The 57,671-nt window shown below is 49.7% G+C and carries 13 protein-coding genes (1 of these 13 cut by a window edge); 10 read left to right on the forward strand and 3 right to left on the reverse strand.

The genetic code is table 11. The annotated features are described in order from the left end of the window. The 5 genes in view from SB847_RS04280 to SB847_RS04300 are tightly spaced (at most 17 nt apart) and all read left to right on the forward strand, a layout consistent with a single transcriptional unit that may run on beyond the window. Nucleotides 1–3,243 carry the 3' portion of an amino acid adenylation domain-containing protein gene (locus tag SB847_RS04280; protein ID WP_410577352.1) on the forward strand. It extends 11,706 nt beyond the left edge of the window, so the window shows 3,243 of its 14,949 coding nt (coding positions 11,707–14,949); its start codon lies off the left edge, out of view; it ends in the stop codon at nucleotides 3,241–3,243. Nucleotide 3,244: 1 nt separating this feature from the next. Then, nucleotides 3,245–16,648: a type I polyketide synthase gene (locus SB847_RS04285; protein ID WP_410562164.1), complete on the forward strand. Its 13,404-nt coding sequence runs from the start codon at nucleotides 3,245–3,247 to the stop codon at nucleotides 16,646–16,648. A 17-nt stretch (nucleotides 16,649–16,665) separates the two neighbouring features. Next, the gene (locus SB847_RS04290; protein WP_410577354.1) at nucleotides 16,666–27,201 is read left to right on the forward strand and encodes a type I polyketide synthase; all 10,536 of its coding nucleotides are present in this window, start codon (nucleotides 16,666–16,668) and stop codon (nucleotides 27,199–27,201) included. Further along, entirely contained in the window at nucleotides 27,191–43,501 is a 16,311-nt protein-coding gene (locus tag SB847_RS04295; RefSeq protein ID WP_410577356.1) for a non-ribosomal peptide synthetase, read from the forward strand. Before SB847_RS04290 ends, SB847_RS04295 begins: the two co-directional genes overlap by 11 nt. 13 nt (nucleotides 43,502–43,514) lie before the next feature. Further along, nucleotides 43,515–50,972: a beta-ketoacyl synthase N-terminal-like domain-containing protein gene (locus SB847_RS04300; RefSeq protein ID WP_410562156.1), complete on the forward strand. Its 7,458-nt coding sequence runs from the start codon at nucleotides 43,515–43,517 to the stop codon at nucleotides 50,970–50,972. A gap of 135 nt (nucleotides 50,973–51,107) precedes the next feature. Here SB847_RS04300 and SB847_RS04305 read toward each other — a convergent pair whose 3' ends face one another. Further along, nucleotides 51,108–52,319 (reverse strand): cytochrome P450 family protein, encoded by a 1,212-nt coding sequence (locus SB847_RS04305; protein ID WP_038460738.1) that lies wholly within the window; start codon nucleotides 52,317–52,319, stop codon nucleotides 51,108–51,110. Nucleotides 52,320–52,607: 288 nt separating this feature from the next. Between SB847_RS04305 and SB847_RS04310 the strand changes: the two genes are divergently transcribed. Together SB847_RS04310 and SB847_RS04315 are read left to right on the forward strand one after the other, a co-directional pair. Beyond that, nucleotides 52,608–53,042 (forward strand): NucA/NucB deoxyribonuclease domain-containing protein, encoded by a 435-nt coding sequence (locus tag SB847_RS04310; RefSeq protein WP_007611576.1) that lies wholly within the window; start codon nucleotides 52,608–52,610, stop codon nucleotides 53,040–53,042. A 59-nt stretch (nucleotides 53,043–53,101) separates the two neighbouring features. Further along, a complete protein-coding gene (locus SB847_RS04315; RefSeq protein WP_003154084.1) occupies nucleotides 53,102–53,857 on the forward strand; it encodes a YoaK family protein in 756 nt (251 codons plus the stop codon). A 33-nt stretch (nucleotides 53,858–53,890) separates the two neighbouring features. Here SB847_RS04315 and ymzB read toward each other — a convergent pair whose 3' ends face one another. Both ymzB and aprX read right to left on the reverse strand, forming a co-directional pair. Then, nucleotides 53,891–54,253, reverse strand: a complete 363-nt coding sequence (gene ymzB, locus SB847_RS04320) for a protein YmzB (RefSeq protein WP_007410383.1) — start codon at nucleotides 54,251–54,253, stop codon at nucleotides 53,891–53,893. A gap of 191 nt (nucleotides 54,254–54,444) precedes the next feature. Further along, nucleotides 54,445–55,773, reverse strand: coding sequence for a serine protease AprX (gene aprX / locus SB847_RS04325; RefSeq protein ID WP_325084206.1), 1,329 nt, complete (start codon nucleotides 55,771–55,773; stop codon nucleotides 54,445–54,447). Nucleotides 55,774–55,952: 179 nt separating this feature from the next. Here aprX and SB847_RS04330 point away from each other — a divergent pair, with 179 nt between their 5' ends. From SB847_RS04330 to SB847_RS04340, 3 genes are all read left to right on the forward strand, one after another. Continuing rightward, nucleotides 55,953–56,186, forward strand: coding sequence for a hypothetical protein (locus SB847_RS04330; protein WP_204530589.1), 234 nt, complete (start codon nucleotides 55,953–55,955; stop codon nucleotides 56,184–56,186). A gap of 255 nt (nucleotides 56,187–56,441) precedes the next feature. Then, complete coding sequence (locus SB847_RS04335) at nucleotides 56,442–57,149, forward strand: poly-gamma-glutamate hydrolase family protein (protein WP_410562146.1); 708 nt, start codon at nucleotides 56,442–56,444, stop codon at nucleotides 57,147–57,149. A 59-nt stretch (nucleotides 57,150–57,208) separates the two neighbouring features. Then, complete coding sequence (locus tag SB847_RS04340) at nucleotides 57,209–57,661, forward strand: OsmC family protein (protein WP_410562143.1); 453 nt, start codon at nucleotides 57,209–57,211, stop codon at nucleotides 57,659–57,661. The last annotated feature ends 10 nt before the right edge of the window (nucleotides 57,662–57,671 follow it).

A 57,671-nucleotide genomic window follows, 5' to 3' on the forward strand; every position in this document is an offset into this window, starting at 1 on the left:
CCGTCTTATCCGTTCGCAAAAGACACGTATTGGGTGCCGGAGAATCCTGACAAAAATAAGGTCCATACAGAGGAACGGATGAAACGTATTCTGACGAAACAATGGGAACTGAGCCCGCTCGAACTGCGTGAACCGTGCGCACGTTCCGTTGCGATTTTGACAGGCGGGGACACGATCAATCTCGCAGAAGAGATCGCAGCGCATATGCCGAATCACCGTATCATCACCGCATCAGACCTTTCCGGTGAATATGACTGGCAGGCGTTTGACGGAGTCATCGACCTCCTCGGCGCAGCGAAAGAAGATTCTCAAGACATGGCCGGAATCAAATGGCTTCAGCAATTGATTGAGCATGGGCATAAAGAAGGGATGACACTGCTTTGTGTCACGAAAGACCTTGAGTCATTAAATAAAGAGGCCAATCAAACAACAGGAGCAAAACGGGCCGGTCTGTACAGAATGCTGGCATGCGAGTACGGTCACCTGTCTTCAAGACATCTCGACCTTGAAGGAGCGCTTTCGGATGACAAACTGGCGAAGCAGATTGCCGATGAGTTTCATGCCCGTACTGATGACGCGGAAGTTTGCCGGAGGGACGGCTTGCGCTACCGCGCCGTATTGAGCGGATCAGAAAATATGAATATGCAAGGCGAGAGAATTGATTTTCCGGACAACCATGTGCTTCTGATCACCGGGGGTACGAGGGGGATCGGCCTTTTATGCGCACGCCATTTTGCCGAACATTATGGAGTGAAAAAACTGGTGCTTACAGGCCGTGAGACCCTTCCGCCGCGAAGTGAGTGGACGGGCGGACTGAATGGGGTGACGGCTCCTGTAAAAGCGAAAATTGAAGCTGTTCTCGACTTGGAATCCAAAGGTGTACAAGTGAAGGTATTGTCAGTCCCGTTAGCTGATGAAGCCGGGCTGAGACAGGAACTGAGTCAGATAAAACAGACGCTCGGACCTATCGGCGGCGTGATTCACTGCGCGGGTGTGACCGATAAAGAGACGCTCGCATTCATCAGAAAAACTGATGAAGACATACAGCGCGTGCTCGAGCCGAAAGTAGACGGGCTTCAGGCGTTATACAGTGTGCTCAGCGAAGAGCCGCTCAAGTTTTTCGTCTTGTTCTCTTCCGTGTCAGCTGCGATACCGGCCCTTTCGGCAGGACAGGCCGACTATGCCATGGCCAATGCGTATATGGACTATTTTGCAAACTCATACAAAGAGCAGCTGCCGATCGTAAGCATTCAGTGGCCGAACTGGAAAGAAACCGGAATGGGCGAAGTAACAAACAAAGCTTATAAAGAGAGCGGGCTATACAGCATCACGAATGCAGAAGGATTACAGCTCCTTGACGGAATACTTCTTGAATCAGCAAGGGGCCCGGTGCTGCCGGCCGTTCTGAATCCTAAGCTGTGGAAGCCGGAGCGATTCCTGCGGCGGAGCAGGCAGGATCAGCCAATGAGTCCGGCTATGGTAAAACCGGCGGAAAAAACCGCTTATGCTGCCGCAGACAACGCTCAATTAACAAGGAAAACAGAAGAATGGCTGAAAGAATTATTTTCTGAAGAGCTGCGGATTGACCAGGACCAGCTTGAGACAGACGTATTATTCCAGGATTACGGAGTGGATTCCATTATTCTTGCTCAGCTTCTGCAGCGGATCAATCGGAATCTCTCGGCATCGCTTGACCCGTCCATTCTGTATGAATATCCGACGATTCAATCTTTCGCAAATTGGCTTCTCGAAGGATATACAGAAGTTTTGTCAGAACGGTTTGATTTGGCGGCGGAGCCTGTTAAGAAGAAGCCGGCTGAGCCGGTGATTGAAACACAAGCCGTTAAGGTGCAAGAAGAGGCGGCCGGAAAACAGATTCACCGGGAAGATATCGCGGTCGTCGGCATGTCCTGCCGGTTTCCGGGGGCGGCTTCCTTAGAGGCGTACTGGTCGCTTTTGGCTGAAGGCCGTTCGGCTATCGGTCCTGTTCCGGCTGAGCGATGGGGTTTGAAGACGCCTTATTACGCGGGAATGCTCGATGGAATTCATCAATTTGATCCGGACTTCTTTTTACTGGCAGAAGAAGATGTAAAGGCAATGGACCCTCAAGCTTTGGCCGCTCTGGAAGAATGCCTTAACCTGTGGTATCACGCTGGCTATACGCCGGATGAGATAAAGGGAGAAGCAATAGGTGTGTATCTCGGCGGACGCAGCCGTCACAGACCGGGTGAAGAGAAACTGCTGGATGCGAAAAACCCGATCGTCGCGCTGGGCCAGAATTATTTGGCCGCAAATCTCTCTCAATATTTTGATATACGCGGCCCGAGCGTTGTCCTCGATACGGCTTGTTCTTCTGCTTTAGTCGGAATGAATATGGCCGTGCAGGCTCTTGTAACAGGAGAAATAAAAGCGGCCGTCGTCGGCGGGGTGAGCCTGTTTGAATCAGAGGAAACCCATAAATTATTTGAACAGCGCGGCATATTAAGTAAAGCGCAGTCGTTCCATGTATTTGACGAACGCGCCGATGGAGTCGTGCTGGGCGAGGGTGTCGGAATGGTTCTTTTAAAAACCGTGTCGCAGGCGATTGAAGACGGAGATTCTATTTATGCCGTAGTGAAGGCGGCATCCGTCAATAATGACGGAAGAACGGCAGGCCCGGCTACGCCGAGTCTGGAAGCGCAAAAATCCGTCATGAAGACGGCTCTTGAAAAAAGCGGAAAACAGCCGGAAGACATCACTCATATTGAAGCGAACGGTTCAGGCACGGTCGTGACAGATCTGTTAGAACTGAAGGCCATTCAATCCGTCTACCGTTCAAAAGACGCCGGCCCGCTCGGAATCGGATCTGTGAAACCGAACATCGGGCACCCGCTTTGCGCGGAAGGAATTGCAAGTTTCATAAAAGTTGTTCTCATGCTGAAAGAAAAGAGCTTTATTCCGTTTTTATCAGGTGAGCACGAAAATACACATTTTGATAGAGAAAAGGCCAATATTCAGTTCAGCCGCACTCTGGCAGACTGGCCGTCACCAATACCGGCGGCAGGAATTAACTGCTTTGCCGACGGCGGAACAAACGCCCACGTCATTGTGGAAGCGTGGCAGGAAGACGAAGGGCGCCGAATCAAGCGCCATCCTTTAACACCGCCTGCATTAAATAAGCGGCTGATTTCGCCGGACAGCAAAGAAGAAACGAACGAAAAAGCTGCGGCAAACATCTGGGATACCTATGAAGTGGAGGTTTAACGTGAAGAACTTCAATAAGCAAATCACTTTATCGCTGAAAAATCCGTTTATTTTACATCATGACGTTTACGGACAAAAAGTCCTTCCGGGATTGGCTTATATTGATATGTTTTATCAGATTTTCAAAGAGCGCGGCTATTCATACGACGGGCTTCAGCTGCGCCATTTATCCATATATCAGCCGCTTATTGCGAAAGAAGACAGCGCCGTCAAGCTTACGGTTGAATGTACAAAGGTAAAAGCAGGGCGCTGGAAACTTACCGCAAAAGGGGCTGAGGTCAGCGGCGGACGAGTCCAGCCGGAAGAACGCATTTACGTCAAAGCGGAAATGCACGAGACGGCACCCGCAGTTTTCAGTGACACGCTTGATCTTGACTCTGTCAAACGCGAGGCGGAACGCACCATCGATTTAAATGAGCTGTATGCACAATGCAGAAGCCAGGAATTGGTTCACAGCGGATATATGAAAGCAGAAGGAGAAGTGTTTGAGGAGCGGGATGGCGTCACCTTTGATGTATCGCTCGGAAAAGACGCGATGGGACAGGCCGGAGGGTTTTTGTTCCATCCGACTCTTCTTGACGGAAGCGGCGTCGGCGCAAACCTATTGATCTCATCGTTGTTAAATGGGGAAAAGAGGCTGTTTCTGCCTCTTTTCTACGAATCTTTTACAGCTTCTGAACCTTTGCAGGCCGGCTGCATCACGAGAATCAAACGTTCGTCGCTTCGGCAGGAAAAGGAGCTTATTTACATTACACTGGAGTTTTTTAACGCATCCGGCCGGAAAGTAGCCGAGCTGAAAGATTTCACAAGCAAGCTCGTGCGGGATGCCGAGCTGATCAATACAGACCGTAAGCCTGCTGAGAGGTCTCCTGAAAAAGCCGGTTTACCGGAAGTTGCGGCATCGCTTGAAGGCGGACACCCGCATGAGGAAGCAGAACGGTATGTCATGAATCTGATGGCGGAAAAAATCGGCAAGCCGCTTGAACAGATTGATTCTCAAGTCGGCTACTATGAAATGGGGCTGACATCGTCCGGACTGCTTGACGTCGTCGAAACGATCAGCGAAAAAATCGGCGAAACCCTTTCTCCGACTTTGCTGTTTGAATATACAACGGCAGCAGAGCTGGCGGCTTTCCTGACTGAGCAGTACGGGAGCCATTTCAGCGCGTCTCCGGCAAAAATGGAGAAGCCGGTTGAGACGCAAACCGAAAAAAGGCGGAAAAGCAGTGTGCCGCAAGATGAAGATATCGCCATTATCGGCATGGCCGGCCGCTACCCGCAGGCCGAAAATATTCATGAATTCTGGGAAAACCTGAAAGAAGGAAAAAACTGTGTTACCGAAATCCCGGAGTCTCGATGGGACTGGCGCCGGTTTGAAAATGTAAAGTCGCCTTCCGGGAAGAGCATTTCAAAATGGGGCGGATTTATTGATGATCCGGATTGCTTTGATCCCCAATTTTTCCGGATTACGCCGCGGGAAGCTGAAACAATGGACCCTCAGGAACGGCTGTTTTTACAAACATGCTGGGAAACGATTGAGGATGCCGGATATACGCCGAAGTCGCTCGCAGAGGCGCGCGGACGGAATAAGAGACAGCGCGTCGGCGTCTTCGCAGGGGTGATGCATAAGGATTATACGTTGGTCGGGGCTGAAGCTTCTTCCAAAGATCATGTATTCCCGCTTTCTCTTAATTATGCGCAAATCGCAAACAGAGTTTCATATTTTTGCAATTTTCACGGGCCGAGCATGGCGGTCGATACGGTCTGTTCATCTTCGCTGACTGCGGTTCACCTTGCTGCGGAAAGCATTCGGCGCGGGGAATGTGAATCGGCGGTTGCCGGAGGGGTCAACTTGTCGCTGCATCCGAATAAATATCTGACATACGGTTTATGGGACATGTTTTCAACAGACGGAGTTTGTCATACATTCGGGAAAGACGGAGACGGCTATGTACCGGCTGAAGGAATCGGTGCCGTTTTATTAAAACCGCTGCGGGAGGCGGTAAAAGACGGAGACCGGATTTATGCGGTGATAAAGGGCAGTGCCGTCAATCACGTGGGGACAGTGAGCGGAATTTCCGTGCCGAGCCCTGTCGCTCAAGCCGATTTGATTGAAGAATGCCTGGACAAAGCGGGCATCGATCCGCGCACGGTCAGTTATATTGAGGCGCACGGGACGGGAACTTCTCTCGGCGATCCGATTGAGGTTCAAGGCCTTGTCAAGGCGTTCCGCCAGTACACACAGGACAAACAGTTCTGTTCGATCGGATCAGTGAAGTCCAATATCGGCCATGCGGAATCGGCGGCGGGCATCAGCGGCTTAAGCAAGGTTGCCCTGCAGCTTCACCATAAAACTTTGGTGCCGTCTCTTCATTCCGAGGAGCTGAATCCGTATTTAGATTTTGAACAATCACCGTTTTACGTCCAGCATCATACCGAAGAGTGGCAGCAGCCTTCAGTGAAGGAAAACGGAAACGAAACCGTATATCCCCGGCGTGCAGGCATCAGTTCTTTCGGGGCGACAGGTTCAAACGTGCATCTCATTCTGGAGGAATTTATCCCTGAAGAATCACACGGAACAGCGTATGAACCGGCAGGAGAACAGACATTCATTTTCCCGGTTTCGGCCCGGAATGAAGAACGGCTAAAAGAGTACGTTGCGAAGCTGTCTGCATTTATTCATCCCGGCCTGCCGCTTGAGGATGCGGCGTATACACTTCAGATCGGCCGTGAACAGATGGAGGAGCGGGTTGCGTTCACCGCTCAGAATATGACACAGCTCAAAGAGCGGCTGGAAGGCTTTCTGGCAGGTAAAACGGTCAGCGGGTGCTGGCGGAACCGAGCTGATAAAAGCAAACAGGCAGAGCTTGCTCCGGACTTGATACATAAATGGCTTTCTTCCGGAAGTCTGGAGATGATTGCTGAGAAGTGGGCCGGCGGAGGAACAATGGATTGGAATCTCTTATACGGTGAAAACAAACCGAATCGGGTCAGCCTGCCGACATATCCGTTTGAAAAAACACGGTATTGGGTGCCGAAGGCGGAGAATAGAGAATCACTGCCGCAAAAAAATGCAGGCATGCTGCACCCGCTCCTGCATGAAAATGTATCAAACATGTCAGGCGTCCGTTTCCGCTCTGCGTTTAGCGGCGGAGAATTTTTCCTGAAAGATCACGTCGTCAAAAACGAGCGGACGTTACCGGGCGCGGCTTATCTGGAAATGGTTAGGGCGGCTGTTGAACACGCGGCAGAAACGAAGGAAGAAGGAACAGTCCGTCTGAAACATGTCGTATGGATACGTCCGTTTACAGCGGCGGATGAGTCCGCAGAACTGTATCTCCGTCTTTATGACGAAGAAAATGGGGAGATGGGATTTACGGTTTACAGTGAATCGGCTTCCTCGGAACTAGAGCCCGTTCTCTATGCGCAAGGAAGCGCGGCGTTTGTCCGAGCGGGCGAACCGGCCAAAATCGAGATTGACAAATTAAGAGAGTCACGCCGTCTGATCACACCTGACGCTTGCTATCGGGCATACAAACAAATGGGGATTGAATACGGGGATGCTCACAAAGCGGTCACGGAAATCTATGCAAAAGACAGCAAAGTGCTCGCGAAGCTCTCACTCCCGTCATCTATTTCTCATACAAAAGATCAGTTTGTCCTCCATCCGAGCCTTTTGGATGCAGCCTTCCACGCGACAATCGGGTTAATGCTTGACAGAGACGGGAATGACATACGGCCGATGCTGCCGTTTGCTCTCGAACAGATTGATGTGTTGAAAAGCTGTAAAAGCAATATGTGGGTATCCATTGCGTACAGCGGCGAAAGCAAGCCTGAAGATGCCGTGCAGAAGCTGGATATTGATGTATGTGACGAACAAGGCAATGTATGTGTGAAAATGACTGGTTATTCCGCACGGGAAATTGAAACGGATAAAACAGATACACTATATTTTGAACACGTATGGGAAGAGAAGGCCGCTGTACATGAAAAAGCGCCGATCCATTTCAAAGCCCATCACGTGATGATATCTGACCGGTTTACGGATCAAATGAACAGCATACAGACAGACTTCAGCTGTCATGTGCTCCGTGATCAGCATAAGAGTGAAGACGAACGGTTTGAAGCTTGTGCGCTTCAGGCGTTCGAAGAAGTGAAGAAAATCCTCGCTTCAAATTCCGGCGGGCGCGAGCTCATTCAGATTGTCGTGCCTCAAGAAGCGGATACGCAGCTCCTTTGCGGCTTAACGGGGCTTTTGAAAACAGCGGCGCTTGAAAACCCGAACCTGACCGGCCAGCTGATTGAATTGGAGCCGGACGTCAAGGCAGACACGCTGTCACGATATGTAAAAGAATGCAGCGCTCATCCTGATGATAAGCATATTCGCTATGAAAACGGCAGGCGCTATACGGCACAATGGCAGGAAACAGGGCTTGAACAGTTCGGCGCCGAAAAGCCGTGGAAGGATAAAGGTGTTTATCTGATCACAGGCGGTGCAGGCGGTCTCGGATTTTTGTTCGCCAAAGAAATCGCCCGGCATGCAAAAGACGCCGTTCTTATTTTAACGGGGCGTTCTCTGTTGGATAACCGTAAAAAAGCCCAGCTTCAAGAACTGTCCGATCTCGGCGTGCAAGCCGTGTACAAACAAACGGACATGACGGAAAAACAAGAAGTTCAATCGCTCACAGCGGACATCTGCCGGCAGTACGGCGGATTAAACGGTATCATACACAGCGCCGGAACGATAAAAGACAACTATATTCTGAAAAAGCACAAAGATGAAATCCGTGATGTACTGGCGCCGAAAGTCTCCGGACTGGTTCATCTTGATGAAGCGGCAAAGGACATTGAGCTTGATTTTCTGATTCTTTTCTCTTCCGGAGCCGGAAGCGCCGGAAGCGCGGGCCAGGCTGATTATGCGATGGCCAATGCGTTTATGAACGCCTTCAGTGAAAAAAGAAACCGTAAAAAAGCCCGAAATGAACGCTATGGACACACCCTTTCAATCTGCTGGCCGCTTTGGAAAGACGGCGGCATGACGGTTGATGCTGAAACGGAAGCCATGCTGACAAAAGAAAGCGGCATGGTCCCTATGCAAACAGAAAACGGCATTCATGCTTTGTACCGCGGGTGGGCGGCAAACACATCCCAAGTCATGGTGACGGAAGGCTACGCCGCAAAAATCCGGGCGTTTTTGAAAAAATCAGCGGATGATCAGCCGGATAAGGTCAGCGAAACGGAAGAAACGGCAGGTCTTACAGCAGGCGGAGAGAACATGCTTGCAGAAAAAACGGAGCATTTCTTGAAACAAGTGCTTTCGGAAGTGACCAAACTTCCTGTCGGCAAAATTGACGCCAAGGCGCCTATGGAAGATTACGGTATTGATTCGATTATGATTATGCATTTGACGGGCCGGCTGGAAAAGAGCTTCGGCTCATTGTCAAAAACATTGTTTTTCGAGTACCAGAATATCGAATCGCTGGCGCAGTATTTTATGAAAGCACACCGGGACACGCTGCTGGAAGTGACCGGGATGAAAACAGAAGAAACTCCTGCAGCCAAACCGGCGCTGTCTGAGAAAGCGAAAGTAAAGCCTGTTTCCAAACGGAATGAAGGCAAAAAAGGCTTTGCGCAAGTCCGTCCAGACACGCGGAAAAATCAGCAGCTGACGGAGCGTGAAGATATCGCGATTATCGGTATATCAGGACGATATCCGCAGGCCGAAAATCTTCAGGAATTTTGGAAGAATTTGAGTGAAGGCACTGACTGCATAACCGAAATTCCAAACGATCGCTGGGATCACAGTCTTTATTACGACGCTGATAAAGATAAAGCAGGCAAGACGTACGGAAAATGGGGAGGATTTTTGAAAGACGTGGACAAATTTGATCCGCAATTCTTCTCTATTTCGCCCCGGGATGCAAAATTGATGGACCCGCAGGAGCGGTTATTCCTGCAATGTGTCTACGAAACGATGGAAGATGCCGGTTACACGCGCAAAAAGCTCACGGAAAAATCGGGTGATTTGCTTGGCGCCAATGTCGGTGTTTACGTCGGCGTCATGTATGAGGAATATCAGCTTTACGGAGCCGAAGAACAGGCGCGCGGAAAATCGCTTGCGCTGACCGGAAATCCGTCATCAATTGCGAACAGGGCTTCCTATGTATTCGGTTTTAACGGTCCGAGCATGGCTCTGGATACGATGTGCTCTTCTTCTTTGACAGCCATTCATCTGGCATGCCAAAGCTTGCGGAACGGGGAATGCGAAGCAGCATTTGCCGGGGGCGTCAATGTATCCGTTCATCCGAATAAATATTTGATGCTCGGTCAGAACAGATTTTTATCAAGCAAAGGCAGATGTGAAAGTTTCGGAGAAGGCGGAGACGGTTATGTGCCCGGTGAAGGAGTGGGCGCCGTACTCCTTAAGCCGCTTTCTAAAGCAAAAGCGGACGGTGATCATATTTACGGCCTGATCAAAGGAACGGCCGTGAACCATGATGGAAAAACAAACGGGTATTCCGTACCGAATCCGAACGCCCAAGCCGCGGTGATCAAACAGGCGTTAAAAGACGCGGGAACCGATCCGAGGGCGGTCAGCTACATCGAAGCCCACGGCACCGGGACTTCACTCGGCGATCCGATTGAAATCACGGGTCTGACAAAAGTCTTCTCAGAACAAACACAAGATAAACAGTTTTGCTCTATCGGCTCAGCGAAATCCAATATCGGGCACTGTGAAAGCGCGGCGGGCATCGCGGGGCTGACGAAGGTGCTGCTGCAAATGAAATACAAGAAGCTTGCGCCGTCACTGCATTCCCGGACGCTTAACCCGAATATTGATTTTCCGAGTACGCCGTTTAAAGTGCAGCAGACGCTTGAAGAGTGGAAAAGACCGGTCATAAATGATAAGGAATTGCCGAGAACCGCGGGACTTTCCTCATTCGGAGCCGGCGGCGTCAACGCTCATATCGTCATCGAAGAATATTCCGCTGATGAGGATAAGGAGACGGCTTTTGCCGCGCCTCATCCGTCGATGATCGTCCTTTCCGCGAAAAATGAGCAACGGCTTCAAAAACGGGCGGAACGTCTTCTTGATGCGCTGCGGAGCGGGCGTTACCGGGAAGCGGATCTGAGCCGGATCGCATATACGCTTCAAATCGGCCGTGAACCGATGGAAGAGCGTCTCGGAATGATTGTCAGCAATTTGCGCGAGCTTGAAGAGAAGCTTGACGAATTTACGGGCGGCAAGGAGTCAATTGACCAGCTCTACCGCGGACAAGTCAAACAGAATAAAGACACGATGGCGCTGTTTGCGGCTGATGAGGACATGGAAAAAACCATTGAGGCATGGCTTGAAAAAGGCAAAGCCGCAAAGGTATTAGAGCTTTGGGTGAAGGGTCTTCCGCTGAATTGGGATAAGCTGTATCAAATGGGCAGACCGCAAAAAATCAGTCTCCCGGCCTACCCGTTTGCAAAAGACCGTTATTGGATCGACATATCAGCAGATGCAGCTGTCAAAAAACCGGCCGACACACAGTCTGCGCCGATCGCACCGGCGGCCGTCCCGGAACCGGTCATTGAAGTAACAACTCTTCACGAGGAGACTGCCAAAGAAAAACCGTCAAACATTTCATTGCAGCCTTTGAGCGGCGCGAAACCGAAAAGAACCGTACAGTCTGTTTCCCGTCCGGCGGTTTCCGCTGAACAAGTAAGTGCCGTATTGACCGAAAGTTTGGCAGACGTTTTATATATGGATGCCGACGATATCGACGCAGACGACACATTTATTGATATCGGCATGGATTCAATTACCGGTCTTGAATGGATAAAGGCCGTTAATAAAACGTACGGCACGTCCCTTACGGTGACGAAAGTATATGATTATCCGACAATCCGCCAGTTTGCGGCTTTCTTGCAAAAAGAGCTCGGGACAGAACCGATCCTTGAGGAAGCAACTGAACCGCAGAAAACAGAGGCCGTGAAAAAACCGTCAAACATCATGCTGCAGCCTTTAAACGCTCATAAGCAGCATGTGACACAAGCAGAAGCGGATATTCTGGAGGCGATGTCTGAAACGGCAGCTTCCGCCGAACCGGAAGAACCGATTGAAGCGGTGCATGACGAGTTATCAAAAGCACTGGCTGATGTATTGTACATGGAGCGTCATGAAGTAGATATTGATGAGGCCTTTATTGACTTGGGTATGGATTCGATTACCGGTCTTGAATGGATAAAGGCCGTCAATAAACGGTACGGCACGGACTGTAACGTAACGAAAGTGTATGATTATCCGACAATCCGCCAATTTGCCGATTTTCTGAGTGCGCAGCCGTCCGTCCGCGGAAGAAAAAAACAGGCGGTTCCCGTACGTCCAAAGCCGCTTACGCAGCAACACGCCCTGCAGGAGAAAACACCTGCCGAGCCTGAGAGATTAACGGTTCAAAAGGAACCTGAACCGGTGCAGGCCAAACGGGAGCCTAAAGACGAGATGGCGGACGCGATAGCCATCGTCGGCATGTCGGGCAAGTACCCGGATGCGCCGGACCTAAAGACGTATTGGGACAACTTAGCCCGTGCGAAAAATGCCATTCGCGACATCCCGCTTTCCCGCTGGGATGTAAACAAATACTATGATCCGGCCTTAAACAAGAAGGGCAAAGTATACTGCAGATCAATCGGTATGCTTGACGGCATTGAAGAATTTGATCCGCTGTTCTTTAATATTTCTCCGTCTGAAGCGGAACTTATGGACCCGCAGCACCGGATATTTTTACAGGAAGGTTTTAAAGCCTTTGAAGATGCGGGTTACAGCTCAAAAGAATTAAACGGGAAAAATTGCGGCGTTTATTTGGGGATTATGAACAATGAATACGGCATGATGTTAAACAAACATCAGACAGGAGGAAGCGCGACGGGCAACAGTTTCAGCATCGCGGCGGCCCGCCTGCCTTATTATCTCAATTTGAAAGGTCCGGCCATTCCGATCGATACGGCATGCTCTTCATCTCTTGTCGGGACTCATTTGGCGCGTCAGGCGCTGTTGAATCATGAAATTGACATGGCGCTTGTCGGCGGCGTGACCTTGTATTTAACGCCTGAATCATACATCAGCATGTGTGAAGCCGGAATGCTGTCTCCTGACGGCCAATGTAAAGCATTTGATAACAGTGCGAACGGATTTGTGCCCGGCGAAGGCGCGGGGGCGCTCGTTTTGAAGAGGCTGAAAGATGCGGAAGCCGATCAAGACCATATTTACGGAGTCATTATCGGATCTGGAATTAACCAGGACGGAAAAACCAACGGCATTACCGCACCAAGCGCGAAAAGCCAAATGGATTTAGAGCGCCAAGTGTATGAAGCGCACAACATCCACCCTGAGAGCATCACCTATGCGGAAATGCACGGCACCGGCACAAAGCAGGGGGATCCGATTGAATTAGAAGCCCTGTCTTCTGTATTTAAGGAAAAAACGGACCGCAAACAATTTTGCGCCATCGGTTCGGTTAAATCGAATATTGGGCATACGTCGGCAGCGGCAGGTGTAGCAAGCGTCCAGAAGGTTCTGCTGTCGATGAAGCATCAGCAGCTTGTGCCGACCCTTCATTTCAGCACGCCGAATGAACATTTTGATTTCGATGACTCGCCTTTAATTGTCAATACCGAACTCAAACCTTGGGAAACAGGCGGAGCACCGCGGCGGGCCTGTGTCAGCTCATTCGGCTACAGCGGCACAAACGCTCATCTCGTTATCGAAGAGTATCAGCCGAAAGACCGGGGAAGCCGTAAGCCTGATGAGACAAACATTTTTGTGCTGTCGGCGAAAAAAGCGCCCCAGGTAAAAACCTATGCCGAGTCTGTGATCGAATTTGCAAAAGCCAATCAGAATATCAATCTTTCAGATATGGCGTACACGCTTCAAACCGGGCGAGATGCGATGGATTACCGTCTTGCGGTTACAGCCGGTTCGAGAGAAGAACTGATCAGCCGGTTAACCGATTTTGTAAACGGAAATACGGGTGAAGGGATATATGAAGCCCATATCAAAACGGCTAAAAAAGAAATCAAAGCATTTGAAACGGACGATGACCTGAAGCAGCTTGTGAGGTCATGGTTCGATAAGAAAAAATACGCCAAAATAGCGGAATTGTGGGCCAAAGGGCTTCAGATGGACTGGGACAGACTCTATCAAGGCGAAAAACCCCGCAGAATCAGTCTGCCGGCTTACCCATTTGCGAAGGAGCCGTACTGGCTGCCTGAACCGAAAGCCGTACCGCAGGAAACAGAAGACCGGCGCGAGGCTGTGCTTTTAGAAAAGCAATGGGTTCCGTGTGAGATCGATTCGGCCGGTGAGAAAAGCGGCAAGACGGTCATGATTCTGGCTGATGCAAGGACAGCGGAGCTAGCCGAAGAGACTGCAAAGCATTTCGCTTACTCGTTCATTCTCCCGGTCGATTCCGCTGACACTGCAGCTAGCGATTGGAATCACATAGATGGCGCAATCGATCTGACGGGATGCGGAGACGAAGACCCTTCACTGGAAGGGCTCAGCAGGCTCCAGACTCTGATTGATACAAGCCGCCGGCAAGCGCGGCCGCTGACGCTGCTATATGTAACAAAAGGCTTGGAGCCATTTCAGCAGAAAACGATTCATCTTGCAGGAGCGGCAAAAAGCGGCCTGTACAGAATGCTTCAAAATGAGTATCGAAACGTGACGTCCAGACACATGGATGCCGATACAGATACGGATCAGCAGACGCTTGCCAAACAGATTGCAGATGAATTTTCGGAGGACAGCACAGAACCGGAAATCTGCCGCCGAAACGGACAGAGATACCGTGCTTTATTCACGGAGATTCCAAGCGGGAAGCAAGCAGAACATAAGCCCGCACCGTTTCCTGAAGACCATGTGCTTTTCATTACCGGAGGCACGAGGGGACTGGGTCTCTTATGCGCCCGCCATTTCACAGAAAAACACGGGGTGAAAAAAGTAGTGCTGACAGGCAGGGAGCCGATTCCTCCCCGTCATGAACGGTCAGCCGTTAATACGAGGCTGAAAGAGAAGATCCGGGCGATTGAAGAGCTCGAAGCAAAAGGAGTGCAAGTGGCGGTGATCAGTCTGAAATTGTCTGATCATGATGCGGCGGCAGCGGAAATTGAAACAATCCGGCGCACGATGGGACCGATAGGCGGCGTCATTCACTGTGCGGGATCGGTTAATTCAGTAAATCCGGCGTTTATTAGAAAGACTCCCGACGACATACAAGAAGTGCTTGAACCGAAAGTCGCCGGGCTTCAAACATTAAGCAGCCTTTTCACAAATGATCCTTTGCAATTTTTTGTCTTATTTTCTTCAGTATCTGCAGTCGTTCCGGCGCTCGCGGCGGGACAGTCGGATTATGCGATGGCAAATGCGTACATGGATTATTTCGCGGCGGCTCATCAGCATCAATATCCGCTGGTCAGCATTCAATGGCCGAACTGGAAGGAAACCGGATTAGGTGAAGTCCGCACAGAAAGCCTGAAGCAGACCGGACTGCTGGGACTGTGCAACGCGGAAGGACTTGACTTGCTGGACCGCATTTTATCTGAAAACATCCGCCCGTCCGTTCTGCCGGCTATCATTGATCGGAGCGAATGGCATCCTGACAGGCTGCTCTGTCAGGAGGAAACACAAAAAGCCGTAATAAACGGCAAAGCCGCGGAAAAACATTCAGACAGAGACCTGCTTCTTGATACGAAGGCGTGGCTTGTGAAACTGTTTTCCGATGAGCTGAAAATCGCTCCGGAAGAACTGGAAACAGACGAACCGTTTCAGGATTACGGGGTTGATTCGATCATTTTAGCGCAGCTTTTACAGCAAATGAATCAAGCGCTCAAAGAGGACTTAGACCCATCTGTTTTATATGAACATCCGACAATCGACGCGTTTGCCGAATGGCTTGTATCCAATGGGCAGCCGCTGCTTACAGAAAGGGAGGAACCTGATACAGAAATGTTGGTTCCGGCTGCCGTACAAACGGTTCACACTGAACAAAAGCGTGATGCCGTAACTGAAGACATTGCTGTCGTCGGAATGAGCTGCCGTTTTCCGGGAGCGGAATCGTTAGACCAATATTGGGACTTGCTGAGAAGCGGCAGGTCCGCAATCGGCTCCGTCCCGGCGGAACGTTTCGGATATGCAAATCAATACGTTGCGGGATTGATTGACAATATGGATCACTTTGATTCCGAATTCTTTTTCATTCCGGAAAACGACGCGAAAGCGATGGACCCTCAGGCGTTGGCGGTGTTGGAAGAAAGCTTGAAACTTTGGTGCCATGCCGGCTATACCCGTGAAGAAATCAAGGGCATAGAAGCCGGTGTGTATATCGGAGGCCGCAGCCAGCATCAGCCTGATCCTGAAAGTCTTGCGAATACCCGCAACCCGATCGTTGCGGGCGGGCAGAATTATTTAGCGGCAAACGTTTCGCAATTTTTTGATCTGCGCGGGCCGAGCATCGTGCTTGATACGGCTTGTTCATCGGCTTTGACAGGAATGAACATGGCCGTTCAGGCACTGAGAAGCGGCGATATCAAAGCGGCGGTAGTTGGCGGCGTCAGCCTGCTGAACACGGATGCGGCGCACCGGATGTTCCAAGAGCGCGGACTGTTAAACGAAAAACCGGCATTTCACGTATTTGACAAGCGTTCAGGCGGAGTTGTCCTCGGTGAAGGTGTCGGCATGGTACTGTTAAAAACAGTAAGTCAGGCGCAAAAAGACGGCGACACGATACACGCGGTCATTAAGGCTGCCGCCATGAACAATGATGGCAGAACGGCAGGCCCGTCAGCTCCTAATATGCAGGCGCAAAAAGATGTCATGCAAAGCGCGCTTTTCAAAAGCGGCAAAAAGCCGGAAGACATCACTTATATCGAAGCAAACGGATCGGGTTCCGCGGTGACTGATTTGCTTGAGCTGAAGGCGATTCAATCCGTATACCGCTCAGGTCAGCATGTTCCGCTCGGCATCGGGTCAATCAAGCCGAACATCGGGCATCCGCTTTGCGCAGAAGGCATCGCAAGCTTCATTAAAGTCGTATTAATGCTGAAGCATAAACAAACGGTTCCGTTTCTCTCAGGAGACGAACCGATGCCGCATTTTGATATAACAAAGACAGATTTTCACTTTCATAAAACAGCCGGCGAATGGGATGCAGCCCCGTCAGCAGCCATCAACTGCTTTGCTGACGGCGGAACGAACGCCCACGTCATTCTGGAAGCTTGGGAAGAAAAAGATACCCGAATGAAAAGAAAGCCGCTGCCGGTACCGTCATTAAGACGTAAGGCTCTGGTAAAAGAGCCTGACGCACCGGCGGAGAAACAAGAGCTTCCTGCGAAAAAAATGTTCTGGAAAGCATTTAAATGAGAGAGGAGTGGGAAGGAATGATATCGGAAAAAATCAATATCTCACTGGATCATCCCATCATGAAGGGCCATAAGGTCTTTGGTGAAGCGGTATTGCCCGGTCTTGCTTATATCGATTTGATTTATCAGGTTTTTCAGGAACACGGTTATGTATACAATGAGCTCGAATTGAAGCACGTTACGATTTATCAGCCTTTAACCGTCATTGAAACGGCTGCAATCATTCTGACCATTCAATGTTCTGATAGCGGAGATGGAAAGTGGCTCATCTCCCTTTCAGGGCAGAAACAGCAAGGTGACGAGCTGTCAGACAATATACAATATGCGACGGCTGAAATGGTGAAAAGAGACGCTGTCACATTTGACGAAACCATTGATTTCGGCGATGTAAAGCAGTCAGGCAGATCTCTGAATCTTGATGACATGTATAACCGCTGCCTGGATCATGACTTGGTTCATTCCGGCATGATGAAATCGAACGGACGATTGTACGAAACAGAAGGCGGCATGCTGGCTGAGCTTTCTTGCGAAGAAGGAAAAGATTTCTTTTTATTCCATCCGGCCCTTTTGGATGCGAGCGGAATCGGGGCGAGCGGTTTGCTTTCTGAAACAAACCGGCTTCACCTGCCTTTATATTATGAATCGTTCACGGCCGCCGACAGGCTGCAATCAGAGTGCACGGCGCGTATCGCCGCTTCCGGCGTCCGTCAGGAAAAAGAACTCACAACGATGACGATCGAGTACTTCAGCCGATCCGGACAAAAGGTGGCGGAGCTTAAAAACATTACGGGAAAAGCGGTTCGGCTCGAAGAAGACGCGAATACAGCCGAACAGAATCAACAGGCTGCAGCTGAGCCGGAAAGCACAGATGAAAAAGACATCATTCTGTTTTTAAAGAAGCTTTTGGCTGATAAGCTTGGTCAGCCTTGGGAGACGCTGGACGTTCTAGCTGGCTACTATGAGCTTGGGCTGGATTCATCTTCTTTGCTTGAGATTGTACAGGATATCAGTAAAAAGACGGGTGCGGACCTCGCGCCCACTCTTCTCTTTGAATATACAAATATAAAAGAACTCGCAGCCTTTTTGAAAAAGACCGTTTCATTTGAATGTGCGGAACGTGCAGCCGAACCATCACGGTCTGAAGCTGAAGCACCGGACGCGCCAGAACATCATAAAAACACCGGAGACATCGCGATTATCGGAATGGCCGGCCGCTATCCGAAAGCGAAAAGTGTGGCGGAGTTTTGGGAAAACCTGAAGGCAGGCACGGATTGTATCACTGAAGTTCCGAAGTCCCGATGGGATTGGCAAACATATCAAAACGTAACGTCCCCGTCAGGAAAAACAGTATCAAAATGGGGCGGTTTCATTGACGATGCCGACTGCTTCGATCCGCAGTTTTTCAGAATCTCACCGCGTGAGGCGGAAACGATGGACCCGCAGGAGCGCCTGTTTTTAGAAACATGCTGGGAAACGATTGAAGACGCGGGGTATACGCCTGAAACGCTGGGGAATAAAGGTGAGAAACAGCATCCGATCGGCGTATTTGCAGGGGTGATGCATAAAGATTATTCCTTAATCGGCGCAGAACAATTATCTGAAACTGATCCTTTTCCGGTTTCACTGAATTATGCGCAGATCGCCAACAGAGTGTCCTATTTTTGTGACTTCCACGGGCCGAGCATCGCGGTAGATACCGTTTGTTCCTCATCATTGACTGCCATTCATCTGGCCATTGAAAGCATCCGCCGCGGCGAATGTGAAGCCGCGCTTGCGGGAGGGGTGAACTTGTCGCTGCACCCGGCGAAATATCTCAGCTACGGAAGCGTGGGCATGCACTCAAGTGACGGCCGCTGCCGCACATTCGGCGAGGGCGGGGACGGCTACGTTTCCGGAGAAGGAGTCGGTGCGGTCTTGCTCAAGCCGCTGGAAAAAGCCGAACAAGACGGCGACCGCATTTACGCGGTCATTAAAGGAAGCGCCGTTAACCACGTCGGGAAAGTAAGCGGAATTACCGTCCCGAGTCCTGCTGCACAGGCAGAAGTCATTAAGGCCTGTCTGAAAAAAGCAGGTATCAGCCCGCGGACCGTCAGTTATGTGGAAGCCCATGGCACGGGTACTTCGTTAGGAGACCCGATTGAAATTGAAGGTCTGTCAAAAGCGTTCAGCCAAGGGACGCAGGATAAGCAATTTTGTTCCATCGGTTCGGTCAAATCAAATATCGGCCACGCAGAATCAGCGGCGGGGATCAGCGGGTTAACAAAAGCAGCGCTGCAGCTTCATCACAAAACGCTTGTCAAATCACTGCATTCTGCGGAATTAAATCCTTACCTGAAATTTGAGGGATCTCCTTTTTACGTACAGCAGCAGACTGCTCCGTGGAAGCAGCCTGAAGCTGAAGAAAACGGAAAAGTCACACATTATCCGCGCCGGGCTGGACTCAGTTCCTTCGGTGCATCAGGTTCGAACGCCCATATCATTTTAGAAGAATACATTCAGCCTGAACAAAAAGCGCCTGTACCTGAGAACGATGCAGCAAAACTCATCCCGCTGTCAGCAAGAAATAAAGACAGGCTTCTCGCCTATGCGGAAAAATTAGCCCGGTCGCTTTCAGAAAAGACGGTGCTGTCTGAACTGGCTTATACACTTCAGACAGGACGTGAAGCAATGGAGGAGAGAGCTGTCTTCCTTGTAAATGACACCCGCGACTTGATAGAAAAGCTGAATGATTTTGTAAAAGGAAACGAAAACATCTCCGGTTTTTGGCGCGGACAAGCTGAGCTGCCGGAACTGAGCGAAGCCGCTCCTGAGACGGACGATCCGAAACGGCTTGCGGCGTTATGGGCAGAAGGGAAAACAGTAGATTGGAATAAGCTGTACGGTTCAGATAAACCGCGTAAAACTAGCGTTCCGACTTATCCATTTGCAAAAGAACGCTATTGGATTCCGCAGCAGAAAAAACAGGAGAAAAGCCTTTCAGGCACAGTGCTGCACCCGCTTTTACAAGAAAATACGTCAGATTTTTCGCAGCAGCGCTTCACGTCTCTTTTTACGGGAGATGAATTTTTCCTATCTGACCATGTCGTCAACGGACAAAAAATACTGCCGGGCGTCGCCTATTTGGAAATGGCCGCAGAGGCGGTCAAAAAGGCCGCTGCCGTGACGGAAAAAGACCACAGCGTCACACTCAGACAGGTCGTTTGGGTCCGGCCGGTCATGATTGAAGACAAACCGAAGGAAATACATATTGCCCTTTATCCGGAAGATGATGGTGAGGTTACCTATGAAATATACAGTGAAGCAGAAAACGGCGAAGATCCGGTCATTCACAGCCAGGGTGAAGCGGTCATTACCGAACCGGGAAGCGCCCAGATAGATATCGAGTCTGTCAAAGCTTCCTGCAATTTAGGAACCGTAACTGCAGAAGAATGTTACGGAGCTTTTGAAAAGATCGGTCTGGATTACGGAGAGGCATACAGGGGCGTACAGCAATTGCTGATCGGAGAAGACCGATTATTGGCCCGTATTTCACTCCCAGCAGCCGTACATGACAAAAAAGAACAGTATACGCTTCACCCGAGTATGATGGACGCCGCTTTTCACGCATCCGTCGGTCTGCTTGTCCGTTCGATACATGACGATGCAGACAGCCACAAGCTTTCTTTGCCGTTTGCGATGCAGGAAGTGGAAGTGTTCGGACCGTGCCCTGAACATATCTGGTCATATATCCGGTACACAGAAGGCAGCAAAGCAGATGACAGCGTAAGAAAATTTGACATTGATATGTGTGATGATGCCGGTACGGTTTATGTCCGGATGAAAGGCGCGTCCGTCCGGGCGCTTGACACAGGCCAAACAGCGGGCGGAGAAACCGCGGAGGCGCCTGTCGGCCATACGATGCTGATTCCGGCTTGGGAGCCTGTTGCGCTTGAAAAAGCCGGGGAAGCAGCGGTGGATAAGCAGACGGCAGTATTCGGCGGAACGGATTCGAGACATACGCGCATAAAAGAACATCTGCCAAGCGCTTCATATTATCCGATCAGAGGTACGGATGATATCACATCTCTTACGCACATGCTTGAAGGACAAAAAGAACTGGAGCAAATCATTTGGCTTGCTCCGCAGGCTGAGAGTGCTGACAGCCTCAAGGAACAGGATAGGAACGTTCTTCATGTGTTCAAGCTGATGAAAGCATTACTTGCCTTAGGGTACGGAGAAAAACGTTTGGACTGGTGCATCGTCACAGCAAATGCCCAGCCGTTTTCGGATCAAGACAGCGCCGATCCGTCACAAGCCGCAGTCAGCGGACTTGCCGGAACAATGGCGAAAGAATATCCGCATTGGCATATCCGCATGATTGACACAGAAACGGACGGCAGCTGGCCGATCGAAGAGGCGCTCAGTCTTTCTGCCGGGAAAAACGGTCAAATTTGGGCGTACCGCAATCAGCAGCTGTTAGAGCGGCAGCTGATACCGCTTGACAATATGCCGAAAAACGGCACGCTGTACCAAACAGGCGGGGTTTATGCCGTGATCGGAGGCGCCGGGTATCTCGGTGAGGCATGGAGTGAATACATGATCCGCCGCTACAAAGCACGCATCATTTGGATCGGAAGAAGCACACTGAATGATTCCATACAGGCGAAACTCGACCGGCTCAGCGCATTCGGCCCGGCGCCTGAATATGTTTCCGCCGATGCCGCTGACAGTGCTTCCTTAGAGAGGGCTTATCAGTTCATAAAAGAGCGCCACACAAAAATGAACGGAATCATCCACTCGGCAATGGATCTGTCTGAGCAAAGCTTAAATAATATGAAGACAGAAGAGTTCAAATCGGTGCTGCGGGCAAAAGCCGATGTAAGTGTGTCCATGGCGGAGGTATTCGGACGGGAGCCGCTTGACTTTGCGCTCTTCTTCTCCTCGCTTGTGGCATTTATTCATAACGTGAAACAAAGCCATTATGCCGCAGGATGCGCTTTCAGTGACGCATTTGCGAAAGAACTTGATCAGACATGGAATTGTCCGGTCAAAGTGATGAATTGGGGCTATTGGGGCAACAGCGAAGCAGCTGAAGACGGCGATTTTATTCAGCTGATGGATCAGATCGGATTGGGATTGATCGAACCGGACGCTGCAATGGAGGCGCTTGAAACTCTTATGACGCTGCCGATTGATCAGGCGGCCTTCATTCATACGACCAAACCGGTCGCAGTCGAAGGGATGAGTGAAACAGAAAAAATTTCTGTTTATCCGCCTCAGCCGATTGTCTTTTCACAACAGCCGAAGGTCGCTCCGCCCGGCGCACGTCTTGTAAGAGAGGCTGAACATCAGGAGCTCGATGATTTTCTGTATCAGCTTTTGATCGCCCAGCTTAAAGAAGCGGACTTGCTGACGCCGCAAAGCCTTAAAGTGTATGAGCCCGAGCATGAATACTTTAAAAAATGGCTCAAGCAAACGATCGCCTTCCTTCTGGAACATGGCTATCTGGAAGGGAATGCGGATTCATATAAACTGTCGGCGCGGGCCGAAAACACAACCGCCGCGCTATGGCAAAAATGGGAGCGGGAAAAAGAGGAATGGCTCAACAACGCCGATACAAAAGCGATGACTGTTTTAGCCGAGACGATGCTTAAAGCACTGCCGGACATTCTGCGCGAAGACGTGCCGGCGACAGATATCATGTTCCCGCATTCTTCAATGGAACTTGTTGAAGGAATTTATAAGCGCAACCAAGTCGCGGATTACTTTAACAGCGCCCTGTCAGATACATTAACGGCATATGTGAAAGAAAACATCAGCAAACATTCAAAAGTCGAGATCCGCATACTGGAAATCGGGGCGGGCACAGGCGGCACAAGCGCAGGCATATTTGAAAAGCTTAGGCCGTATCAAAACCATATAAAAGAATACTGTTACACCGATGTATCGAAAGCTTTTCTCGTGCATGCGGAGACGGAATATGGCAAACGGAATCCTTATCTGACGTATAAGCTTTTTAACGCAGAAGCGCCGCTTGCCGGCCAGGACATAGAGCCGGGCGCATACGATATCGTCGTTGCGGCCAATGTGCTCCACGCGACGAAAGACATCCGCCAGACGCTGAGAAACGCCAAAGCCGTTTTAAAAGACAACGGTTTGCTGCTCTTAAATGAAATGGCGGGAAACAGCCTGTTCCCGCATATTACTTTCGGACTGCTTGAAGGCTGGTGGCTGCATGAAGATTCCGCCCTTCGTATCCCGGGGTGCCCGGGCTTGTATCCGGAAAGCTGGAAGCGCGTGTTAGAAAGTGAAGGCTGGCATTCTGTCTTCTTCCCGGCAGAAGCGGCACATGAATTAAGCCATCAGATTATAGCGGCAAAAAGCAACGGCATTGTTCGCCAAAAAACGCTTCAAACAAAGACCGGAAAACGGACCGCTCCGCCAAAAGCAGTACATGCGCCGGAACTTCAGGCGCAAACAACGGTGCAAAAAGGCGACACGTCTTTAACAGAAAAAAGCACCGAGTACTTGAAAACGTTAATCGGAGAAACATTAAAAATTCCGCCGGCTCAAATTGATCCGAAAGCGCCGCTTGAAAAATACGGAATTGATTCTATCGTCGTCGTACAGCTGACAAACGCGTTACGAAATGTATTGGACCAAGTCAGCAGCACTTTATTTTTTGAATATCAGACGATTGAGGCGCTCGTCGCTCACTTAATCAAAACGAAAAAAGACGCGATGATCAAACTGACGGGACAAACGCCTGTTCAGGAAGAACGGAAGGCATCACCAGAACCGCATGCTGTACAGCCGGCTAAGCCGCTTCGCACTGACTGGCGGCGGAGGGAAAAACGGGCAGCCAAAGAGACCGTCCGGCAAAGTTCGGTTCGCGACGTGGCCATCATCGGTGTTTCAGGACGCTACCCGCAGGCAAAAACAGCGGCTGAGCTTTGGGCTAATATTAAAAAAGGAAAAAACTGCATAGAAGAAATTCCGCGGGAACGCTGGAACTGGCGGGATTACTACGATGAAGAGAAAGGTAAAGAAGGCTCTATTTATACGAAATGGGGCGGCTTCATTGAGGATATGGACAAGTTTGATCCGCTGTTCTTTCAGATTTCTCCTTTGGAAGCAGAGCGAATGGACCCGCAGGAGCGATTATTTTTAGAAACGGCGTATGCGAGTATCGAGGATGCCGGCTATACGCCTGACAACTTGTGCCAAAGCAGAAAAATCGGTGTTTTTGCCGGCGCGATGAACAAAAACTACCCGACAGGCTACGGCTATTGGTCCATTGCCAACAGGGTATCTTACCTTTTTGATTTCCAAGGGCCGAGCATTGCCGTTGATACAGCCTGCTCCTCTTCTTTGACGGCCATTCATCTGGCGCTTGAGAGCATATACAGCGGTTCAAGCGAATGCGCGATTGCCGGTGGCGTAAACATAGTGACCGACCCGATCCATTATATGAATCTGTCAGTCATGAACATGCTTTCCGCAGGCGACACGTGCAAATCGTTCGGAGACCGCGCGGATGGTTTTGTAGACGGAGAAGGGGTAGGCGCGGTCGTGTTAAAGCCGTTAGAGCGAGCGATTGCCGATAACGATCACATTTACGGTGTGATTAAAGGAAGCACCATTAACAGCGGAGGCAAAACGAACGGATACACCGTTCCGAATCCGAATGCGCAGGCCGCCTTAATAAAAGAAGCTTTCCAAAGGGCAAACGTCCCGGCGCGCACCGTCAGTTATATTGAAGCCCACGGTACGGGCACCGCATTAGGAGACCCGATTGAAATCGCCGGATTAACGAAAGCATTTGAAGAGGATACAACAGACAAACAGTTTTGCGCCATCGGCTCCGCAAAATCAAATATCGGTCATTGTGAAAGCGCCGCGGGAATTGCGGGTCTGACAAAAATACTATTCCAGCTCAAAGACCGCCAAATTGCGCCGTCCCTGCACGCGGAACAGCTGAATCCGAATATTGATTTCGGGTATACGCCGTTTGCCGTTCAGCAGGAGCTCGGTGAGTGGAAACGTCCCGTCATCGGCGGCAGAGAGCTTCCGAGAAGGGCGGGGTTAAGCAGCTTCGGCGCGGGAGGAGCAAACGCCCACCTCGTCATAGAAGAATATACGGCAGATAAAGAGCCTGATGAGACGCCGGCAGATCAGCCCGCCATCATCGTCCTGTCTGCGAAAAACAGCGAACGGCTCACTGAAAAAGCAATACAGCTCAGAGACGCCATCCGTGAAAAAAGATACAGCGGCAGCGATCTAATGAGCATAGCCTTTACTCTCCAGACGGGCCGGGTGCCGATGGAAGAGCGTCTCGGTTTTATCGTCCATTCACTTCATGAACTTGAGGAAAAACTGAATGGATTTATCGCCGGACAAAACAGCGCCGGACTGCACCGTGACGGCACGGAAGAAAACAAACGGATGCTTGCCGTATTTTCGGCGGATGATGATATGGAAACAATCATAGACGCTTGGATCAGTAAACGGAAATATTCTAAGCTGCTTGAGCTTTGGGTAAAAGGATTGGACATCAATTGGGCGAAATTATACGGAAACCGTCCTCCGGCCCGCATCAGCCTGCCCGCTTATCCGTTTGCGAAAGAACGCTTCTGGCATCAGCAGCCTGTACAAAGCAAGGCCGCGCCCGTTAAGTCGCCGGCTGATGAAAATGATCCGGCGGAACAATTTGAAGTAATGGCTTTTAGAGAAGTTCTTAAAGAACAGGCTCTGCCGGCTGCCGGAGAAAAGCAGGTCAAAACGGTGATTTCTTTCTTATCTGATCAGAAGAAGCAGCAGGAAGCCATCTCTGTGATCAAATCGTATGACAATGACATTGACGTTATTTTTATCGCTCAGGGAGACCGGTATGAGGCTCTGTCCGCCGGGCGCTGCCAAGTGGTGCGGGAAGATCCGCAATCATATGTGAACGCTTTTGCGGATATTCAAAAAGAGTACGGTGAAGCTTCTGCCATTTTGTATTTATGGGCGCTTGAAGATAAAAGCTGCATCGAAGATTATTCATGTATCGTCCATATTCTCAAAGCAATGGCTGAGACCGGTCTGCAGCCGGAAAGGCTGTTATTGGCGGGGGAATATGCATCCGGTCTGGAAAAGTGCTACTTGGAATCATGGATCGGCTTTGAGCGTTCGCTCGGCATTGTTCTCCCGAAAACCAGTGTTACCGGCCACTTCAGAAAAGCCGGTGCGGCCATAACGGAGTGGATGAGAACCATTTGGGACGAGCTGACAGCTGAAACAGACCATACCGTTTTCTTGGAAGAGGGAAAACGATATGTCTATCACACCGAACCAACCGGACTAACGAAAGAAAACAGCAGGATCAGAACCGGCGGAACATATCTCATTACAGGCGGATTAGGAGGGCTCGGCTACTTATTTGCCCGCCATCTCGCCCGGAACTACCAGGCAAATGTCATTCTCACGGGGCGGTCGCCGATCAATGAAGAAAAGAAAGAAAAAATGAAAGACCTGGAAAATCTCGGCGCGGGTGTTCTTTACGCTGAAGCCGATGTTTGTGATCCGATCGGAATGGGCGACTGCATCAAGCGCGCGAAAGAACGATTCGGAGCCATTCACGGCGTCATTCATGCGGCAGGCATCGAAAGCAGAACATCCGTCTTTGAGAATGAAATCGGGAATTTCCGCAGTACGCTTGAACCGAAAATAAACGGAAGCCTGCTTCTTGACGAGTGGCTGAAAAACGAAACGCCGGATTTCATCTGCTACTTTTCATCTACATCGGCTGTTTTAGGGGATTTCGGCTGCTGTGATTACGCGGTCGCGAACAGGTTCCAAATGGCGTATGCCCACTATAAAAACGAACAATCAGAAAGCGGAAACGCTTTTGTCATAAACTGGCCGGTCTGGAAAAACGGCGGAATGGCCGTCGGCGGTGAAGAGACGACGGGCATGTACCTGAAATCAAGCGGCCAGCGCCTGTTAGAAACAGATGAAGGCATTGAGCTTTTTGAGCGCATCATTTCTCAAGACAACACCCAGTGCCTTATCATTGCCGGCAAAAGAAGCCGTGCTGAACGATTTTTAGGCATACAGCGGGACGATTCATCAAAACCGGATGCGCTTTTGGAAACCGTGAGCCGCCGCATCCCGGAAGAAAGCACGGAAAAACGGCTCGAAGCGGATTTGAAAGAGCAGATACACAGTCTGCTGAAAATATCCAAAGATAAACTCGTTCTGCATAAAAACTGGGCGGAATTCGGATTTGATTCCATCTATTTAGCCAAATTTGCCGCTCTTTTGACGAGTCATTACGGTATTGAAGTCACTCCGGCGTTATTTTACAGCTATGCCACGCTCGGAGACGTCATGAGCTATTACCTGACAGAACATAAAGAAACGATCGAAACGTTTTACCGAACGGAAGAAACCGAAACAGAAGCCGCCGCTCCGGATAACAAGGAGTATACGGATCAGGAGATCATCGCCATGATGAAACAGGTCTCTGAGGGGACATTAGATTTTAAAAGAGTGCAAGACATCATAGAAGGGAGTAAGACCTATGAATCATAAAGAACTTCTCGATGCCTACAGATCAGGAACGCTCACCATCGCTGAAGTAGAACAAAAGCTTCAGGCTTCTAAGCGGACAACTGCAAAACGTCCGCTTTCTGAAGGCCAGAAAGGTTTGTGGATGCTTCAGAAAATGTTTCCGGAGATGAGCGCATATAACATTCCGTTATGCTTTCGTTTTCAAAAGCTGGATATCGAGACATTCAAAAACGCTCTTTTGTCCGTGCAGCGCCAGCACCCTATTTTGACCAGTGTGATAAAAGAGGAAAACGGCCTTCCGTATCAGATAGAAGATACGGATCGGCATCTTCCGATTGAAGAAATGGATCTTTCTGACTTAAGCGGGCGTGATGCGCTTACGTTTATTAAAGAAAAAGCAAAAGAACCGTTCTCGCTTGAAACCGGGCCGCTCCTGCGTGTTCAAGTATTCCGGCGGGCGAAGCGGGAGTCGATTGTGTTAATCACCATTCACCATATCATTTTTGACGGCGTCTCTCTTATGACGTTTATGTCGGCGCTGCTGGACGCTTATGTAAAAGCAAGTGAAGGCAAAGAACCTGTCATGCTTCAGCAGGCCGCAGATTATCATGACTTTGTGAAATGGGAAAAAGAGCTGCTGGAAAGCGAAGCGGGAAAAAGGCATCTCTCTTATTGGAAAAAGCAGCTGGAAGGACCGCTGCCGGTGCTTGAGCTTCCGTCGGATTATCCGAGATCATCGGTTCAAACTTGCAAAGGGCAGGCGTATCAGCGCTTGCTTCCTGATGAACTGAACCGGCAGATTAAAGTGTGCGCCCAAAAACATAATGTCAATGAATCCGTTGTGTATCTCGCTATTTTCAAAGGACTGCTCTATCAATATACGAATCAGGAAGATGTCATCGTCGGCATGCCGACGATGGGGCGTTCTGAGGCTCAATTTGAGTCTGTCATCGGATACTTTATTAATATGATCGCGGTCAGAAGCAGGGAGACGGGCGCCAAATCTTTTACGTCGTTTTTGAAGGAGCTGCAGCTGACACTGGCAGAAGGGCTGGACCATGCCGCGTATCCGTTTCCCGCGCTTGTCAAAGAATTGAAGACGGAACGCTCGCCTGCGGTGTCGCCTGTTTTTCAAACCGCGTTTTTCTATCAAAACTTCTTCCGGACGGAAGGAGCGGAAAAGCTGGCGGAACTATATCAATCACTCGGCATTGAAATGATAGAAGACATTCATCAGGAAGGCGAATTTGAGCTTGCGCTTGAAGTCTATAAAAAAGAAACGGGAACCGTCCTGCAATTTCTGTACAACCCGGATGTCTACAGCCCTTCTTTCATCGAACGAATGGCAGAGCATTATATGAAACTGGCGGAGAAGGTGCTTTCTGATCCGGAGATCGCTTTTGAAGCCTGTTCCGGCCTGCTCAATCAAAAACGGGATGAAAGCCGTTCATCCGATCAGCCGAATGAGCGCTGCATTCATGAAGTGTTTGCGGAAAAAGCTGGACGCCACCCTGACAGAGAAGCCGTCACATTCGGTGAAAACAGCCTTACATATCGCGAATTAGATGAACGAAGCACGGCGCTCGCTGTGTACCTGCAAGAAAAGGGCGTCACACCGGAATGCCCGGTCGGCATTTGTACGGAGCGTTCTTTTGAGATGGTCATCGGCATCCTCGCCATTTTAAAAGCGGGAGGCGCGTATGTGCCGCTGGACCCGGCTTTTCCAAATGAACGGATGGCCCACGTGTTGACTGACAGCGGCGTGTCAATCGTATTAACGCAGGAAAAGACGCGCGGCATGATTGAACAGTTGGCCATCGGCGGTGTGAGCACGGTGGAAATTGAAAACAGCGGACGTTCTGTCAGCGGAGCAAAACTGACGCCGCGTTCAAAACCGCATCATCTCGCTTATATTCTATATACGTCCGGAAGCACGGGAAAACCGAAAGGCGTCATGGTTGAGCACAGGGCCATCATGAATACGCTGCAGTTTTTGGAAGCTGAGTATCCGGTCGCACAAGAGGATGCCTATCTGTTAAAAACGAATTACGTATTTGACGTTTCGATTTCTGAATTATTCGGCTGGTTTATCGGAAACGGACGGCTAGTCATTTTGCCGCCTGGTGCAGAAAAAAATCCGCAGCTTTGCATGGAACATATCCAAACCCACCAGGTCACGCATCTGAATTTTGCGCCCGCCGTGTTTAATGTATTTCTGGAAACGGTAAAGCGGCATACGGCATTTACAGAAGACGGCCCTGTGAAGTATGTGATGGTGGCCGGTGAGGCGTTTCCGAAAGATTTAGTCAAAAAGTCAGTTTCCATCTTCAAACATGCCAGAATTGAAAACATATACGGCCCGACGGAAACATCCATTTATGCCGCTTACTACAGCTGCGGCCAAAAGGAAATCACAAGCAGGAATACGCCGATCGGGAAACCGATTCACAATACGCGGCTTTATATCGTCGATGAAAAGCTCAGCCCCGTCCCTGACGGTGTAGCCGGGGAGCTTTGCGTGGCCGGCGCCGGTCTGGCCAGAGGCTATTACAATCAGCCTGAGCTGACGGCGGCATCATTTATTGATAATCCGTTTAGTGAAGGAGAAAAACTTTACAAGACAGGTGATTTGGCCAGATGGCTGCCTGACGGAAATATAGAATATGCCGGCCGGATTGACAGTCAGGTGAAAATTCGCGGCTTCCGCATCGAATTGGGAGCAATTGAAACGAAATTGAGCGAACATCCGGATATCCTTGACCAGGCGGTTGTTGTTCAGGAAAAGAACGGACATAAAAAGCTGATTGCTTATTATACGGCCCGCTCCGGTCATACGGCAGATGAAAAAGCGCTCCGCAACCATCTTTTATCAAGCCTGCCGGATTATATGGCGCCTGCCCATTTTATCCGCCTGGATGCGCTGCCGTTAACACCGAGCGGAAAAGTGAACCGCAAAGACCTAAAACAGCGCAAGGTAATCGTTCACCGGTCTGAAAAGACGGGAAGACTGCCGTTATCAGAAGCGGAAGCGAAAGTGACCGCAATATGGGAAGACCTGCTGAATACGGCGGGCATCAAAATCGAAGACGGCTTTTTCGATGTGGGAGGCGACTCGCTTCTGGCTGTTGCGGCAGCGGAACGCATTAAACAGGAGCTGGAATGCGATTTTACCGTCACGGATTTATTCGAACACTCTACCATTCAGGCGATCAGCCGATTTATTGTTGAAACAAAACAGGCGGCTGAATCAGAGGCGCCCGGCCAAGATGAGAGAGAAATAGAACAAATACCGCAAAACGGGGTGCCGTCTTATTTTGATGACAGTGTGGCGATAGTGGGGATTTCCTGCCAGTTTCCCGGCGCGAAAAATCATCATGAGTTTTGGAAGCAGTTAAGAGAAGGAAAGGAAAGCGTCCGGTTCTACTCGGAAGAAGAACTTCGGGAAGCCGGCGTGCCTGAAGATTTGATCGAAAATCCCGACTATGTGCCGGCATTATCGACGATAGAAGGAAAAGATCTCTTTGACCCTGAGTTCTTTCACATTTCTCCGAAAGACGCAGAATTTATGGATCCTCAGCTTCGGCTTCTGCTGCTTCATTCTTGGAAAGCCGTCGAGGACGCGGGATATGTATCGAAAGAGATTCCGAAGACAAGCGTATATATGTCGGCAAGCAATAATTCGTATCGGTCGCTTTTGCCGGAAAAAACGACAGAAGGCCATGAATCTCCCGACGGCTATGTGTCATGGGTGTTAGCGCAGAGCGGCACGATTCCGACGATGGTTTCCCATAAGCTCGGATTAAAAGGGCCAAGCTATTTCGTTCATTCCAATTGCTCATCATCATTAGTCGGTCTTTATTCAGCCTACAAAAGCATAACGAGCGGAGAATCGGAATACGCGCTCGTCGGCGGAGCAACTCTGCATGCAGCGACCGGCATCGGCTATGTGCACCAAAACGGATTGAATTTTTCAAGCGACGGGCATGTCAAGGCATTTGACGCTTCAGCCGACGGTATGGCGGGCGGAGAAGGAGCGGCTGTCATTCTGCTGAAAAAGGCGTCACAAGCCGTTCAGGACGGAGATCACATATACGCCATGCTCAGAGGCATCGGTCTGAACAATGACGGAGCGGATAAAGTCGGTTTTTACGCACCGAGTGTAAAAGGTCAGACTGACGTCATCCAGCATGTTTTAGACAGCACGAATATTCACCCGGAGACGATTTCCTATATCGAAGCGCACGGCACAGGAACGACATTGGGTGATCCGATTGAAATGTCCGCGCTGCAGCAAGTGTATAAACGTTACACGGACCGGGAGCAGTATTGCGGGATCGGCTCCGTAAAAACGAATATCGGACATTTGGATACAGCAGCAGGTCTGGCCGGGTGCATCAAAGTCGCCATGAGTTTATATCATCGGGAGCTGGCGCCTACCATTAATTACACGTCACCGAATCCGAATATCAAATTCAGCGGTTCGCCGTTTTATGTGGCGGATAAGAGAAAACCGCTTCCGGAGAGAGAGACGCCGCACCGCGCAGCGTTAAGCTCATTCGGACTCGGAGGAACAAACGCACATGCCATTTTTGAACAGTATGAAAACAAAACGATCAGCGGATCAAATGACGGACAGCCGCCTTATATCGTTCCGCTGTCCGCGATAAATAAGCAGCGTCTTACTGCCTATGCATCCTGTTTATCCGGCTTTATGGATGAAGCCGAAAACGATGTTTCCTTGCATGATCTGGCATTTACGTATCAGACCGGACGTGAAGCGATGGAAGAGAGAGCCGTTTTTATCAGTCATGATCGTCACGATTTGAAGCGTCAGCTGCAGGATTTCATCAATGGCAATGACCAAAATATCTTACGGGGCGAAAAAGTGAGAAGCAGAGAAGTGTCAGCTCAGGAGATGGAAGAGCTTGCGGCATGTCAGACACGGGATGAAAAGCTGAAAGCACTGGCGGCACTCTGGGTTGAAGGAGCGCGTGTCGATTGGGGCTTATTGTATCAGGATTCCGCGCCGCAAAGAATCAGTGCGCCGACCTACCCGTTCGCAGAGGAGCGCTTCTGGCCGGAAGAAACGGTGAAGCAAACGGATACCAAACTTTTGCATCCGCTGGTACATCAGAATACATCCGTCTTGCAGGAGCAGCGGTTCAGTTCGGAATTCACGGGAAAAGAGTATTTTATTGCCGAGCATATCATTAAAGGAATGGCGATCGTGCCGGCTGCCGTTACCCTTGAGATGGCACGGGCCGCGGCGGAGAAAAGCATCGGCGGGGCAACAGAGGATTCTCTGGGCCTGCGCTTAAAGAATATTGTATGGGTCCGCCCGGTGGTAGTCGATCAGGAGGCTGTCCGTGTCCATATCGGACTTTATGAAGAAGAGGACGGACAGATTCAATACAGAATGTACGGGGGTAACGATTCTATCGGTGAAGAAGCTCCTCTTTATAATCAGGGCATCGCTGAAATCATCCGGAAGGAACCGGCGGAAGCGGCGGAAGCGGCGGATATTGAGCAGCTGAAGCGCCGGTGCACACAGGGAACAATCGAATCTCAAGCGTTTTACAAAGGAATGATCGGTGCTGATTACGGGCCCGGATACAAAGGGGTGCAGCTTGTATACAAAGGCGAAGACCGGCTGCTTGCTAAATTGAAGCTTCCTGAATCCGTCTCTCATACAAAAGCTGATTATATCCTTCATCCGAGTATGATGGACGGTGCGCTTCAGGCCGCCGAATATTTGCAAAACGTGACGAGAGCGCTGCTTGCAGACAGCGGGGAACCATTCAAAGCCGCATTGCCGTTTGCTTTAGAGGAGCTGGACGTTCTGAATCCGTGCGCTGATGATATGTGGGTGCACGTCACATTCAGTGCGAACAATAAAGCCGGCGATCCTATCCAAAAAGCCGATATTGATCTATATGACAATAACGGCGGGCTTTGTGTGCGGATGAGAGGATTCTCAACGCGGATCATGGAAGAAAACGCGGGTGCCGGCGTTTCCGGCAGCCGTACGGACATATTGCTCGCTGAACCGGTCTGGAAAGAGCAGCCGGAACCGGCGGACCACGAGCCACCGTATGAAGAGCATATCATTTTCCTTTGTGAGTACGATGAAGCTGTAAAACAAGCTGTCGAAGCAAAGCTTGAACATGCAAGCGTCATTATCTTGGACGATCGTCCCGCATCTATTGCAGAGCGGTATCATTCTTATGCGGGCCAGCTGTTTGACCATATCAAAACCATAATGAAAAGCAAGCCGAAGGGCCGCGTTCTATTTCAAGCTATTACGCGGTCAGCAGGCTTACAGCAGGTGTTCTCAGGCATTACCGGCCTCTTCAAAACCGCATGCCTTGAACATTCCAAGCTGATCTGTCAAATGATCGAAGCCGAAGAGAAAGAAAGTGCTGAAGGCATAGCGGAAAAAGCGTCCGAAAACCGTATGCATGCAAAAAGCGTCCATGTGAAATATGAAAACGGCAAGCGCTTTGCCGCTGATTGGGGAGAGATGGATATTTCTCAAGCGGAGCCGGACATTCCGTGGAAAGACGAAGGCGTTTATCTCATTACAGGAGGTGCCGGAGGTTTAGGTCTGATCTTTGCAAAAGAGATCGCAAACCGTACAAAAGACGCCGTCATCATACTAACCGGCCGATCCGTTCTCAGAGAAAAGCAGAAAGACATGCTGGAAACAGTACGTGCTGCCGGCGCTTCTGTTTTCTACGAGCAGACCGATGTCACGGACGAAGCAGAAGTATACCGATTGATCCGCAATATACGCAAACGGCACGGCAAGCTGGACGGGATTGTTCACAGTGCCGGCATTATAAAAGACAACTACATGGTGAAGAAGACGGCAGAGGAATTCCAACACGTTCTCGCTCCGAAAGTGAAGGGCCTTGTGTATCTTGATGAAGCGTCACAACATGAGAAATTAGATGTCTTTATTGTCTTTTCATCCTTATCAGGTGTGCTTGGAAGCGTCGGCCAGGCTGATTATGCGTCTGCAAATGTCTTTATGGAGATGTATGCCGAGTACCGCCGTTCTTTACAAGCCGCAGGACAAAGATACGGAAAGACGCTTTCTGTCAGCTGGCCGTTATGGAAAGAAGGCGGAATGCAGGCAGGAAAGCAGACGGAAGATATGCTGATGCAGGAGGCGGGAATCGCACCGCTCGGCACAGATGCCGGCATCAAGGCTTTATATCAAGGCTTGATGAGCGGGACAGCCCGGATGACGGTTCTTGAAGGAGATGTGAAACACATGAAAGCAAAACTGTTCCGCAAAGAGAATGATCATCCGGAAGCAGAGACCGGCGTACGTCATGACATTGATACTGACAGCCTGCTTGAAAAAGTGAAGCATTTGTTAAAACAGCAGACGGCCTCACTGTTAAAAGTAAACATTGACAAAATTGATCCTCATGAAGAAATGACAAAATACGGGCTGGATTCTATCTCGATGACTGAGTTTACGAACCAGTTAAACAAAACGTACCGGCTTACGTTAACGCCGACGATTTTCTTTGATCATCCGACCATCCATGAATTCGCCGTTCATTTAATCAGTGAATACGAAGAGGAATTTGCCGGACGGTTTGCGGTAAATACAAAAACGGTTCAATCGGCAAGACCGGTAAAAGAGACTCAAATCACGCGCCCGGCCGTTAAGCGACGCCGCACTCTGCCTGAGGCACTTCCGCAGACAGTGCAGCGGGACCAAGGGCCGGAACCGATCGCAATCGTAGGCATCAGCGGGATTTTCCCGATGGCAGAAGACATTGAATCTTTCTGGAAGAACCTGAAAGAAGGCAAAGACTGCATGACCGAGATTCCGAAAGACCGCTGGGACTGGCGGGACTATTACGGGGATCCCGCAAAAGAAGCCAATAAAACAAACGTCAACCAAGGCGGGTTTATTGACGGAATTGCTGAATTTGATCCGTTATTTTTCGGAATTTCACCCCGGGAAGCGCAGCAAATGGACCCTCAGCAGCGCCTCTTGCTGACGCACGCGTGGAAAGCGATAGAAGATGCCGGATATGCGTCAAAGAGTCTCTCAGGCACAAAAACAGGTGTGTTTATCGGGACCGGAAATACCGGCTACGGTTCTCTTCTAGCCAATGCCGATGCGGAGATTGAAGGGTCATCCGCGGCGAATACAAGTCCGTCTGTCGGACCGAACCGTGTCAGCTATACGCTCAATCTGCACGGGCCGAGCGAGCCGATTGATACCGCCTGCTCAAGCTCGCTCGTTGCCATACACCATGCCGTTTCTTCAATTGAAGAAGGGACGTGCGACATGGCTTTGGCGGGAGGAATCAATACGATTGTTCTTCCGGATGTGTATATCAGTTTTGACAAAGCGGGCGCGCTGAGTAAAGAAGGAAGATGCAAAACGTTCTCTGATCAGGCTGACGGTTTTGCCCATGGTGAAGGAGCAGGGCTCTTTTTCCTCAAAAAGCTGAAAGCCGCTGAGGCGGATGGGGACCATATTTACGGCGTCATTAAAGGAAGCGCGGTGAATCACGGCGGCCGCGCGGCATCTTTAACAACGCCTAACCCGAAACAACAGGCGGAAGTCATTAAAGCCGCATACAAAAAAGCGGGCATTGATCCGAAAACAGTCTCTTACATCGAAGCGCACGGCACCGGAACAGAACTGGGAGATCCTGTTGAAATTAACGGCCTGAAACAAGCGTTCAGCTCGTTTGCAGACGGAAAAGAGAAAGCGGCCGGCTATTGCGGTTTAGGGTCGGTTAAAACGAATATCGGCCATTTATCCCTTGCCGCGGGAGCAGCGGGCATTATTAAAATTTTGCTGCAGATGAAGCATCGGACATTAGTAAAAAGTCTCCACTGTGAGACGGTAAATCCGTACATTCAGCTTGAAAACAGCCCGTTTTATCTGGTGCGGGAGACGATGGAATGGAAGACGCAGACGGACGAACGCGGAAACGAACAGCCGCGCCGCGCGGGGATCAGCTCATTCGGCATCGGAGGCGTAAATGCCCACGTCGTCATCGAAGAATACATCCCAGAAGACAGAGAGGAAGCAGATGATTCTCATATCGACCCATGTCTTTTCGTTCTGTCCGCCAAAAATGAAAAACGCCTGAAAGAGCAGGCAAAACAGCTGAAACGTGCGCTTACAGAAAAGCGGTACGATCAATGCAGCCTCGTTTCTATGGCGTATACCCTCCAAATCGGAAGGGACGCCATGGAAGAACGCCTGGCGGTTATTGCCGGATCCGCAGAAGAACTGCAGGAAAAACTGTCACAGTTTATCACTGGAGATAAGCATGCGGATTTGTACAGAGGAAGAATAGACAAAGGCACCCTGCAAATGCTGACGGAAGATGAAGAAATTCAAGAAGCCGTTGAAAAATGGATGGCACGCGGCAAATACGCGAAGCTGCTTGAATTATGGGTCAAAGGGCTGAACGTCGATTGGGCGAAGCTGTATGGAGACCGGCCGCCTAAACGCATGAGCCTGCCGTCGTATCCTTTTGCAAAAGACCGCTATTGGGCGGCAAAAAGCACCGGAAAACACGAAAAAACAAGCACTGTGTCTGCCGGAAAACAAGACGCGCTTCATCCGCTTCTGCACAGAAATACTTCAAACCTTGCAGAACAGCGGTTCAGCTCAATCTATACAGGAGAAGAATTTTACCTTGCGGACCATGTTGTAAAAGGCGTGCCGATTTTACCGGGAGTGGCACATCTTGAAATGGCGCGCGCAGCAATGGAACAGGCATCTGAAGTTCCGGCCGGACAAGGAAGCGTCAAGCTTAAGAATACGGTTTGGGTGCGGCCGATCACCATTGAAGACGAGCCGGTTCATGTCAACATCCGTCTCATTCCTGAAACGGCAAATGACGTTCAATTTGACATTTACAGCGGTCAGGAAACAGATCAGCCGTCCGTTTACAGCCAAGGGGCAGTATCAGTCCGCCCTGACGCCGAGGCTCCGGTCATTGATCTCCAAAAGCTGAGTTCACAATCCGCCGAGACACCGTTTTCTGCAGATGAAGTGTACGATATGTACCGCAAAATCGGTTTTGATTACGGCCCGGCTTTCCGGGGTGTCAAAGCGATTTATACAGGTGATGATTTCGTATTGGGCAGACTGTCACTTGATGCGGCTTGTGCGGACACGGTACAGGAGTATGTCATGCATCCGGGTTTAATGGACTCTGCATTGCAGGCATCAAGCATATTAACCGGAACAAATGATGAAAAACTGATGCTTCCGTTTGCGGTTCAGGAGCTTGAAGTATTCAGCGCATGCGCTGCCGAGATGTGGGTTTACGCCAGACTTTCTGAAGACCACAAAGCCGGCCAGATTGAAAAACGCGATCTTGATATTTGTGATGAAAACGGCAAGGTGTGCGTAAGGCTGAAAGGTTTGTCATTCAGAATGGCTGAAAAAGAACCTGAGAAAAAAGAAAAAGCTCCGGGAACGCTCATGCTTGAGCCGGTATGGACCCGAAGCGATGAAACTGCTGTTCAAACGGAACCGGTTTTTGCCCGGCATATCGTAATACTTTGTGACACAGACGCCGGATTAAAACAAGCCGTTGAAGCCGCGGGAGCTGAATGTGTTGAAATGACTTCCCAACACGGGAAAGCGGCGGCGCGCTTCCGTGATTATACAGGACGGATATTGGATACGCTGCAAAAACTGCTGAAGGAAGAGACGGATGGAGACGTCCTTATCCAGACGGTTCTCTCTAAAACAGATAAGCATCAGCTGCTCTCAGGCATTTCAGCTCTGTTAAAAACAGCCGGCCTGGAACATAAAAAACTGAAAACCCAGCTGATTGAAATAGAACCGGCGGAAAACGGCAGAATCACAGACATCATCAGAGAAAATAAAACACGGGCTGATGACAGCCATATCAAATATGAAAACGGCATCCTATACAGCGCAGATGTCAAAGAAACGGCCGTGTCCGGCGGCAAAATACGCATTCCGTGGAACGACGGAGGCATTTATCTCATTACCGGAGGAGCCGGGGGCTTAGGCTTTATTTTCGCGAAAGAAATCGCCCGCAAAGTCAAAGAGCCGACACTGGTTTTGACAGGCCGTTCCGCTTTAAGCGAGAATCAGCGGATGCAGCTGCAATCGCTTGAATCACTCGGAGCAAAAGCGGAATACAAGCAGGCTGACGTAACAAACGCTCAAACTGCGGCAGACCTGGTCAAAACAATTGAAACGGAATATGGCGGCCTTCACGGCATCATTCATAGCGCGGGTGTGATGAAAGATCAGTATATCGCAAAGAAAACAACCGAAGAGTTTTACAGTGTATTGGCTCCTAAAACGGACGGATTTGTCAACCTTGATGAAGCAACCGAGCATTTAGCGCTGGACTTTTTCATCGTTTTCTCATCCATTTCCGGCGTCACCGGGAATGCGGGACAGGCGGATTATGCGGCGGCAAACGCATTTATGGACAGCTATGCGGCATACCGCAACGCACTGGTTACCGCAATGTACCGCCACGGTCACACATTGTCAATCAATTGGCCGCTTTGGAAAGACGGCGGAATGCAAGTCAATGAAGAAATGGCGAAGCTCACCGAAAAAAGAACCGGCGTAACGCCGATGCGCACTGAAACCGGAATAGAAGCTCTTTACAAAGCATGGAGCACGGGGAAAACAAGCGTGCTCGTCATGGAAGGAAACGGCGCCGTAATGCGGGAAAAGCTGCTTCAAAAGACTCCTGCAGCCGCTTTTGCACCGGTTAAGAAAACGGAGGAAACGCCTGCGCCGAAAGACCTGACGGCAAAACTTCAGGAATTGCTGGCAAAAGAGGTTTCCGGGCTTCTGAAAATAAACATTGAAGAAATCGATATCGAATTGGAGTTCAATCAATACGGATTTGATTCCATTACGCTGACGGAATTCGCCAACAAGCTGAATGACACTTATCAGCTTGATCTGACACCGACCGTATTTTTTGAATATGCGACGATTCAAGCCTTGGCGCATCATTTAGCAGAAGACTATCAAACACAATTTACCGGCAGCACACAGCCGAAAGAAGAAAAACAAAGCGGTGTGACAGATGATGGCGGCATCAGACTGGCAGGGAACAAACGATTTGTAAAAACTGCCGTACAGCCTGTTCAGACTGCAGCTGAACATAAACCGGAACCGATCGCCATTGTCGGCATGAGCGGGGTGTTTCCGAAGGCCGCAAATATTGATGAGTATTGGCGCAACTTAGAAGAAGGAAAAGACTGTATAACAGAGGTGCCGGCGGATCGCTGGGACTGGCGGGAGTATTACGGTGACCCGCTTAATGAAGCCAATAAAACAAATGTAAAGTGGGGCGGGTTTATTGACGGAGTTGCGGATTTTGATCCGCTGTTCTTCGGAATTTCACCGCTGGAAGCCGAACAGATGGATCCCCAGCAGCGCTTGTTAATGATGTATGCGTGGAAAGCGATAGAAGATGCGGGATATTCCGCTAAAAGCCTTTCCGGCACGAAAACAGGCCTGTATATCGGCACGGGGAATACCGGATACGGCTCACTCTTTTCCGACCTTGATATCGGCGGTGCGTCAGCCGCAAATATGAGTCCGTCAGCGGGGCCGAACCGTGTCAGCTATATGCTCAATCTGCACGGGCCGAGTGAACCGATCGACACGGCTTGTTCCAGCTCGCTGGTCGCGATTCATCACGCCGTATGCGCCATTGAAAACGGGAACTGCGATATGGCGATCGCCGGCGGCGTGAATACCGTCGTCACTCCGCAAGGCCACATCGCTTATGACAAAGCGGGGGCGCTGAGCAAAGAAGGGAAATGTAAAACATTCTCCGACAGGGCGGACGGATTTGCCGTCAGTGAAGGTGCCGGAATTCTGTTTTTGAAAAAGCTTTCAGAAGCGGAAAAAGCGGGCGATCATATTTACGGCGTCATTAAAGGCAGCGCGGTCAACCACGGCGGACGCGCGAACTCCTTGACGACACCGAACCCGAAAGCCCAGGCGGAAGTCGTCAGAACGGCTTATGACAAAGCAGGCATTGATCCGAGAACCGTCACCTATATAGAAGCGCACGGAACCGGAACGGAGCTTGGCGATCCGGTCGAAATCAACGGCCTGAAATCCGCCTTTCAAAAGCTGTACGAAAAAACAGGCGATTCCGCCGTTTACGCGAGTCACTGCGGTCTGGGTTCGGCTAAAACCAATATCGGCCACCTGTCACTGGCAGCCGGTGTCGCGGGTGTGATCAAAGTGCTGATGCAGATGAAGCATAAAACACTTGCAAAAAGCCTCCACAGCGAGGTCATCAACCCGTATATCAAGCTGAAAGACAGTCCGTTTTACATCGTACAGGAAAAAAGAGAATGGACGGCATTGAAAGACGAAAACGGCAATCATCTGCCGCGCCGTGCGGGAATCAGTTCTTTCGGCATCGGCGGCGTAAACGCCCATGTCGTCATTGAAGAATATATCCCGAAGGTAGAAAGAAAAACAGCTGTTTTCACACACTCTCAAATCTTTGTGCTGTCGGCCAAAGAGGAAGAGCGTCTGCAGGAACAGGCGCAGCAGCTGGCGCAAGCTTCTTTTACGGATGCGGATCTTGCCGATGTTGCTTACACGCTTCAGCAGGGACGTGATGCGATGGAAGAAAGAGCGGCCATTATCGCTTCCTCGGCCGAAGAACTTCGGGACAAGCTAAAGAGCTGTGCGAAAGGACGTTATGATATAGCGGGCATTTATAAAGGAAAAGCGGGTAAAACCTCCCTGAAATCCATTCTGGCAGGCGCAAACGGCGAAGCGGATATCGAAGAGCTGATAAGCCGCCGAGAGAATGACAAGCTTGCGGAATTATGGGTGCAGGGCGCGGATATCAAATGGGACGGCTTATATTCTGATATCAAGCCCCAACGGATGAGTCTTCCTGCTTACCCGTTTGCGAAAGAGCGGTACTGGATCACGGACAACCGGCCGAAAGCAGAGAAACCGCAAGCTGTGCCGACGTCGCGGGTACTGCACCCGCTGCTTCACGAAAATGTATCAGATTTAACAGAGCAGCGGTACCGATCCGAATTTACGGGACAAGAGACGATTTTCACCGATCATCTTATTAAAGGCAAGCCGGTTATGCCAGGCGTTGCCTACTTGGAAATGGCTAGGGCGGCGGTTGCTCAGGCAGTCAAAGGGCAAAAGGAACGTCCGTCTGTCACCCGCCTGAAAAACATCGTTTGGGTTCGGCCGATCGAAGCGGGAAACCGCCAGATTGAAGCGCAGATCAGCCTGATTCCGAGGGAAGACGGTGAAATCATGTATGACATTTACACGGACTCACAAACAGAAGCAAGCGGCAGGCGGATACACTGTCAGGGGGCTGCCGGCATTCTCAGCGCCGGGGAGGCTCCGCACCGTGATATAGGCGCACTGAAAGCTCAATGCGGCCTCAGTATACTGACTTCTGAACAGTGTTACGGCTTATTCAGCAAAATCGGCATTGACTACGGTCCAGGACAACAAGGAATTCAGCAGATTCATATCGGAAGCAATCAAGCATTAGCTGAGCTCCGGCTGCCTTCTTTCCTCGAAGAAACGGCAGATCAATACGTTCTTCACCCGTGTATGCTTGATTCAGCTTTGCAAGCGACAATCGGACTGAAGCTGCACGCAGATGATAACCAGCTGTCACTGCCGTTCGCCCTTGAAGAACTGGACATTTTCAGCCCGTGCACGACAAGCATGTGGGCGTATGTCAGCTCCCGGGGAACGGATGAAAAAATACAGCGTATGGACATTGACTTATGCGATGAGACAGGCCGGGTCTGTGTCAGAATTAAAGGGATTTCTTCCAGAATGATGGAAGGCCCCGCGCCGGAAACATCATTGAATGGAGCAAACCTTCTGGCTCCGGTGTGGGATCTCGCGGAATTCCGTGATCAAAGCCCGGCATATAAGACGGAAGAGGTTGTCTTTATCGCGGGGGATGAGGAAAGCGTAGCTTTTCAATTACATCATCCTTCTGCGAAACGGCTTCATATCAACCCGGAGGATGAAATAGAGGCTGTTGCAGCTGAACTGAAAGCAATAGGGTCTTTCGGGCATATCGTATGGATCGCTCCTTTTCACAGCGCTGATGACATGGTGAAAGCTCAGGATGCGGGCGTCATCCAGATGTACAGAGTGATTAAGGCAATGCTTGCTTTAGGATATGGAGGCAAGCGAATCAGCTTGACTGCAGTCACAATAAAAACACAGTCCGTACAGCCGGCGGACATTATTGATCCGGCTCATGCAGGCATTCACGGTTTGGTCGGCTCGCTCGCAAAAGAGTATCCGAACTGGCAAACAAGGCTGATTGATGCCGGATGTCCGGAAGATGTTTCAAAGGCGGAGCTGTTCTCAGCGCCGTTTGATGAGCAAGGCAATACATGGGCGTACCGGAACAATCACTGGTACAAACAGCGCCTTATTCCTGTACAGCAGCCGGTTTCAAGCCGGCCCGCTTACCAAAAAGGCGGCGTTTATGTCGTCATCGGCGGCGCGGGGGGCATCGGCGAGGCATGGAGCGAATATGCCGTGAAAACATATCAGGCGCGAGTCGTTTGGATCGGCAGACGAAAACATAACAGCGCTATTCAGGAAAAAATTGACAGACTCAGCCAATTCGGCCCGGCGCCGATTTATATTGAAGCTGACGCGGCAAATCCGAATGAGCTCACACGGGCGTATGAAACGATCAAACGCACGCACCCGCAAATTAACGGAATCATCCATTCCGCAATTGTTTTAGAGGATCAGAGCCTGGCAAATATGCCGGAAAGCCGTTTTAAAAGCGTGCTCGCTGCGAAAGTCAATGTCAGCGTGAATATGGCCCGCGTGTTCCGAAATGAGCCGCTGGACTTTGCTTTGTTCTTCTCATCTGTTCAATCATTTGCACGAGCGGCCGGACAAAGCAATTATGCTGCCGGATGCAGTTTCAAAGATGCCTTTGCCGCTCATTTGGCTAAAACGCGGCCGTATTCGGCGGCAGTGATGAATTGGAGCTACTGGGGCAGTGTCGGAATCGTATCATCTGCCGACTATCAAGAACGGATGAAACAGGCGGGAGTCGGATCAATTGAAGCGCCGGAAGCAATGGCGGCGCTTGAACGATTGCTCGGCGGCCCGTTGAATCAGTTCGTCATGATGAAACAGGCGGAAGAGCCGGAGGAAAAACCGGAAGAAATGATAGAAGTATACCCTGAACATCACGGCTCGGCGATGCAAAAACTGCGAAGCTATCAGCCTAAAGTAACAAGACATGTACAACAATTGAGTTAAGGAGGGGACGGCTTTGCAAAACACTGAAGATCTTCTTTACAAACTATTGGCAGGCCAGCTGAAATCTGTCGGATTTTTTACGGAAAACGAAACGCAGCCTGTCATGCAGGGGTTTTACGGCAGGTGGCTGGAAGAAAGCATCTCCATCTTGGTGCAAAAAGGCTTTTTGAAACAGTCAGGCAGTACGTATGTGTTAACGGGTCCGATAGAGCGTGCGGACGTGCTGTGGCAAGAATGGGATGAAAAGAAAGCTCCTTTACTCAAGGACAGCAGCAAAGAGGCGATGATCACCTTAGTGGAGACCGCTCTCAGAGCTTTGCCGGATATTTTATCCGGCAGAGTTTCTGCCACTGATGTTCTGTTTCCTGATTCCTCAATGGAATTGGTTGAAGGAATCTATAAAAACAATGAAACGGCAGACTACTTTAATGAGGTGCTCGCTGACACATTGACGGCTTTCATTGAAGAACGCCTGAAAGAAGACCCGAACGCGGAAATCCGGATATTAGAGATCGGAGCGGGGACGGGCGGGACGAGCGCGGCCGTTTTCAAAAGATTAAAAGAGTACAAACATCATGTGAAAGAATATTGCTACACCGATCTGTCAAAGGCCTTTTTCATGCATGCTGAAAAAGAATACGGTCCCGACAATCCGTATTTGACTTATAAGCGGTTTAATGTGGAAGAGCCCCCGGCTTTGCAGGGTATAGAGGCGGGCGCATATGACACGGTAATTGCGGCAAATGTGCTTCACGCGACAAAAAATATTCGGCGGACACTTCGCAATGCCAAAGCGGTGCTTAAGAAGAATGGGATTTTGCTATTAAATGAGATCAGCAGCCATTCGGTTTATTCTCATCTGACATTCGGCCTTTTGGAAGGCTGGTGGCTGTATGAAGACGCCAAACTGCGCATTCCCGGATGCCCGGGGCTGTATCCTGAAGCATGGCAGTCTGCGCTGGAAAGCGAGGGATATCGGTACGTTACATTTATGGCGGAATCGTCACATCACCTCGGTCAGCAGATCGTGGCGGCAGAAAGCGACGGCGTTATCAGGCAAAAGCAGCCGGACGCGCAGGCGGTTGAAGAAACTGCGGCTTCCAAAGAGCCGGCTGATTTCACAGAACCGTCTTTCTCAGTCACAGACCGGACTGTGCAATTCATAAAAGAAACGTTAGCCAAGTCCATAAAGCTTGCTCCCGAGCGCATTCAGCCGGAAACCAGCTTTGAAAAATACGGCATCGACTCCATTTTGCAGGTGAATTTTATCCGCGAACTGGAAACATTGACGGGCGAGCTGCCGAAAACGATCTTATTTGAACACACGAATACGAAAGAACTTGCCGAGTATTTGCTGGAAACTTACCCGGATAAGCTGCAACAGGCATTCGGAGCCGAACAAGCGCCTCCTGAAACGGAGCATCCGGAACCTGCAATGAATGAACCGGTGCCGCTTGTCACGGAAACGCGGCGATTTATCAATGAACAAAAAGAGCCAAAAGCGCCAAAGCCGGAAACAGAAACCGTCACCGTTAATCGTTCTGATCGTGACGACATTGCCATTATCGGCATCAGCGGCCGCTATCCCGAGTCTGAAACGCTCGATGAGCTGTGGGAACATTTAAAAGCCGGAGACAGCTGTATTACGGAAGCCCCGGAAAACAGATGGAAATCCGGTCTTCTGAAAACAATGGCAAAAGAAACACGAAAAGAAGAACACAAAACACGGTACGGCGGATTTCTGCAGCATATTGACGCTTTTGACCATCACTTGTTTGACATCCGGGAAGACCATGTGATGGAGATGACGCCTGAGCTCCGTCTAAGCTTAGAAACCGTATGGGAAACATTTGAAAATGGCGGTTACTCGTTAGAAAGAGTAAACGAATGGCAGGAATCAGACAGCGGTATCGGTGTATTTATGGGCAGTATGTACAATCAATATTTCTGGAATATCCCGTCATTGGAAAAAGCCGCGCTCAGCTCTAATGGAGGGGATTGGCATATCGCCAACCGCATTTCCCACTTTTTCAATTTAACGGGCCCGAGCATGGGCGTTACGACCGCATGCTCCAGCTCACTGAGCGCCATTCATCTCGCCTGTGAAAGCCTGAAGCTTAACAGCTGTTCCATGGCGATTGCCGGAGGGGTCAATCTCACGCTTGAACCGTCTAAATATGATGCGCTCGAACGGGCGAATTTGCTTGAACAGGGAAGTGAGAGCAAAAGCTTCGGAACCGGCACGGGCCTGATGCCGGGAGAAGGAGTCGGGGCGGTGCTCTTGAAGCCGCTCTCCAAAGCGCTTGCCGACAAAGACCATATTTACGGGGTCATTAAAAGCAGCGCGTTGTGCCATAGCGGCGGAAGGCAGATGTACACGGCTCCGGATCCGAAACAGCAGGCGAAGCTCATGGCGGCTTCCATCGACAAGGCCGGAATCAATCCGGAAACAATCAGTTATGTTGAATCAGCGGCAAACGGCTCTGTATTGGGAGATCCGATTGAGGTCATTGCCCTGACAAACGCGTTCGCGCAATATACTGATAAAAAACGATTTTGCGCGCTTGGATCCGTCAAGTCAAATCTCGGCCATTTAGAGGCGGCTTCCGGCATGTCCCAGCTCGCGAAAGTGCTGCTGCAAATGGAGCGGGAAACATTAGTCCCGACGATTAACGCAAAACCGCAAAATCCGAATATCAACCTTGAACAAACGGCTTTTTACCTGCAGGAAAAAACCGAGTATTGGGAACGTCTGAAGGATGCCGAGACGGGAGACATCATACCGCGGAGAAGCATGATCAATTCCTTCGGAGCAGGCGGGGCATACGCAAATCTCATCGTAGAAGAATATATCAGCCCGAATTCCGATCAGGCCCGTCACGACGATGAGGAATATATTTTCCCTGTGTCAGCGAAAACAAAATGGAGTTTTGAAGCCTATCTTGAGAGACTGGCGGCCTTTTTAGAAAAGACGCCATCTCTTCATCCGGCAGCCATCGCATCCGCGCTGCAAAAAAGAACGCATCATTCGGAGTATCGGGCGGCATTTACGGCTGCTTCCGTTCAGGAACTGCTGGAAAAGCTGGCCGCTTACCGCATGGATCAGCGGAATCTCAATTTCTCCGATTCTGATATTGGCCGGCGTGCGCGGCAATGGGAAAAAGGAGAGAATATCGCGTTTGATCAGTTGCAGCAAGAGCACGCCGTTCATCTGCCGGCCTACGCTTTTGACCACGGGACTTCTTTTCAATTCGGTGAATCAGAAAACGCTGCCGGCGTTCAGGCGGTATACAGTGATGACGACCCATACGTGAAAGGGCATCAATTCAGCGGAGAACCGGTACTCGTCGGCGCTACATATAACAGTCTGGCAGTCGATCATTTTTGTGATCTTTTTCCTGAAGCGGAAGGAGGACAAATTAAAAAACTGAATTACGCGAGCCCCATTACCGTAAAAAAAGGCGATCGCATCGAGCTGAAAACAGAATCGAAACAAAACGGGGATGGATTTGAACTGAGCATAATGCACCGCAGCCTCACGTCTCCTGATTGGAGCATAGCGGCGTATGCCGAGTGCAGCCCGTATCCGTTTCAAAAGCAGCACGCGGATCTGGCGGCCATTCAGCGCTCTTACCGGGAAGTGGGCCGGATAGATGAGTTATACGGAGACGGAACGGGAACTGTCGTGTGGGGAGAAGAATTTAAAACGATCACCCGCCTGTACAAAGGCTCTGATGCCGTTTTAGCGAAAGTGAACCTGAACAATAGCGACTCACAACAAGCGCATCATTATGCCGTAAATCCGTTAATCGCCAACAGTGCTTACTTGGCCTCGCTTTCTTTATTGGACCAAACGGAGGCGGAAAGCTATCTGCCGTTCGGCATTAATTCCGTCACCTTCAGCAGCCCGGAAGATCTTACCGATTGCTGGCTGCACATCAAGCTGGCCAAACAAACGGGGGAAATGATTCTGATTAACGCAGATGTCATCAGCAGGCGATCGGAAGTGGTGATGCGTTTTGAAGGCTATGCCCTGAAACGGTTCCGCCCGAAAACCGAACAGATGAATCATCCGGCCCGAACGGCTGTAAAGAATGCGGGAGCACCGATTTCTGCCGGCAGTCTGACAGATGATATCCGCAGCTACGTCCTTGGCAAGCTCGCCAAGATGATGGATGAACCCGCGCCATCTCTTCGTTCTGACGCAAATATCATGGAATTGGGACTTGATTCAGCGAGCCTGATCGGGCTGACAAAAGAGATCGGCCAAGAGGCGGATATCGATGTGAATCCAACATTGTTTTTCGAGTATCCGACCGCGGAGGAGCTGACCCGCCACTTCGCGTCAGCATATGAGAGCAAGTTTTCTCAATTGCTTGCCGATCATAAGTATTCAGAAGAGGCCAGGGTCACGGAAACAGAAGAGCGCACTTTACCGAAGAAACAGCATACGCCTTGTGATAACGCCGATATCAAGCAAGGAATCGCGATTATCGGTATGTCAGCTCAGTTTCCGCAATCCCCGGATACCCAGTCTTTTTGGGAGCACATCGTAAACGGGGATCACTGTATTACCGAAATTCCGGCGGACCGCTGGGACTGGCGCCGTTACGCCGGTGATGAGAATGACACGAGTCTCAGATGGGGCGGTTTTATTAACGGTGTCGGCGAATTTGACCCGCTCTTTTTCGGAATTTCTCCTAAAGAGGCATCACAAATGGGGCCGGAGCAATTTCTGCTTTTGATGCATACATGGAAGGCAATGGAGGATGCGGGCCTGACAAATAAGGCATTATCAAGCAGACCGACAGGCGTTTTCGTTGCCGCGGGCAACAGCGATCCGAACAATGGAACAGCCATCCCGTCCATCATTCCGAACAGGATATCATATGCCTTGAATTTACAAGGACCGAGTGAATATTACGAGGCTGCCTGCACGTCAACGCTGGTGGCATTGCACAGGGCGGTTCAATCAATCCGTCATAACGAATGTGAGCAGGCTGTCGTGGGAGCCGCCAATATTCTGCAATCGCCGAAGGGCTTTATCGGTTTTGACTCAATGGGATATTTAAGCAAAAACGGCCGGGCGAAATCGTTCCAAAAAGATGCCGATGGCTTTGTCAGAAGCGAAGGGGCGGGCGTGATCATCATCAAACCGCTTGAGGCGGCAATTGAAGACGGCGATCATATTCACATGGTCATTAAAGGAACAGGAGTGTCTCACGGCGGTAAAGGCATGTCGCTTCACGCGCCGAATCCGGCGGGAATGAAGGCCGCGATGAAAAAAGCGTACGAAGACACCGATGTTGATCCGCAAACCGTCACTTATATTGAAGCGCACGGCATTGCCTCCGAAATGGCAGATGCGCTGGAGTTTAATGCAATCAAAGCGGGTTACGGCGAGTCTGCAAATCAAGAAGAAAGCGCGCCTTGTTATATCAGCACCGTGAAACCTTGCATCGGGCACGGCGAACTCGCTTCCGGATTGGCCGCCCTTATAAAAGTGGCGATGGCCATGAAGCATCATACCATCCCAGGCATTCCCGGATTTACAGCTGCAAATGAGCAAATGGCCATTCAGAAAAGCCGCTTCCGTTTCACCGAAGACAACCAGGAATGGACACAGCTCACCGACCATACGGGCAGACCGATCCCGCGCCGAGCCGCAATTAGCAGCTATGGCTTCGGCGGCATGAATGCGCATGTCGTCTTGGAACAGTACAGCCCGAGCCATAAAGACAAAGAATCTGCGCATGAACCGCAGCTTATCGTGCTTTCTGCTAAGAGTGAAGGGCGTCTTAAGGCGGCCGCAAGTCAGCTGGCTGATTTTGTGCAAACTGGAGATACTCCATCATTGCGGGATATTGCTTATACGCTTCAGACCGGCCGTGAGGCGATGAACTGCCGCCTGGCACTCGTTGCCCGCAATCAAGATGAATTGCTGGAAAAACTGAAAGAGTACAGAGCATTTTCCGAAGAAGGCAATGGAATGGAAAGCTTCTTTACAGGCAGTCAGCAGACTGGATCAGGAGATATCGGCGTTTTACTGGAAGGGACTCTCGGTACAGTCGTCACGGAGACGCTGTTGGCTGAAAACAATCTGGAAAAGCTTGCATTTTGCTGGGTGAAAGGTGCGGATATACCGTGGGACAGACTCCACCAAGGCAAATCTGTTCAAAGAGTGCCGCTTCCGACATATCCTTTTGAAAACCATAAGTATTGGAACGGCTGTCAGCCAGAAGACATCAGCCTTGCACCGGTTTCACAGAATCCTCAGCTCTGCCGCGAGAGCGCAGCTGACATTGTGGCTGACATTCTGGGGATGAAGGCAACGGAAATTGATCAAAATAAGCCGCTGACTGAATACGGCTTCGATTCAATCTCCTCTATTCAGCTGTTGAAGAAACTTGAGGACGGAGACAGCCGCATCAGTCTGGAGGCTCTTCAGAAATGCAGCACTGTTCAGGAGATTAGCATGCTGTTAAAAACGAACCAACCGCAGGAGACGGGCCGGAATTTTCCCGAACTCGTCAAGCTGAATGAAAGAGAAAAAGGCCGTCCTGTTTTTTGGTTTCACGGCGGAACGGGAGGCGTTGAAGCATACCAGCCATTCGCCAAAAAGAGTCAGCGACCTTTTTACGGCATCCAGGCAAGAGGTTTGACAGGGAAAGAGCCGCTGCAAGGAATCAAAGAGACGGCCGCTTCTTATATGAGAATCATCCAAGCGGTACAGCCGAAAGGCCCTTATGACCTCGGCGGATATTCCTTGGGCGGAATGCTTGCATATGAAACCGCGCGCCTCTTGCAGGAGGAAGGTCATACGGTAAAAAGCGTCGTCATGATCGACACCCCGTACAGTGAAAAATGGAAAGAAAGAAAACCATCTGTTAAGTCAGTCATGCTGCAAACGATCAATACGATGCTTACAGCATATCTTAAGCCTGAAAACCTTGAAGAGGCATTAATCAGCAGAGAAGACATTACCGTCCAGGCTGAGGAAGAAGAGGTATTGAAAGAATTGATCGGCCTTGCCAAAAAGCGCGGTCTGCCAAAATCCGAAGAAGCGATCCGGATGCAGCTGGAGCAAATGATGAAGACGCAGCTCGCTTACGGAATGGAAGAGTATGACATGAAGCCGCTGCCTCATCCGGAAGCGCTGCAATGCTACTACTTCCGTAATAAAAGCGGTTTGTTCCTCGGAGATCTTGAACGTTATCTGACAGCAGAGGAAGAACAGATTCCATTAGACCATGATGCGTATTGGAAAGAATGGGAACGCCAGATGAAACAGTTTCACCTGTTGGACGTTCACTCTTCCAATCACGTCACAATGCTGTCAGAACCAAAGCCGCAAAACGCCATTAAAGCATTCTGCGAAAAACTGTACGCAAACAAAGGAACGATAAGCGCAAATTTCCTTAAATCTTTCAGAAAAAAGCTGGACGAAACAAATGAGTTGGTAAAACGGTAATAGAGAACGGCTGGAGCAATCCGGCCGCTTTTTTATTTATATAGAACTAAATTCACTATGTACTAAATTTTCATTGTTATATTGATTTCTGTTTATAAGACATTAAAAAAACCCCCGATAAACAGGGGGGCGATATTAAAATCTGACAGGCAATGTTTCAAGCCCTCTCAAAAACACATTTTTTCTCCATGTTACATCCTCGGGCGCGCCTTTCAGCTCTATATTCGGAAACCGTTTTAAAAGCGCGGTAAAGGCAATGGATGCTTCCATCCGGGCGAGCGGAGCCCCGAGACAAAAATGAATGCCGAATCCAAAAGAAATATGACGGTTCGGTGTTCTCGCTATATTTAATGTATCAGGATCATCAAAATATTCCGGGTCCCGATTGGCTGAACCGATGCCGATAAATATCATATCACCTTTTTTAATAGAAACATCTTTATAAGTGAAATCTTCAATCGCCCATCGATTCGCCATCATGATGACGGGAGAGGTATAACGCAAAAGCTCTTCGACCGCCGTCTGGATATCTTCGGGCTGCCGCTTTATCTTCTCCATCTGGTCTTTGTGCAGAAGAAGCGCCAGGGTGCCGGAGCCAAGAAGGTTAACCGTTGTTTCAAGCCCGGCAACGACTAACAAAAACAGCATGGAATACAGCTCTGATTCACTCAGCTTTTGGCCGTCCTCTTCAGCGTAAATAAGCTTGCTCGTCAAGTCTTCACCCGGATGTTTTCTTTTTTCTTCGATCAGTGTTTTCATATATTGTTTAAATTCTTTGAGAGCCTGGTTGGTCGCATCTTGTCCGCTTTCTGACGTGTCGACCATTGCGTTTGTCCACACTTGAAATTTGGCGCGGTCCTCTTTCGGAATTCCGAGCAGCTCGGAAATGACGATAAACGGAAGCGGTGCGGCGAAATCTCTCATGATATCAGGGTCTGCTTTTGTTTCCATTTCATCCAGCAGCTCTTCTGTGATCTGCTCTATCCCGGTGCGAAGCTGCTCAATCATCCGGGGAGTGAACCCCTGATGCACCAAAGATCGAAGACGTGAATGATCCGGGGGGTCTTTTGCCAGCATATGCTCTGAGACAAAATCGATATCTTCACTGACATTCAGCTTCGCGATCAGCTCCTTCGGCATGACCCGTTTTACATCTCTCGTAATTCTGCCGTCTTTTAAAAACGCCATACAATCATCATAACGCGTGATGAGCCAAGCCGGAAAGGTGCCTCCGAAACGCTGCAGTTCGAATTTATGTATGGGGTCCTGCTCTCTGAATCTGCTTAAAACCGCAAAAGGGTTTTCGTGAAACTCGGGTGAGTGTGGGTGAAACATTGTTTTTTCCATCTGGATTTCCCCGCCTTCATGTTTTTGAAAAGACATAACAAACAGCCGGTGCCTGCCGACCGGACGGCATTCCTCCTTTTATCTGCCGAAGACACTGATCACAACGGCTCATAAGTATGTCTAAAATATATAAGGAAACAGAAGCCGGTTCAATAGACAAATCGTAAAGCCGCCATTTTCGTTGATTATCAACAAAACAGCAAACTTTTTTTGCCATTTCATCATGTGTGTTAAATCCGGCTAATATACATATTTACGCTTCATATCAACTTCTTAAGGAGGATGTGAATGAATGCGTTTATGAAATGGGCGGCAAGTCTGCTTTTGGTGATCTCTCTTCAGTTCGGCCTTACGGGCGCCGGCATCCATTCGGACAGTGCTGCTCGTGCCGCATCCCGATACGATCAGGTGCTGTATTTCCCGCTGTCAAAATATCCGGAGACGGGAAATCATATAAAAGACGCCATTTCGGCAGGTCATTCTGAGATTTGTACAATTGATAGGGGCGGAGCGGAGAATAGAAGGAAAGAATCATTGAAAGGAATTCCGACAAAGCCCGGGTTTGACCGTGATGAATGGCCCATGGCAGTCTGCACAGAAGGCGGGGCGGGGGCTGATATCAGATATGTAACCCCGTCGGATAACCGCGGGGCCGGTTCATGGGTTGGAAATCAAATGAGCGGATATTCCGACGGCACGAGAGTATTATTTATCGTTCAGTAACTTCTCCGGTTCGCCGGAGTTTTTTTATGCTCTGAAAAAGCGGCACGCCGGCTGGACATATGAAATGGCAAAGAGTAAACTTATATGTTGGAATCAGCATGAGAAAGGATTGGATCACATTGACAGTGACTACATACCGAAATATTGCACTTTTACTTCTTTGTTTAACAGCGGGAATTGTGGATGTGATCGGTTATTTAAGCCTGGGACATATCTTTACCGCCAATATGACGGGGAACATCGTTCTATTCGGCCTGGCGATCGGCAACTCATGGCACCTTGCCGTACTCAAATCGTTAACCTCGTTAATCGGATTTATTGCCGGCGTTATTGCCGCGGCCCTGCTTGTGGGCAATAAAAAGAAATCATTCTGGCCCCCTGCGGTAACTGCCGCTTTAGCTATTGAAGGAGCTGTTTTGCTGCTGTTTGCTTTGTTCTCTTGCTTTTTTGCAGATGCCATTTCTGTTTATGTGCTGATTATGCTGCTCAGCTTCGCAATGGGAATGCAGACGACAGCTGCGAGAAAACTTGGTGTAGCGGGGATTTCCACGACCGTATTAACGGGAACGCTCGCTAATTTTTTTGAAGATCTCACCGCAAGGTTTTACAAAGCGGACAAGCGGAAGCAGTTTACGAGAGATGCTGTATTGCGCGCGCTTGCCTTGGTGCTGTATTGCTTTGGGGCGGTCATAGGCGCTTTTGCCGAACCGGATTATAAGTTTGCCGTGATCTGGCTCCCGATTATCATTATTTTAGGCATTATGCTTTGCGCATTCACGATGTTCCACGGATATTCAGAAGAAAAAAACCAATAAAAAAACGCCGCTGATTCAGGGCGTTTTTTCTTTTTATTGCTCTTTCCGGGTCCCGATTGTATAAACGGCCCGATCTGTATGTACCTTTAATCCGTCTTGCTCCTTTTGGATGGTAATGTCGCCGAGCAGTGGGATTTCATACGCATCTTGAGGGAGCGGGACATTTCCTTCCTCCGTATAGGTTGTGCCGTGCCCTTTTAAGACGAGCTCTTCGTCCGCTACATAGTCATCGGGATGGTTTGTCCGGCGGACGAGAACATCATCAAGGTGAAGCATGATCTGGTCCATATCAGAAATCTCGTTTCGGCTGTCTGTCAGCTCTCCTTTTCTGATATCAAGCGTTTGTCCGATCTGTTTTTGCAGCCATTCAGACAATTCGGTGTTTGTAAGTGCCATTGTGATTCCTCCTTTTATCTACACCATACTTATTCCCTATTTTTTTAGAAATACACTTCCTTGCATTGATCTTTTTTTCTGACAGCCGTTCTGAAGCATTCCGAGTTCCTTCATTATAAATGTTTCATCTGTTCACCTGAAAAACGGAGTCATCTGCCGGTGCAGACGACCCCGTTCTCATGATAAAAAGGTTACTCTTTCGGCACAGCGTTTTCAGCGTTCACTGCGCCCGCTCCGTAAATGTTCGGATCTTCATTTGTCCATTGATTCGGACTTTGTTTGATCAATGTTTTCACTTCGTCAGGCGAAAGCTGCGGGTTTTGCTGAAGGATTAAGGCGGCGATGCCCGCGCAGATCGGGGTGGCCATGGACGTGCCCGACAGACTGAAATACAAGGAGCCTACACGGTTTGATTTCTGTAATTTGTCAAGGTATGAACGCGGAGAACGGAGAGATACGATATCGACCCCGGGCGCAAGAATGTCAGGCTTCTCTTTTCCGTACACAGTCGGGCCGCGGCTTGAGAATGAAGCGACCGTATCGTCCTCATTGCTGGCCGTATCATTGTCATCATAGGCGCCTACCGTGATGACCTTCTCGCTGACACCGGGGCTTGAAATCGTTTGAGCTTCCGGACCGGAGTTGCCCGCGGCGACGCAGACGACGATTCCTTCATTCCATGCCTCTTCAACGGTCTTGACGAGCGGGTCGTCCGTTTCTTTATCATATCTGAGCGCATCTCCGCCCAGTGACATGCTGATGATTCTGATCGGATTCTTTGTGTGTTCTTTATTATATTGTATGCACCATTCCACACCTTCAATGATATCAGCCAAGGTTCCTGATCCTGATTTGTTTAAAACCTTGACTCCGATCAGATCAGCTTCCGGCGCCGGCCCCTGATATTTACCGGAAGATGAAGCGCCGCTGCTTGCGATATCACCGGCGCAATGGGTGCCGTGCCCGTTGTCGTCATACGGTTCTGTCTTTTGATTGACAAAGTCCGCAAATCCGATAACTCTGCCTTCTAAATCGGGATGCTGATAGATTCCGGTATCAATAACGGCAACGGTTACGCCTTTTCCTGTTAATAGGGTGCCGTTACGGGTCACTTCTTTTGCATGAGACGATTCAGCTGCTGTATCAAGGAGCGCTTTTACTTCACGGTTTAAATAGATTTTACGGATATCCCGGCATTGCGAAAGAAGCATGTGAAGGGCGGACGGAGTGACTTCGGCGCTGCAGCAATTAATTGTTTGAAACTGCTTTTTTATGGTGCAACGTTTTTCTTTTGATAAGACCTGTCCTGTGCTGTGAAAACCGGATTCATGGCAGCCCTCTTCAAATTCAATGATGACTGACATTTTCTTTCTGTTTTTCACCTTTTTTTCGAAAAACTTGTGCAAAAAGCAAGGTGTCCATTTGAAAGGTTTATATAACTGTAATACGTTTTCTCTGAGCGGCCAGTCCAGCTTATGAGCATTTGACCGCACCATTTGTACCATTGAGTAACCAAACATATATACTTTTCCTCCCATTCTGGCGATTCTCTCTATACCATATGAACAGGCCGTATGTTCGGTCAGTTTGTTTGTCCTTCAGGAGCGCTGGTTACTTGCGGCTTTTTCAAGAGAAGAAATCGAGTTGAAACGGAACGTTTGTTCGTTTTGTAATGAAGCCGGCGGAAGGAGGTATACACATGAACATCATATTGAGACATTCCTTGGAAAAACAGCTTGCGATTGATATTATATATATGAAAAAAGACGGCTCCATTTTAAAACGGATTATTATGATAAAAAAAGGGGATGAGCGGGCTGTAACGGCATTTTGCTGTACAAAAAGGCAGATGAGAACTTTTTTGACGGGCTCTATTCTGTCCTGTGCATTTGCTTCGGGAGGCGGATATTCATTTTTAAAAGCGTATTCTTGACGCCGTCCGTTTCCGGCCGTGAATCTCCCGCCCCTGAAAATTCGGGCGTTCCTCCCTTTTTTTTTGCCCTCTCTCAACCTTTTTTCACTGATGCCCGGCATTTGAGCGCTTGAACCGTGACAATCCATTGATTTTTCGAAACCGGGAAGTTTTTCACTGATGATAATGTTAATAGAATGTTAAGATAAGACCTATTGACAAAAATCCATATAATGAACATGTCATTTTTCAGAAAGGAGCAAAGAAGGAGAGCTGATGAAAAGAATTTTACTTAATGTCATCATTATCGTAGCAATGGTCTTACTAATAAGATGTGCTCATTATGCGTCAGACCCTGATCCCTCGAATTCTTCTGATACATACACAGATTTTAAAGATCTGGCTGAACATGAAGACCCCGATGATTATCATATATCGTACAATAAGCGAAAGGGGAGCCCCGTATTGATCATGTCGCCGCACGGAGGGAGAATTGAGGGCGGGGTGAGCGAGATCGTCCGCTCTTTCAGGGATGATTATTCAACCTACCTGTTTGAGGGATTAAAACCGCATGATAACCAGACTCTTCATATTACGAGCACCAAGTTCGATGAGCCTTCAGCAGTCGAAAGCATTAAGCAGCACCATTATGTTATCGCAGTTCACGGTTATAAAGGCGACGAGAAAAATACTCTTGTCGGAGGAAGCGACCGGAAGCGGGCGAAAAAATTGGTGAGAGCTCTCGAACGAAACGGATTTTCTGCAGAATTGGCAACCTCAAAAACCGGTCTGGCCGGGGTTAACACCGAAAATATCAATAACCAGGCGCAAACCGGGCTGAGCATACAGCTTGAGATCAGCAGAGAACAGCGGGAAGCGTTTTTTGATAATTTTGATTACCGCGAAAGGGAATTCACAAAAACGGAGGAATTTTACCGGTTTGTCCGTACGATAAAAAGAGTGATCAATCAAGAGTATTCGTGAGCTTAAAAAAAGACAAACGAGTGAAAGATGAGTAAACTGAAAAAAAGGAGGTTTGTCCCTTGGCAAAACATCACTTTTATTTAAAAGCAAATTGGCCCGGAAATCGCAATGACGTCGGCGATATTAAAAGCGGCCGGCTGGAAACGGCTGTGTCCATTCCTAAGGAAATGGACGGACCCGGAGAAGGCACAAATCCTGATGAAATGCTGCTTGGAGCGGCCGCGACCTGTTATATTATAACGCTTGCGGCGATGATGGAAAGAAGCGGCCTGGATAAAGAAGATCTACATATGGAATCTGAAGGAATTGTAGACGTCAAGAACGGTGTGTTCACGTACCAGAAAATCATTCACCGTCCGTTTATATTATTAAAGCCGGATGCAGCCGAAACGGACTTTACGCTCGCCAGGAAGTTAGCGCAGAAAGCGGAGTCCTCGTGTATGATTTCACGAGCGGTCCAAGGAAACGTGGAGATGGAGCTTGAGGTTGAAGTAAAAGCTGTCCGCGCTTGACGAGTTCAAA

The sequence above is a fragment of the Bacillus sp. SIMBA_026 genome (genome assembly GCF_046535335.1).
GTDB classification, from domain to species: Bacteria; Bacillota; Bacilli; order Bacillales; family Bacillaceae; genus Bacillus; species Bacillus velezensis.

What these genes read in the sequence shown, in the direction of transcription:
- SB847_RS04290 (WP_410577354.1), top strand. Translation starts at nt 16,666, where the DNA reads ATGATATCGGAAAAAATCAATATCTCACTGGATCATCCCATCATGAAG.
- SB847_RS04305 (WP_038460738.1), bottom strand. Translation starts at nt 52,319, where the DNA reads ATGGAAAAAACAATGTTTCACCCACACTCACCCGAGTTTCACGAAAAC.
- SB847_RS04335 (WP_410562146.1), top strand. Translation starts at nt 56,442, where the DNA reads ATGAAAAGAATTTTACTTAATGTCATCATTATCGTAGCAATGGTCTTA.
- aprX (WP_325084206.1), bottom strand. Translation starts at nt 55,773, where the DNA reads ATGTTTGGTTACTCAATGGTACAAATGGTGCGGTCAAATGCTCATAAG.
- SB847_RS04330 (WP_204530589.1), top strand. Translation starts at nt 55,953, where the DNA reads ATGAACATCATATTGAGACATTCCTTGGAAAAACAGCTTGCGATTGAT.
- ymzB (WP_007410383.1), bottom strand. Translation starts at nt 54,253, where the DNA reads ATGGCACTTACAAACACCGAATTGTCTGAATGGCTGCAAAAACAGATC.
- SB847_RS04315 (WP_003154084.1), top strand. Translation starts at nt 53,102, where the DNA reads ATGAAATGGCAAAGAGTAAACTTATATGTTGGAATCAGCATGAGAAAG.
- SB847_RS04295 (WP_410577356.1), top strand. Translation starts at nt 27,191, where the DNA reads ATGAATCATAAAGAACTTCTCGATGCCTACAGATCAGGAACGCTCACC.
- SB847_RS04310 (WP_007611576.1), top strand. Translation starts at nt 52,608, where the DNA reads ATGAATGCGTTTATGAAATGGGCGGCAAGTCTGCTTTTGGTGATCTCT.